A 57,142-nucleotide genomic window follows, 5' to 3' on the forward strand; every position below is an offset into this window, starting at 1 on the left:
CGGGGGGGGGGGTGGGTTTTGTGTTGTAAACACCCCCCAGCCCCCCCACACCCTCGGTGCCCGCCCTCACGCGCCCCCCGGGGGGCCTCTGGGCGGCCCCCGCCGCCCCCCGGCAAAGATTGCCGGCAAGGACGTCGTCAGGCGCAAGATCGTGCGGGTTGGCGTCATCGGCGCCGGCACCATGGGCGGCGGCATCGCCATGGCGTTCGCCAATGGCGGTTTCTCCGTCACCGTGCTGGAGGCGACGCAGGAAGGGCTGCAATGCGGGCTGGCGATGATCGACAAGAACTACGCCGTGTCGGTCAGCCGCGGCTCGCTCAGCGAAGAGGCCAAGCGTCAGCGGCTCGGCCTGTTCAAGGGCAGCACCAACTACGCCGACCTCGCCGATTGCGACTTGGTCGTCGAGGCGGTGTTCGAGGAGATGGCGGTCAAGAAGGAGGTGTTCGGCAGGCTTGACGCGGTGGCCAAGCCGGGCGCGATCCTGGCCACCAACACCTCCTATCTCGACGTCCACGAAATCGCCGCCTCGACCTCGCGCCCGCAGGATGTCGTCGGCATGCATTTCTTTTCGCCGGCCAACGTCATGAAGCTGCTGGAAATCGTGCGCGCCGAGAAGACCGCGCCCGATGTGCTGGCGACAATCGTCGAACTGGCGCGACGGATCGGCAAGGTGCCGGTCGTGGTCGGCGTCTGTCATGGCTTCGTCGGCAACCGCATGCTGGCCGCGCGGGGTTCGGAATCCGAGGCGCTGTTGCTGGAAGGTGCAACGCCACAGCAGATCGACCAGGTGTTCACCGATTTCGGCTGGCCGATGGGGCCCTTCCAGATGGGTGATCTCGCCGGCCTCGACATAGGCTGGCGCAACCGCAAGGCACGCGGCCAGACGGCAATGATCGCCGACACGCTGTGCGAACAGGGGCATTTCGGCCAAAAAACCGGCAGAGGCTTTTATCTCTACGAGAACGGCTCGCGTACGCCGGCTCCCAATCCCGAGGTCGAAGCGCTGATCCGCGACAAGGCTGCCGAGAAGGGCATCGCGCCGCGCGCGATCGGCGCTGACGAGATCATCGAGCGGACGCTCTATCCGATGATCAATGAGGGGGCGAAGATCCTCGAGGAAGGGATCGCTGCCCGCGCCTCCGATATCGATGTCGTCTGGGTAAACGGCTACGGCTTTCCGGTGGGCAAGGGCGGCCCGATGTTCTGGGCCGGCCTCGAAGGGGTCGACAAGATCATCGGACGGCTGGACCACTGGCACGAGCGGACCGGCAAGGATGTTTTTAAGCCGGCGCCGCTGCTCAGACAGATGGCTGAAACCGGCGCCTGGGAAGGCGTCGCCAGCTAAACTGAGCGAGGCCGTTTTCGAAAATCGTGGACTACCGAATCCGCGCGTCCATGATCTCGACAAAACGCGCGAAAAGACCAGCCTGCGATTTGATCTTGAGCTTGCGATAGATGTTGCGGCGGTGGACCTTTACGGTTCCCGGTACGATGCGCATCGCCCTGGCTATCGATTCCGTCGAATGCCCCTGGAGCACCAGATCGACGACATGCTTTTCGCGCGGTGTGAGCGAAAGGCTCTTCCAGATATGAGCACGTTCGAACTCGTTGACCGGCGCAATCGCCTCGTCCTGCTTGGTCTCTGCCGGTTCGTCGGCCGGAAGGGCCGGCCAGCGCAGCCTGGCGAAACCGATCACAGCCGGCGCCATGTCCCGCAGCAGCCTGGCATCGGCGGTTCCGAAGGGTCCCGACGCATGCAGTCGCATCAGCGAGACCACCAGCGCGTCCTTTCCCGGCAGCGGCACGAAGAAGCCAACCTCTTCGGCCAGCTTGGTCTGGCTATAGTAGGAGCGGTAATATTCGCTGGCATAGAAGCGGTCCGGCGCCAGCTCGCGCATGCGCCAAAAACCTTCCTTGCGCTCGACCGCCGCGTGGTGGAACGGGTCGAGCAGATAAGGCCCCTCCTGATAGAGCGCGACGAAGACGTGGCTTTCGGTTGGGGAGAACGTCTCGAACAGCAGCGGCGGGCGCGAGGCGCCGCGATAGCCGAAGATCACACAGTGATCGAAGCTGACATGCCGCCGGAGCCAGGTGACCATCGCCTTGCCGAAAAGCTCGCCGCTCGTCTCCCGTGTCGCAGCGATGAGCGCAGCGAGCTGATTGTATTCGTCGCCGCGCGATCCGCTCAATTTATACCCCTTTAAACGAGAAAATAGACCGAATATACCACCTGCGAGGTATATACTAGTCACCGTTGGCTCTGATAGCGTCGCGAAATCGCCTTCGCTGGAGACCCGCAGCTTTGACCGCAGTGCCAGATATCGAGTTTCGCGGGGTCACCAAACGCTACGGCAGCGTGACTGCGGTCAGCGGCATCAATCTTGCCATCCCGCCGTCTGCCTTTGTCGCCTTGCTCGGGCCGTCCGGCTGCGGCAAGACAACCTGCCTGCGCATGATCGGCGGCTTCGAACAGCCGAGCGAAGGCGCGGTCTTCATCCGCGGCCGCGACATGGCCGGCACGCCGCCCTACCGGCGGCCGGTCAACATGGTGTTCCAGCAATATGCGCTGTTTCCGCATCTGGATGTCGAGGACAACATCGCCTACGGGCTGCGCCAGGCAAGGCCGCGGCTGTCGTCGCGGGAGATCAGCCTGAGGGCAGGCGAGGCGCTCGCCATGGTGCGGCTTGCCGGCTACGGCCGCCGCAAGATCCACGAGCTTTCCGGCGGCCAGCAGCAGCGTGTCGCCCTGGCGCGCGCGCTGGTCAACAAACCAGCGGTGCTGCTGCTCGACGAGCCGCTGGCGGCTCGACAAGAAGCTGCGCACCGACATGCAGATAGAGTTGCAGAACCTGCAGCGCGAGATCGGCATCACCTTCGTCCTTGTCACGCACGACCAGGAAGAAGCACTGTCGATGAGCGATTTCGTCTGCGTCATGAATGGCGGGCGTATCGTCCAGCTCGGACAGCCAAGCGAAATCTATGACGAGCCCGCCGACCTGTTCGTCGCGGACTTCGTCGGCAAGACCAATCTCTTGAGCGGCAAGGTCGCCGGGCATTCGGGCAACCTCGTCGAGGTGGCGCTTGCCGACGGCACCGTCATTGCAGCGCGCAAACGGACTTCGCTGCGGCAGGACGAAGTTGTTTCGGTCAGCCTGCGTCCCGAATCTTTAAGCCTCGGCGCGCCGGGAAGCGGCCTGCTGAACGGCATTGTCCGCAACCGGATCTTTCTGGGCGCGACAGCGGAATATGCGATCGAGGTCCGCGGTATCGGAACCCTGCTCGCCAAGGCCGATCACCTGATCGGCAGTGGAAATCTCTTCAAGCCGGGTGAACCCGTCGCCATCGGCTTTACAGCCGGAACGCCGCTCGCGTTCCCGGGCCCCAAGAATAACGGGACCAACCAGAGGGAAAATAAACATGTCGAAATCATATCGTGACGGACTGCCGATAAGCCCTGAAAAATTCGTCGATCAGTTGATGCGCCTCAAGCGCGGTTCCATCGGCCGCCGCGACTTTCTAGGCCTCACCGGTCTTGGCATCGCAACGGCGGTGATGGCCCGAGAGCTCGGCATCATGCCTTCGCCGGCCTTCGCGCAGGAGGGCCTTGGCGACCGCATGTCGATCGCCACCTGGCCCAATTACCACGACCCGGCGACGTTCGAGAATTTCAAGGCCGAGACGGGCGTCGCCGCCGAGGTCAATGTGTTCGGGTCAAACGAGGAGATGCTGGCCAAGCTGCAGGCTGGCGCCTCGGGCTGGAGCCTTTTCGTGCCGACCAACTATACGATTTCCACCTACAAGAAGCTCCACATCATCGAGGCGCTCGACATGGCCAAGCTTGCCAATTTCGACGGCTCGCAACAGGACGCGCGCTTCACCGGGGAAGGCACGATCGACGGCGTTACCTACGCTGTGCCGAAGAATTGGGGCACCACCGGATTTGCCGTCAACACCAAGAAGCTGGCCAAGCCGATGACGAGCTGGAAGGAATTCTGGGACACGGCCATGGCGGAGGGTGACGGCCGGACCATGGTTCATGATTATCAGCTCACCACGATCGGCAATGCGCTGAAATATTTCGGCTTCTCGTTCAACTCGCTGAAGCAGGACGAACTCGCCAAGGCGGAAGAATTGCTGCTGAAGGTCAAGCCGCATCTGTTCGCGGTTTCCAGCGATTATCAGCCGTCGATGCGTGCTGGCGACGCCTGGATGACGATGTGCTGGACCAATGATGGGGCTCAGCTCCACCGCGACATTCCCGAGATCGCCTATGTCCTTGGCAAGGAGGGCGGTGAGATCTGGACCGACTTCTACGCCATTCCGAAAGATGCGCCCAACAAGCCCGCCGGCTATGCCCTGCTCAACTACCTGATGGACCCGAAAGTCGCGGTCAAGGAGCACCTGGCCAACGGCGCGCCTTCCACCGATGCACGGGTCGATGCGCTGCTGCCCAAGGAGGTGCTGGACAATCCGATCCTCTACCCGGCGGCGGAATTGCTGAAGCCGCTGGAATTCGGTGCGGCTGCGACGCTGGCCGATCCGGGCCGGGCCGAACTGATGGCCCGCTTCAAGTCGGCTTGAACGGGCCATAGGTCCGATGCAGGCAACTCACCCGGCGGGCAGATGTCCGCCGGCACCGGGCGGTTCTTCAATGCGCAGCAATGTCCTTCGTCATAATCTGCTGACCGCGCTGCTGCTCGGTCCGGCAACCGCGTGGCTGGTGGTGTTTCTGGTCTTGCCGTTCGTCGCGATTGCCGTTTTCAGCGTCGGCGAGCGGGCGCCGGAAGGCGGCTATCAGGCCGCTTTCACCTTTGCGCAGTATGCCAATCTTCCGGCGCGGGCGACCGCCTTCTGGAACACGATGGTGCTGGCGCCAGCAGGCGCCTTGGCCTGTCTGCTCGTCGCCTATCCGGTTGCCTATTACCTCGCCTTGCGCGCGCCGGAGCGGTGGCGGCTGATCCTGCTTGCGCTTGTCGTCATCCCGTTCTGGACCAGCCTGCTGATGCGAACCTACGCATGGATGTATGTTCTGGGCGGACGCGGCATCCCGGCATTGCTGGCCTATGTCGGGTTTGACGATGTGCGGCTGATCAACACGCCGGGCGCGGTCCTGCTCGGCATCGTCTATGGCTATCTGCCGCTGATGATCCTGCCGATCTATGTCAGCCTCGAGCGGCTCGATCGCCGGCTGCTGCAAGCCTCCGCCGATCTCGGCGCGACGCCGATCTCGACATTCCTCGGCGTGACGCTGCGGCTGTCGCTGCCTGGCGTGATGACCGGCTTCTCGCTGGTCATGATCCTGCTGCTGGGTGAATATCTGATCCCGACGCTGCTCGGCGGCGGCAAGGTCTTCTTCATAGGCAACGCGCTGGTCGATCTGTTCCTGCAATCGCGCAACTGGCCGTTCGGATCGGCAATCGCGATCACGCTGGTTCTGGTCTCGGTGGTGGTGCTCATTGCCGCCAACCGAATTTCGACCCGGCTGTCGGGCGCCCGTCGGGTGGATCTGATCTGATGCGCGCCTTCGTCATAGCGGTCTTTGCATTTCTCTATCTGCCGATCGCGCTGGTGGTGCTGTTCTCCTTCAATGCGGGCCGCCACGCCAGCGAGCTCACCGGCTTCTCGGTGCAATGGTACGGCAAGGCGCTGTCGAACCCGTTCCTGGTCGAAGCGCTGAAGAACAGCCTGTTCATCGCCACAACCAGCGCCTTGCTCGCGGCGCTGTGCGGCACGGCTGCGGCGCTTGGCCTGGCGCGTATCGGCGCGCGGACACGCGCCATCTTCGATGCGTTTCTCGGCGCTGCGATCGTCGTTCCGGGTGTCGTCATCGGCATCTCAACGCTGGTCGCCCTCGTCCAGCTATTTGGGGTCGTCAATCCGTTTCTCGCTTCGCTGTGGCCGAACGACCAGCCGCCACGCCTGGCGCTCGGCTACGGCTCGATCATCGCCGCGCACGGCCTGTTTTCCATGGCGCTGGTGGCGATGATCGTCGGCACACGCCTTGGCAGCCTCGACCGCAATCTGGTCGAGGCCTCGAGTGATCTCTACGCCACCCCGCTGACGACCTTCCGCAGCGTCGTGTTGCCGCAGATCATGCCGGCGGTGATCGCCGGCTTCCTGCTCGCCTTCACCTTCTCCTTCGACGATTTCATCGTCGCCTTCTTCGTCGCCGGAGCACAGACGACATTGCCGATCTATGTCTTTGCCTCGATCCGGCGCGGCGTGACGCCCGAAATCAATGCCATCGCGACGATCGTCCTCGTTGCCTCCGTTCTGCTTGTGGTGCTTGCCCAATGGCAATTGCGCCAACGCAAACCATCAAACTGAAAGTCGCATCATGATTCTGAAAGATCGCATCGCCGTGGTGACGGGCGCCGGGTCGGGCATCGGGCGCGCCGGTGCCATGATCATCGCCGGGGAAGGCGCGGTGGTGGTGATCGCCGACAGGGATCAGGCTGCCGGCGAAGCCACGGCTTTCGACATCCGAGCCGCCGGCGGCCGGGCCGAGGCGATCGCAACGGATGTCGGCGAGGACGCGGCGGTCGAGCAACTCATCGCTGGAACGCTGGGCAAACATGGTCGGATCGACATCCTGCACAACCACGCCGGCGTCCAGGTCGGCGGCACGCTGACCGAAGTCGGCGTCGACGGCATGGATACCTCGTGGCGGATCAATGTGCGGGCGCAGTTCCTCGCGGCCAGGCTCGTCATGCCGACGATGATCGAACAGGGCTGCGGTGTCATCCTGAACACCGCCTCGAATTCGGGTGTGTTCTACGACCGCGAGATGATCGCCTACGCAACCTCAAAGCATGCCGTGGTGGCGATGACCCGGCAGATGTCGCTCGACTATGCCCGGCACAATGTGCGCGTCAACGCGCTTTGTCCGGGGTGGGTCGACACGCCCTTCAACGAGCCGTTCATCGCCCAGATGGGCGGGCGGGACGCGATCGAACGCTACGTCCGCACCAAGATTCCCATGCAGCGCTGGGCCAGCGCCGAAGAGATAGCCGAAGCGATCCTGTTCCTCGTCTCCGACCGCTCGTCCTTCATGACCGGTCAGGCATTGGTGATCGACGGCGGCGAGAGCATCGGCTGAGGCAGCCTTCGTACCTCATACATGCTTGCGGCCGCCGTCCTCGCGGAACCAGCTGTCGGGATAGGGATACCACCAGTCCTGGATCGCTGGCTTGTGGTCGATGATGACCATCTTCGAACGGCGGAATGCATCCAGCCCCTGGCGGCCGAGTTCGCGGCCGAGGCCCGACGCCTTCCAGCCGCCGAACGGCAGCGCGTCATTGTCGATCAGCGGATTGTTGACCCAGACCATGCCGGCTTCGAGCCGCTCCGCAGCCTCATGCGCTTCGGCTAGATCGGTGGTGAACACGGAGGCGCCGAGCCCGAACGGGCTGTCATTGGCGAGCTCTATCGCCTCGTCGAAATCCTTGACCCGGCAGATCGCGGCGACCGGTCCGAAACACTCTTCGCGCACGATCGCCATGTCGGGGGTGACACCGGTCAGGATCGTCGGCTCGTAGAACCAGCCGACATTGTGCGCTGGCGGAATGCGCCCGCCGGTGACCGCCTTGGCGCCGCTGCGGATGGCATCGTCTACCAGCCGCATGACTTTCGCCCGCGCCGCCTCGCTGACCAGCGGCCCGATCTCGGTCTTGTCGAGGCCGTTGCCGATGCGCAGCGCACGTGTCTTTTCGTCAAACAGCTCGACAAAGCGGTCGTGAACGGCATCGACGACGAAAAAGCGTTCGGCCGAAGTGCAGACCTGGCCGGTGAGGTGGAACGCGGCGGTGACGCTGCCGGCCGCCGCCACCTCGAGCGGGGCGTGTTGGCTGATGATCAGCGGATCGCTGCCGCCGGCCTCGATGACGCATGGCTTCATACGCTCGGCGCAGGCGACGGCGACGGCCTTGCCGGCGGCGACCGAACCGGTGAAGGCGACCGCATGGGTGCGGTCGGAAGCGATCAAGGCTTGCGCGGTGGCTGCCCCGCCGGGCAGGCAGGAAACCAGGCCCTGCGGCAAGGATCGGAACACCATCATGTAATCCAGCGTCGACAGTGTCGTCGCTTCGGCCGGCTTGATCACACAGGCATTGCCGGCGGCAAGCGAGGCGGCGACGGTCCAGCACATCAGCAGGATGGGGAAATTGTAGGGCATGATGTGCACCGACGTGCCGTAGGGCTCGTAGCGCGCATATTGGAACGAACCGGCCTGCGTCGTGCCGGCGATCTTGCCGGCGTCGTCACGCGCCATTTCGGCGTAATAGCGGAAGATCGGTGCGCAATTGGCGATCTCGCCGATTGCTTCCGGATAGGGCTTGCCCATCTCGCGCACCATCAGCTCGGCGCAGCGCGTGAAGTCGGCCGCTTCGATGGCGTTGGCGACGGCGTGCAGATGCCTGGCGCGGCTCTTGGCGTCGAGCTTTTTCCAAGCGGCCTGCGCCTTAGTCGCCGCAGTGAGCACCGCGTCGATTTCCCCATCGCTGGCTGCGGTGATCGCGCCGACAGTCTCGAGCGTCGCCGGATTGATCACTGGTTTTGCCGCACCGGTCATCGGCCGGTAATCCGGATTGACGAAGAGGGTCGGCCGGTCAGCGGAGAATTCCATGGTCTTCCTTTCAACCCCGCTCAGCGGATCATGTAGACCTTCTTTATGGTCTCGCGGACGGTGCAGACGCCTTTCCAGTCCTGCGGAAAGAAGGCCGCAGTATCTGGTTCGATCTCGATCACCTCGCCGGATTCGTGGACATAGGTGCAGCGTCCCTCGAGGAAATGGCAGAACTCGTCGCGGGTGACATGGCAGTGCCATTTGCCTGGGGTGCAGACCCACAGCCCGCATTCGGAGCGGCCCTCCGGTCCCTTGTGCAGCAGCTTGCCGGAGGTGCGGGATTCGCCCTCGATCATGGTGGGGATGACGCCCCAGTCGACGAGATCGGTGATGGCGAGCGGCGATTTCATAATTGGCGTTGGCATGTCGTGAAGCTCCAGTGCAGCAGGCGTGAGTCAGGCCAGCATGTAAACGTTGCGGATGGTTTCGTGGACGGTGCATTCACCCGCCCAGCCGGCCGGGAACATGACAACCGTGGCGGCGGAGACTTCTATCACCTCGCCGTCATCTGATCGGTAGGTCGCGCGGCCGGCAACGAAATGGCACAATTCGTCGCGCGGAATCGCCAGCCGCCAGCGGCCGGGCGTGCAGACCCAAATGCCGGATTCCGGCTGGTTGTTCGGCCCCTTGTGGACCAGCCTGCCGGTCGAGTGCGAAGCACCTTCCAGCGCATTGGGCTGGGTGCCCCAGTCGATGAGGTCGGCGCGGGTGGAGGCTTCGTGAAGATGCGGCGCGGAGGAGGTCATGTGGGTGCTCCGTTGGTGCGAATCCTGATCTGTGCTCGCTCTACGGCGCCCCCCTCTGTCCTGCCGGACATCTCCCCCACTTGGGGGGAGATTGGCAGCGTCATTCGCCGCGCACATTCTTCAACGCTGATGATTGGCGAAAGCCGTCGCGACATCCGATCTCCCCCCAAGTGGGGGAGATGCCAAGTTTTGGCAAAGAGGGCAGGACAGAGGGGGGCGCGAAGGAACGCCATACCTGTCATCGCGCTCACAGCAGCGCCTCCAGCAGCCCCGCCGCCTTCTCCGGGCCGTTCTGCGATTGCATCTGCGCCGACGTTTTCGCCAGTTTGGCCTTGATTGCCGGATCCGTCAGACAGGTTTCGATCCTGGCGATGAGCTCGGCGTCGCTCCAGTCGTAGCGCGGCATGCCGAAGCCGTGGCCGGTCTCCTCGACCCGCGTCGCGTTGTCGTGGCCATCCCAGACATAGGGCATGATGATCGCCGGCTTGCCGAAGTAGAGACACTCGGTGAACGAGTTGTTGCCACCATGGTGGATCACCGCATCGACCTGCGGGATGACCGAGGGCTGCGGAAACCAGCTCTCGACGATGACGTTTTCGGGCACTTGCGCGTACTGGTCCTTGTAGCCGCCGACATTGACCAGCGCCCGGTAGCGCGTCTTGCCCAGCGTCGCGATGATGCGCTTCAGCAGATCGACATCGCCGGCGCCAAGGCTGCCGAAGGAGACATAGAGCAGCGGCCCGTCATTATTCTTCGCAAAAACCGGCACGGTGTAGGGCTTCTCCTGCCGCACGCAGCCTTCCAGATACTGGAATTTTGCCGGGTCGAGCGGATGGCGGCGCTTGAACTTTGCCGCCTCGGGATAGAGCAGCAAATTGAGGTAGGGCGAGGCCTCGAAGAACTGGCCGATCGGATACGGCGCCTCGTTGTTCGCATTTAGGAACGCGTTGAAGTCGTCATGGATCGGCTTGATGACCGCGTTGAAATGATCGCGGTAGCGCCGATGGCAGGCGTGGTCATTCTCGCCGCAGCCGGACAGATGCGGCGGGATATCCTCGTCCTCGATTTCGTTTTCCGAGCAGGAGATGACGCGCACCCACGGCTTGCCATACTGCTTGATCGCCGGGAACAGGATGACGTTGTCGACGCAGATAACATCCGGCTTGATCGTCGCAAGCACGCCGGGCAGGTCCTTCTCAGCCCATTTGGCGCTGTCGACGATCGCCGTCCAGCAGTCCTTCACGTAATTGTCGACCTGGTCGTAGGGCGATTTGCGGAAATTCGGGATATGGCCGTTGATGAAGTCTTCCCAGAACTTAGCCATCTGTTCCGGCGGCATCGGCTCGGACAGGTTCACCGGATGAGCCTCGAAGCCGTAGCCCTTGTAGACGTCGACGAAGCCGGGGTCTGACAGGAACACCGCTCTGTGGCCGCGCGCCTCGACCGCCTGGGCGATGCCGACTGAATTGAGCGCCGGGCCGTAGGCTGCTTCCGGAAAAAACGCGATCGTCTTCTGCGCCATGAAAGCTTCTCCTTCAATCAATCTGCGAAAATTCTGACGTCGGCGGCGTCCCAGCCGAGTTCGACCGCATCGCCTGACGAGACCGGGCGCCGGTCGGCGGCGTCGGCGGTGACGCGCACCAGGAACGGCTTTGGCGACAGAGCGGTGCGGACATGCAGCTGCAGGTCGAGCCCGTGATAGGCGAGCGCCTCGACGGTGCCGGCGATCCGGTTGGCTGTCTCTGGCGACGGGAAAAGCCGAATTCGCTCGGGCCGCACTGAAGCGACCGCCGCTGCGCCGGAAGCCAGAGGCGAGGGAACCGTTCCGACGATCCGTGTGCCGTCCGCTGCCATCACCCCGTCGACGGTGGCCTTGCCCGGCACGAAATTCATCACGCCGATGAAGTCGGCGACGAAACGGTCGGCCGGACGCTCGTAGACCGCGTGCGGCGTGTCGCATTGCAGCAGCTTGCCGTCCCTCAGCACGGCCATGCGGTCGGCCATGACAAGCGATTCCTCCTGGTCATGGGTGACGATGACAAAGGTGATGCCGACCTCGTGCTGCAGGCGCTTCAGCTCCAGCTGCATGGCGCCGCGCAATTTCTTGTCGAGCGCGCCGAGCGGCTCGTCGAGCAGAAGCAGCCGCGGCCGCTTGACCAGCGCCCGGGCAAGCGCGACGCGCTGCTTCTGCCCGCCCGACAGTTGCTCCGGCTTGCGGTCGGCGAAGGCGACGAGCTCGGTCGTCGCCAGGATGGCGTCGACGCGGGAGCGGATTTCCTTTGCCGGCAAGCGTTCCATTTCAAGGCCGTAGGAGACATTGGCCCTGACGCTCATATGCGGAAACAGCGCATAGGACTGGAACATCAGATTGACCGGCCGCTTGTTGGGCGGGGTCCTGGCGATGTCGCGGCCGTCGAGCAGGATGCGACCGTGATTAGGTGTCTCGAAGCCGGCCAGCATGCGCAGCAGCGTGGTCTTGCCGCAGCCCGAAGGTCCGAGCAGTGCGAAGAACTCGTTCTCGCGGATGTCGAGCGAGATGCCGTCAACGGCCGTCACCCGGCCGAAATTCTTCGACACCCTGTCGATCGCCAGCAGCGTGCGCGGTGCGCTCATTGGCCGATCACCCCACGGTTGAGCCGCTGCGACAGCGTCAGCGCGGTGATTGAGACCGCCATGACGATGGTCGCCAATGCATTGATCTCCGGGGTGATGCCGAAGCGGATCATCGAATAGATCTGCATCGGCAACGTGGTCGAGGCGCGGCCGGCGCCTGATGTGAAGAAGGCAATGATGAACTCGTCGACCGAAAGAGTGAAGGCGAGCAGCGCGCCGGCGACGACCGCCGGCAGGATGACCGGCAATGTCACCCGCCTGAAGGTGGTGAGCGCCGAAGCGCCGAGATCAGCTGAGGCCTCGACGATCGACCAATCGAAGCTTTTCAGCCGCGCCCGCACCACCGAGCAGACGAAGGCGAGATTGAAGACGACATGGGCGAGGATGATGGTGTGCAGGCCCAGGGTGAAATCGAGCATCGAGAAGAAGCTGAGCAGCGCGATCGCCAGCACGATGTCGGGAATGATCATCGGCGCAAAGATCAGCGCCTCGAGGCCTCTTCCATACTGCCGGCGCATTTCGATGCCGATGGCCAGCAGCGTGCCGAGCAGCGTGGCGATTGCCGTCGAGACCAGCGCCACGATCAGCGTGTTGAGGGCGGCGGAAAGGATCGCGGCGTTTCCGGCGAGCGAGGCGTACCATTTCAGCGAAAAGCCCGACCACACGGTCGGCAGCCCTCCTTGGTTGAAGGACAGCGCCACCAGCACGGCGATCGGGATGTAGAGGAAGGCGAAGACGAGGACGAGGATCGTCCGCAAGCCTAAAACTCGGGCTGGAGATGAAGTCATGGCTGACGTCCGATGGTCTGGACGTGAGCGAGCGGCGAGCGTCCTTCTCCCCGTTCACGGGGAGAAGATGCCGGCAGGCAGATGAGGGGCAGCGCCCAACATTGCCGGTGTTTGCGCCGCCCCGAATCCACCCCTTCGGGGCACCTTCTCCCCGTGAACGGGGAGAAGGGAAAAAGAGGGGAGCGCTCAGACATCGGCGCCTCCTTTCGCTTCGGCGGTACGGCCCGCGGCGCGATCCGCGGCCAGCGCCTGCGCCGTCAGCACCAGCAGCATGATGGCGATCAGCGTCATCGCCAGTGCCGCGCCGAACGGCCAGTCGTTGGCGGTCAGAAACTGGTCGTAGACAAGATTGCCGATCATCTGGAAGCGGCCACCGCCGAGCAGCGCCGGCGTGACGAAATTGCCGATCGACAGCACGAAGACGAAGACCGCCCCGGCGGCGATGCCCGGTACGGTCAACGGCAGGATGACCCGGCGGAATGTGGTCATGGCCGAAGCGCCGAGGTCGCGCGAGGCTTCAGCGAGCTCCGGATTGAGCCGCGACAGCGGCGCGTAGCAGGCGAGGATGACGAAGGGCAGGTAGTTGTAGACCAGACCGGCGATGACGGCGCCTTCGGTATAAAGCATCGACGGCGGCTCACCGGTGTAGCCGAACCAGCGCAAGAGCTGGGTGATCAGACCTTCACGGTTGAGCAGCACGATCCAGGCATAGGTGCGGATCAGGTAGTTGGACCAGAAAGGCAAAACGGCAAAGAACAGCAATACCGGCTGCAGCCGGCGCGGTGCTGCCGCGATGGCATAGGCGGCGGCATAGCCGATCACCACCGCGATCAGGGTGGCGGTGCCGGCGATGCGCGCCGAATTGAGGAAGATGCCGGCATAGAGCGGGTCGAACACCAGCCCGAAATTCTCCAGCGTGAACGTGTATTCGATGCCGCCATAGATACCGCGCCGGAAGAAGGCGAGCGCCAGCACCAGCGCGCATGGCACCACCATCAAGGCAGTGAGCCAGGCCAGCGCCGGCGCCATCAGCAAGGAGGAGCGGGAGGGGGGTGCGAAGGAACGCAAGCTTGCTTCCAGTAACCGATATGGGCGGGCAGTTACTGCGCGGCCTTGATCTCGCTGACGATCTTCGAATAGTCGCGCTGAGCGTCGCCGACATCGCGCAGCTGCTCGAACTTAACCAACTCGGCCACGGGCATGCCCATATTCGGGAACTTGGCGAGAAAATCCGCCGGCAGGCTTTCCATAGCCGGCTTGTTCGGCACCTTGTAGTCGATGTTCTGGGCCGCCCAGGCGTGGTTCTTGGCGTCCAGCATGAAGTTGATGAACTGGAAGGCAGCGTCCTTGTTGGCCGATGCCTTCATCACCACCATCGTGTCGACCCACAGGTCCGAACCTTCCTTGGGGATAACGTATTTGATCTCAGGCTTCTCGGCGATGCCGTAATTGCACCAGCCATCCCATGCCTGCACCATCAGCGCCTCGCCCGAGACCAGCTTCGAATAGAAGGTGGTGTCGTCATAGGCGAGCAAGGTCTTCTTGGCCGAGATCAGCAGGTCCTTGACCTCGGTGAGCTTGGCCGGGTCGGTCTCGTTGACCGAATAGCCCTTGGCGAGCTGACCGGCGGCAAGCAGCCAGCGGTCTGTCGCCAGCATGGTGGTCTTGCCCTTGAGCGCGTCGGATGGGGCGAGAAGATCGTTCCAGCTGGTCGGCTCGGTCTTGACCAGATCCGAGCGGTAGCAAAGGCCGGTGGTGCCCCAGGTGTAAGGCACGGAGAAATTGTTGCCGGCGTCGTGCGGCAGCTTCGCCGCCTCGGGATAAAGATTGGCGAGGTTGGGGATCTTGGCGTGGTCGATCGTCTCGATCAGGCCGAGCTTGTTCAGCACTTCGGCGAAGGGCGAGGAGACGAAGACCACGTCATAGCCCTTGCCGCCGGAGGCGACGAGCTTGCCCATGATCTCCTCGTTGGTGGCGTGGACAACGACCTCGCCGGAGACGCCGGTCGCTGCTTTGAAGGCATCCATGGCGTCCGGCGCCATGTAGCCGTCCCAGTTGGAAATGACGAGGTCGGCGGCGGCCGCCGGCGCGGATAGCGCCAGCGCGATGCCAAGCGCAATCGCGGATGTCTTTAACGAACGGTGCCGCAGGGTGGTGGCGGTCATGACAGACTCCCATTCTGGTTGATCGTCGAATTCAATCAATCGTCGGACCAGCGCTTGCGACCGTGCCGCCGCTCGATCCTGTTCCCCGGTCTTTTTGTTGCCGATTGACGTCACAGTACTATTGCAGAAAAAAGTACGTCAATCCATAATTTGGAAAATCGCCGCGAAACCCGGCCGATTGCATCCGCAAGGGCGATCGGTCAAACGCAGCGGTCAAGCCCGTTCACGAGAATCGCCATGCAAGCCGTTGCCAGACGACCACGCACCAACCATCTCGATCTCGCTCAGCGCATTCTCGACGTGGCCCGGCAACGCGGCTTCGAGGCCGGTGATCATCTCCCGGAACAGCAGATCGCATCGCTCTGCAACGTCTCGCGGACCCCAGTGCGGGCCGCTTTGCGCCTGCTCACCGAAAAAGGTGTGGTGCGCTGGGAAGCTGAATCCGGCTATCGGCTGGCCGTTGACCTCACCAACCAGGCAACCGTTGCCGCCGACCTGCCGAGCGCCGAAGAAGACGAACTCGCCGAGATGATCCTGCGCGACAGGTCGGCGCGCCGGCTGGATCAGACGGTGACCATCGGCGCGCTGATGCGGCGCTATGATGCCGACCGGAAGACGGTACTAAAAGCGTTAAAGAAACTGACAGATGAAAATCTTCTCGACCGCGCGCCGGGTCAGGCCTGGCTGTTCAGGCGGGCGCCGGACGATCCGGAGGCTCAAGGCGAGAGCTATGAGTTCCGCCTCTTGCTGGAACCCGCCGCCATTCTGGCGCCCGGCTTCCGGCTGGACGGGACGCGTGCGGCGGCCTTGCGCCAGGGCATGGAGGCGCTGCTGGCGCTGCCCGATGCCGCATTCGATATCAGAGAGTTCCAGCGGCTGGACATCGATTTTCACGGCATGATCGCCGACGGCGCCGCCAACCGCTTCGTCACCGACGCGCTATCCGACCATCTCAGGCTGCGCCGGCTGCCGGGGACCTATGCCGGCGTCAACGTCTTCCGGCTGAAGCAATCGCTGCGCGAGCACCTGACCATACTCGACCAACTGGAAAGCCGGCAGTATGAGATTGCAGCCGATCTGCTTCGCGTCCATCTGCGATTGTCCCGTAGCCAGCGACCGCAGGCGGCCAGCCGCGGGGCCCCCGCATTGTTCGGCATGATCAGCCGGCCGGACTGACGAGGACCGTAGTGACGCGCAAAGCCAGCCCGACCATCGCGCTGTTTCCCGAAGCGAGCTTTGGCGCCGCGCTCAATTGCGTCGGCATCGCGCAGGCCTTGCGTGCCCGTGGCGCCCGGCCGGTGTTCATCTGTCACGCCGGCTTTTCCGGCGTGTTCGCCGACTATGGTTTTCAGGAATACCAGTTGCCAACCGACGAGCCGCTGACCGACAGCGAACGCCAGAGCTACTGGCAGGCTTTCGTGCGCCGGCATCTGCCGCATTTCAGGCTGAGCCCGATCGACCAGCTCGAAACCTACGTCGCTCCGACCTGGGAGGCGATCGTCGATACGGCGGTCAATGCCGAGGCGCCGCTGCGCCAGTTGCTGGCCAGGCTGAAGCCGGACGCCGTGGTGCTCGACAATGTCATCATGTTTCCGGCGCTAGCCGCCGCCGGCTGCCCCTGGGTGCGCGTCGTCTCCTGCGCCGAAACCGAGCTTCCCGACGCCGATGTACCACCCTATCTGTCCGGTCTCGCCGCCGACGACCCCAGCCGCGCGGCCTTCGAGTCGCGCTACCTGGCAGCGGTTGCTCCGGCCCATGACCGGTTCAACCGGCTTCGGACCGACACCGGTCTTGCACGCTTGCAGAAGGGTCTTTTTCTGGAAGCGTCGCCCGACCTCAATCTGCTGCTGACCCCGACGATCGTGCGGCGAGAACGCGCCGAGCCGCTCGACCCGGCCCGCTTCGTCTATCTCGAAGGTTGTGTCCGTTCGGAAGGGCCGTTCGACGTACCGGTCTTTCCGCGCAATGACGGGCCGCTGGTCTATCTCAGCTTCGGCAGCCTGGGCGCCATGGATGTCGGCCTGATCGAGCGCATGCTCGCCGTGTTCGATCGGCTTCCGGCCCGCTTCATCGTCAATGCCGGCGGTCTACGCGACTCCTACCGCGCGGTTCCGGACAATGTCTATCTCGACGCCTGGTTTCCGCAGCCGTCGGTCGTCGCGAAATCCGACCTCTTTATCCATCACGGCGGCAACAACAGCTTTTGCGAAGCGCTGCGTTTCGGCGTGCCGTCGCTGATCATGCCCTATTGCTGGGACGGGCATGACAATGCGCGACGCGCCGAGGAAACCGGCGTCGGCCGCCACCTCAGCCGCGATGGCTGGAGCGACGACGAACTGGAAAATGCCATCCTTGGCCTAATGGCCGACGGCGAAATGCGCTTTCGCCTCAAGGAGAATGCGGCCACCATGGCACGGGCGCCGGGAACGGACGCCGCCGCCGAAGCCATTCTCGCCCTCGTAAGGACGTGACCTGATGCTCAACACCACGACGGATGTACCGCAAATGACCCCAATGGACGATCCGAAGGGATGGCTGGAGCAGCAGGGGATCAGGGAAGTCGAGTGCCTGGTGCCGGATGTGAATGGCGTGTTGCGCGGCAAGGCCCTGCCGACGGCCAAGTTCCTGAAGTCGCTCGAGGACCGCGCGCTCTACCTGCCGAGCAGCGCCTTCCTGGTCTGTATAGACGGCCGCTATTCCGGTTCCAACGACGAGGGCTTCGGCTATCAGGACCCCGATATGCGGATGGTGCCGGATGTCGCGACGCTCTGCCTTGCACCCGGCGCCGGAGCGGGCAAAGCTTACGTCTTCGCCGATGCGTTTCACATGGACGATCGGCCGTGGATGGCCTCGCCGCGTCATGTCTTGAGGGCCGTGCTCGATCTCTATCGCCAGCGCGGCTGGCGGGCGGTGGTGGCGCCTGAACTCGAATTCTACCTGACCGCGCCCAATCCCGATCCCGATCGGCCGCTGACAGCGCCGGTCGGACGCAATGGCCGCGCCGAAACCGTACAGCACCCCTATGACATGGCGGCGCTGGAGGAATTCGAGCCGGTGATCCGGCGCCTCTACGACTATGCTGCGGTGGCCGGACTGCCGCTCGACACGCTGATCCATGAATCGGGTACGGCGCAGCTCGAGATCAATTTCCTGCATGGCGACGCGCTGCCGCTGGCCGACAAGGTGCTGCTGTTCAAGCGGATGACTCGCCAGGCCACGCAGGAATATGGCATGCACGCGACCTTCATGGCCAAGCCGATCGCCACACAAGCCGGCAGCTCCATGCATCTCCACATGTCGGTCGTCGACGAGGCGGGGAATACGCTGTTCGCCGGGCGCGACGATGCCGACACCGAAATGTTCGGGCATTTCATCGGCGGCCTGCAGAAATACATTCCCGAGGTGATGCCGCTGTTTGCACCGAACGTGAATTCGTTCCGCCGCATCCGGCCGAACCACAGCGCACCCGCCAACATCGAGTGGTCGCACGACAATCGCTCCTGCGGCCTGCGCGTGCCGGCCGGCGGGCGGGCCGCGCGGCGAGTGGAAAACCGGCTGCCCGGCGCCGACGCCAACCCCTATCTGGCGATGGCCGGCTCGCTGCTCTGTGGCTATCTCGGCGTCGAGGAAAAGCTCTCGCGTTCGCCCGAGGCATCGGGCAACGCCTATCGCAGCAAGAGCACGCTGCCGAAAACCATGGAGGAGGCGCTCGACCGTTTCGCCGCGTGCAGTCCGGTTCGGGAGTTGCTCGGCGAGGATTTCTTCCAGACCTATCTGCGCGTCAAGAGCGTCGAGCTCGACCTGTTCCAGAGCGTCGTCACGAGCTGGGAACGCGACCATCTGCTGCTCAAGGTTTAGTGATGGCTTCAATTCTGGCGTGTTCAACTCCGGCCTCGATATCGGCAAATCCTATTATGTCGCAACGGCCAATCCGGCGCCGGATCATCCGGCGCTGCAGGGCGATATCGACGCCGATCTGGTGGTGGTCGGCGGCGGCTGTACCGGCCTGTCAGCAGCCCTTCACGCTGCCGAGCGCGGGCTGAAGGTCGTGCTCTTGGAGGGCGGCAAGATCGGCTGGGGGGCATCGGGGCGCAATGGCGGCCAGATCATCCCCGGCCTGCGCAAGGGCGCCAAGGGTCTGGTAAGGCTTTATGGGCCGGAACGGGCGCGGGCGCTTTTCGATCTCGCCTTCGAGGCGCGCAGGCTGGTGCTCGACCTGATCGAGCGTCACGCCATCGATTGCGACCTCAGGCTGACCGGCCACCTGGCCGGTGCGGTCAACGGCTCCGACCTGCGCGACCTCGAGGAAGAGGCGGAGTGCCTTGCCAGCGTAATGAATTTTCATGATGTCGAGATGCTGTCGGCCGCGCAGGCGCGTGGAATGGTGAACACGCCCTATCACGGCGCGATGTACGAAAAACTCGGCGGCCATATGCATCCGCTGAATTATACGCTTGGTTTTGCACGCGCAGCTGCAGCGGCGGGCGTCACCATCCACGAAAATTCGGTGGCGCTGCAGCTGGAGCGGGAACCTGCCATTAGGGTGGCGACGGCCAAGGGCTCGGTCCGGGCCAGGCACGTCGTGCTGGCGGGCGACGCGCTGCTCCAGGGGCTCGAGCCGCGCGTCAACAGCCGGATCATGCCGGTTGGCAACTACATCGTCGCCACCGAGCCGCTGGGCGACACGAGCGATGTCATCCCAAGCAATGTGGCCGTTTCCGACACCCGCTTCGTGGTCAACTACTACCGGCTATCGGCGGACGGCCGCCTGCTGTTCGGCGGCGGCGAGCGCTACACGCCGTCGCCGCCCGCAGACATTGCCGGCTTCGTGCGGCCGCATATGGAAAAGACCTTTCCGCAATTGCGCGGCCGCCGCATCGATCATGCATGGGGCGGGCTGGTCTCGGTGACGACATCGCGCCTGCCGGATGTCGGCCACTATGGCGAGGTCTATTTTGCGCACGGCTATTCCGGCAAGGGCGTGATCCTGTCGACGCTGTCAGGAAAGCTGCTCGCCGAGGCGATCACCGGCGATACTTCGCGGCTCGATCTGTTTTCGACGCTGAGGCCAATGCCGTTTCCCGGCGGCACGGCGCTGCGCGGTCCGCTCTATGTGCTCGGCATGCTCTGGTATGCGATGCGCGACCGCGTCAAGCGTTGAGGATCGGCAAGTGGGCCCGCACCGGGGAAACGCAAGAGAGAAAGCTGCATAGATGGCCGAGGCCTTTATCTGCGACTACATCCGCACGCCGATCGGACGCTTCGGTGGGCAGTTGGCGTCGGTCCGCGCCGACGATCTTGGCGCGATACCTCTAAGGGCGCTGGTCGAACGCAATCCCGGCATAGATTGGGCCGCGGTCGATGACGTCGTCTATGGCTGCGCCAACCAGGCCGGCGAGGACAACCGCAATGTCGCGCGCATGGCGCTACTGCTCGCCGGACTGCCGAAAGAGATTTCCGGCTCGACCGTCAATCGCCTCTGCGGTTCCGGCATGGACGCCGTGATCATCGCCGCGCGCGCCATCAAATCAGGCGAGGCGGAGCTGATGATATCAGGCGGCGTCGAATCGATGTCGCGCGCGCCGTTCGTCATGCCCAAGGCGGAGACGGCGTTTTCGCGCAATGCCGAGATCTATGACACCACCATCGGCTGGCGCTTCGTCAACCCGCTGATGAAGAAGCAGTACGGCATCGACTCGATGCCGGAGACCGGCGAGAACGTCGCCGAAGAGTTCGCCATCTCCCGCGCGGAGCAGGATGCCTTTGCCGTGCGGAGCCAGGACAAGGCGGTGGCCGCGCAGGCCAATGGCCGGCTGTCGAAGGAAATCACTCCGGTGACGATCCCGCAGCGCAAGGGCGACGCGGTCATCGTCTTGAAGGACGAGCATCCACGCGCAGGTACGACGATCGAGGCGCTGGCGAAATTGCCGACGCCTTTCCGGCAAGGCGGCACGGTCACGGCCGGCAATGCGTCGGGCGTCAACGACGGTGCAGCGGCGCTGATCGTCGCCTCGGAAGCCGCGGTGAAGAAATACGGGCTGACGCCGATCGCCCGCATTCTTGGAGGAGCGGCGGCCGGCGTGGCGCCGCGCATCATGGGCATCGGCCCGGTGCCGGCCACCAAGAAGCTGTGTGCCCGGCTCGGTCTGAAGCCGGCAGATTTCGACGTCATCGAGCTCAATGAAGCCTTCGCCTCCCAAGCCATCGCCGTGCTTCGCCAGCTTGGCATCGCCGAGGACGCGGAGCACGTCAACCCGAATGGCGGCGCCATCGCGCTCGGCCATCCGCTCGGCATGTCGGGTGCGCGCATTACCGGCACCGCGGCGCTGGAACTTCGCGAACGCGGCGGCCGCTATGCGCTCGCCACCATGTGCATCGGCGTCGGCCAGGGCATCGCGGTGGCGCTAGAGAGGCAGTAAACACGATCAAGCGCCGGCCAGCTGCAGCCCCGGCAAATTTGACCATGTGGACAAAGGTCGGACGCCGTTCCATAGTTCTCGCTGATAATTCAAAGAAACAGCCGGCTCGACACGGCGCCAATCAGAGGGGCATGCAATGGAAAATGGGAAGAGCAAAATGCAATCGAAACGCGAAGGGCTTTCGCGACGCAACGTGCTGGAACTCGGAGCGCTTGGCCTGGCGGCAGCCATGCTGCCGGGCAGTGCCTTGGCGCAGGACAAGAAGCTGAAGGTGGCGGCGATCTTCGCCACGCCGACCGAGGAGCCATGGGTCCACCAGATCCATGTCGCCCTGCAGAGGGCCGAGAAGGAACTCGGCATCGAGTACAAATGGTCGGAGAAGGTGCAGACGGCCGATTTCAGCCGTGTCATGCGCGAATACGCGCAAGGCGGCTATGAGTTGGTTCTCGGCGACGCTTTTGCGGCCGAGCGCGAATCCCGCCGCACGGCCAAGCAATTTCCGAAGGTCGCGTTCCTGTTCGGCTCCGGCGCCGGGCCGGCTGAGCCGAATTTCGCGGTCTTCGACAACTGGATCCACGAGCCGGCTTATCTCTCCGGCCTGATCGCCGGAAAGATGTCGAAATCAGGCACGATCGGCGCCGTCGCGGCGATGGGCATTCCGGAAGTGAACCGGCTGGTCAATGCCTTCTTCGCCGGCGCCCGGGAGGTCAATCCTGACATCAAGAGGAAGGTCGCTTTCATCGGCTCGTTCTTCGACCCGCCAAAGGCCAAGGAAGCGGCTATCGCCCAGATCGACGCCGGCGTCGACGTGATCTATGCCGAACGTTTCGGCGTCATCGAAGCGGCGGTCGAGAGGAAGATCCTCGCCATCTCCAACATGTCCGACCAGTCCAACCTCGGCCCCGACACGGTGATCACCGGCCCGGTCTGGGACATGTATCCGACGGTCGAGCACGCGATCAAGCTGGTCAAGGCCGGCGTCTTCACCGCGCAGGATTACGGCGATTTCTCGCGCATGGCCAAGGGCGGTTCCTTTCTGGCGCCGTATCACAAATTCGACAAGACGCTGCCCGCCGACGTCAAGGAGCTGGTCGAGAAGAAAAAGGCCGAGATCCTCGACGGCAATTTCCGCGTCAACGTCGACGAGGACACGCCGGTCTCGGATTAGAACGGCCTATCCCTCCCCCTTGAGAGGAGGGTGGCCCGAAGGGCCGGGTGGGGTCTGCTGTGACGCGCTCCATCCTTATCGGTCTAATGGTCGAGGCGGTTGAGGTGACCCCTCCCGCCTCGCTTCGCTCGGCACCCTCCACTCGAGGGGGAGGGGTATCCGCGCCATCTCTCACCGGGAGCCTCATCTTGCCTGCCCCTCTCATCGAAATGCGCGGCATCTCCAAGAGCTTCGGCGCCGTCAAGGCGAACGAAGCCGTCGATCTCAGCGTTGCGCCGGGCGAAATTCTGGGGCTGCTCGGTGAAAACGGCGCCGGCAAGACGACGCTGATGAACGTGCTGTTCGGCGCCTATGCGCCGGATGCCGGCGAGATCCTGGTCCAGGGCAGGCCAGTGACGATCAACAGTTCGGCCGATGCGCTTGCCGCAGGCATCGGCATGGTGCACCAGCATTTCCATCTCGCACCGCGGCTTTCGGTGCTGGAAAACCTGCTGATAGGTATTCCCGGAAAGACAGGCCGGATCGATCGCGCCGGCGGGCGGGCGCGGCTCAACGAGATCGGCCGCCAGCATGGGCTCACGCTTGATCCGGACCTTCCCGTCTCGGCATTGTCGATAGGCGAGCAGCAGCGGCTCGAAATCGTCAAGGCGCTGTTTCGCGGCGCAAGGCTGCTGATCCTCGACGAGCCGACGGCGGTGCTGGCGCCAACCGAGGTCGACGGGCTGTTTTCGGCGCTGCGGTCGATGGCGGCCCAGGGTCTCGGCATCATCTTCATCTCGCACAAGCTCAACGAGGTGCGCGCGCTGACCCATCGCTGCGTGGTGCTGCGGCATGGCCGCGTGACCGGGCGCGTCGATACCCCCGCAAGCACGACATCCTCGGAGATGGCGCGGCTGATGTGCGGCCACGAGATCGTTCCGCCGGCCAGGGGACCATCGACGCCGGGTGCCGCGGTCCTGACCCTCGACGGCATCTCGACGTCGCGGCATTCCGGCATGGCGCTGCGCGACGTGTCGCTCTTCGTGCGTGCCGGCGAGATCCTCGGCATTGCCGGTGTCGCAGGCAATGGCCAGCGGGCGCTTGCCGAGGTGATCTCCGGCGTTCGCGTGCCCGATGCCGGCCAGATGACGATAGCCGGCAAAATTGTCTCGCGGTTCTCGCCGCGCGAGGTGCAGGCGCTCGGTCTCGGGCGTATACCGGAAGACCGGATGACGACCGGGCTGGTCACCAATCTGCCGCTCGCAGACTCGATGGTGCTGCCGCGCATCGGCACGGATGCGTTCAGCCGCAACGGCCTGCTCAGGCCAGACGCGATCCGCGCCTTCGCCGAAGCGCAGATCAAGGCCTATGACATACGCTGCCCCGGGCCGATGACGCGAGCCGGAGCGCTGTCTGGTGGCAATCTGCAAAAGGCGCTGCTGGCGCGCGAACTCGCCTTCGACCCAAAGGTGCTGATCGTGTCGCAGCCGACGCGCGGTCTCGACATCGGTGCGGCGCGCTTTATCCACGAAAAGTTCCTCGACATGCGTGCCAGGGGCTGCGGCATCGTCGTCATCGGCGAAGATCTCGAAGAGCTGCTCATGCTCTGCGACCGCATCGCCGTGATGTATGAGGGACGCATCGTCGGCACGCTCGACAGCGCCGACGCCACCATTGCGCGGCTCGGCCTGATGATGACCGGGGCGGAGGGTCATAGTTGATGTTTCGCCTCGAAGCCCGCACCAGCACGCCAGGCTGGTTCAATCTCGCTTTGCCGCTGCTGGCGATCGGAGCAACGCTGGTGCTGTGCAGCGGCCTCATCGCGCTGGCCGGTGCCGGCGTCATCGAAGCCTATGGCGTGATGTTCTCGGCGTCGCTCGGCGACAGCTATGCGATTACGGAGACGCTGGTGCGTGCTGCTCCGATGATCTTTACCGGGCTTGCCGTGGCGGTCGCTTTCCGCGCCAAATTCTGGAATATCGGCGCCGAGGGGCAGTTGCTGGCCGGCGCGGTGGCAAGCTGCGCCGTCGGCGCCATCCCGATGCCGGGGCCGCTCGCCATGCTGCTGATGGCCTTGGCGGGTGCGGCTGCCGGTGCGGCAGTCGCCCTAGTGCCGGCGACGCTGCGCGTAGAATTTAGGGTCGACGACGTGGTCAGCTCGCTGCTGCTCAACTCGGTCATCTTCTACGCCCTAATGGCGCTGATCGAAGGCCCGTGGAAAGACAGTTTCAGCGGCTATCCGATTTCGCCGCCGATCGAAGACACGGCGAACTTCCCGGTGCTGTTCGAAGGCATGCGGCTGCATCTCGGTGTGGTGGCAGCGCTGATCGCCGCGCCGTTGATCTGGTTCCTGATCGCGCGCACCACGCTCGGCTTCAGGATCAGGGTCATCGGCGAGAATCCCGAGGCCGCGCGCTATGGCGGCATCCATGTCGAGCGGGTGCTGATCTCGACGGCGCTGCTGTCCGGCGCGCTGGCCGGGCTTGCCGGCGTCGGCGAGGTCGGCGGCGTGCATTTCCAGGTGATGAGCGACATCTCGCCGGGCTATGGCTATTCCGGCATCGTCGTCGCCATGCTGGCGAGGCTCAACCCGCTTGGTGTGGTGCCGGCGGCGCTCTTCCTCGCCGCGGTCATGACTGGCGCCGAGGCGATGTCGCGGGCCACCGGCGTTCCGGCCTTCCTCAGCGACGTCATCCAGGGAACCGCGCTGCTCGCCATGCTGGTGGCGCTGCTGTTCACCGCCTACCGCATCCGCCGCGTGGGGACAGCCAAATGAACGTAGTGCTCGAACAGATCTTCCAGGTCGGCTTCCTCGCCGCGATCATCCGCATTGCCACGCCGCTGGCTTTCGCAACGCTGGGCGAGATGTTCTCCGAGCGCGCCGGTGTGCTCAATCTCGGCATCGAAGGCATCATGCTGTTGTCGGCGATGACCGGCTTCACCGCGACCAGCCTCAGCGGCAGCCTGTGGCTCGGCGTGCTTGCGGCAGTTGTCACCGGTGCGCTGATGGGTGCTGTGCATGCGCTGTTTACGGTGGCGCTCGGCCTCAGCCAGCATGTCTGCGGCATCGGCGTGACGCTGTTCTCGTCGGGCCTCGCCTATTTCCTTTACCGGCTGATCTTCGGCCAGCAATCGGTGCCGCCCAGCATCAAGAGTTTCGAAACGCTGCCGATCCCTGTTCTCTCCGACATCCCGGTGCTCGGACCGGCGGTGTTCAACCAGTTTTCGCTGGTTTACATGGCGATGGCAGCCATCCCCCTGGCCGCCTTCGTGCTCTACCGGACGCCGTGGGGCCTGTCGGTGCGCATGGTCGGCGAAAATCCGCGCGCCGCCGATTCGGCCGGCGTCGGCGTCATCGCCACGCGGTTCCAGGCGGTGATCCTCGGCGGCGCGCTGATGGGGCTGGCCGGGGCTTTCCTGTCGATGGTGCAGTTCAACGCCTTCACCTTCGGCCTTGTCTCCGGGCGTGGCTGGGTGGCGATCGCGCTCGTCGTCTTCGGCCGTTGGGATCCCTGGCGTTCGGCGGGAGCTGCATTGCTGTTCGCCTTCGTCGATGCCTTGCAACTGCGCATGCAGGCGAGCGGGCTCGGCCACATCCCCTATGAGGCGTTCCTGATGCTGCCCTTCATCTTCACCATCGTCGCCATGGCGGTGATGTCGCGCAACGCCGTCGCTCCATCGGCGCTGCTCAAGCCGTTTCGCCGGGAAGAACGCTGACAGGCTGGGGAGGGAATTCTCAGCCGCCGCTGAGCGCCCGGATTACATTCGGCAGCGCCGGCAGCGTCAACAAAACCGTGCCGGCAAGCCAGATGGACGAGACGACGATGCTTCTGGGGCGCGCCGACCAGCGCTCATAGAGCGCGGCCGGGACGCCGGCGAGCATGATGGTCATCGTCGACAGGATCAGCGCACTTGCCATGTAAACGATCTGGGTTAAGGGAGGCGCCCAGCCCGGATACCAGACAGGATAGAACAGGAACACCATCAGCACCCACGGCGAAAAGATACCGTTGACGATGGCGACCGCCATGACCGGCACAAGAGCGTTTCTGTCCATTGCCTCAACCCCCCTGTGAAGCCATCGGCGCAATGCCAAAATTGATCAGCAAGACGAGATAGAACACGCGCAAGGCCATAAGCCAGAGCACGCTGAAGACGATCAGCACCGGCTGGGTCAGGATCGACGGCGTGATGGTCCGCACGATCCGCAGGAACGGGTCCGTGACAGTCTTGAAGAAGCGCCAGATGTAGTTGTCCCAGCTTTCGGGCACGAAGAGACCGAGCAGGAGACGCCCCATCAGCGTATACATCACCGCGGCGAGGATGAAATTCGGTATGTGGTTGCCGAAGCCCGCGATCATGCCCGCGACCGCACCAGCCGAGTTGGCCCGCTTAAAGTCGATGCGTTCCAGATCAACGGTGGGGATCGGAACCTCTCAGGCGCAGGAATATCAGCCTTATAGCCAGGACAACTGCCAGGATCAGGACGTTCGAAAACAGCCCAACCGCCGTTGGGACGATCAGGTCGCTGCGATCGTCCCCCATTGCCGCGGGGACCAGAATGGCGACAAAAATGGTCCCCAGTAGAAGCGGCAGCACAAAGCCCGTCTGGGCAGCCGTATTGAACGCGGTTATCACAAGCACCACAAGCAAACCGATCCGGAACGGGTCGGATATTTGCGACAGAAAAACTTCGGTATATTGCATCAGAAATCTCGTACGTGCGGGTTTATTGCGTTGGCAGTCCCCGTGTGTGCGGGTCAAATGCATTCCGCCGGAGATGTTGCGAACCAATCGCCGCATTAGACTAAAGTCATAGAACCAAAGCACCTCTGCCCTCGCGGAGGCATTTCTGCCATTTATTGAGGCCGAGCGTGGCGATTCAAGTGAGAACGCCATTCTCTTCAAGACTTGCTCGGCAAAGGGAGGAAATGCAATGGCTATCGCAGCAACCGCGGGCGATAAGCGACGCGGCATGTCGAGAGAGGAAAAGAAGGTCATCTTCGCTTCCTCGCTTGGCACCGTATTCGAGTGGTATGATTTCTATCTCTACGGATCGCTGGCCGCCTTCATCGGCGCGGCTTTCTTCAGCCAGTATCCGGAAGCCACCCGCAACATTTTCGCGCTGCTCGCCTTCGCCGCGGGCTTTCTGGTGCGTCCTTTCGGCGCGCTGGTGTTCGGCCGCATCGGAGATCTCGTCGGCCGCAAATATACTTTCCTAATCACCATCCTGATCATGGGCCTTTCGACGTTCTTCGTCGGCCTGCTACCCGGATCGGCGACGATCGGCATTGCCGCGCCGATCATCCTGATAGGCTTGCGCATGCTGCAGGGCCTGGCGCTCGGCGGCGAATATGGCGGTGCTGCGACCTATGTGGCCGAACACGCGCCAGATGACCGCCGCGGCTACTACACCTCGTGGATCCAGACCACGGCGACGCTCGGCCTGTTCCTGTCGCTAGTCATCATCCTCGCCGTCCAGACTTATCTCGGCAAGGAGGCCTTCGCCGCGTGGGGCTGGCGCGTGCCGTTCCTGCTGTCCTTCGTCCTCCTAGGCATATCTGTCTGGATCCGGCTTTCGCTCAATGAATCGCCGACCTTCCAGCGCATGAAGGACGAGGGCAAGGGCTCCAAGGCGCCGCTGACTGAAGCCTTCGGCCAGTGGAAGAACGCCAAGATCGCGCTGCTCGCTCTGTTCGGCCTGACCGCCGGCCAGGCCGTCGTGTGGTATTCGGGCCAGTTCTACGCGCTGTTCTTCCTGCAGAACGTGCTCAAGGTCGACGCGCAGGCCGTCAACATCATGATCGCCATCTCGCTAGCCCTCGGCACCGGCGGCTTCGTCCTGTTCGGCTGGCTGTCAGACAAAATTGGTCGCAAGCCGATCATCATGGCCGGGCTTGCGCTCGCAATCGTTACCTACTTCCCGCTGTTCAAGGCGCTGACCTGGGCGGCTAACCCTGCGCTCGCCACCGCCCAGGAAAACGTGCGTGCCACGGTCACGGCTGCGCCCGGTGACTGCCGGTTCCAGTTCAACCCCACGGGTACGGCGAAGTTCACGACCTCCTGCGATATCGCCACCGCCTTCCTGACCAAGAACTCCGTACCCTACGACGTAGTCAGCACCGCGCCGGCAGGAACGGCTGCTACGATCCAAATCGGCGAAACCAAGATCGAATCCTTCGACGCGATCGCCGCCGGCGACGAAGCCAAGGCCAAGGATGCGGCGCTTGCAAAGGCCATTAACTTGGCCTTGCAGGATGCGGGCTACCCGCTGGTCCGCGAGCCGGCGAAGGTCGTGGACTCGAAACTGGACGCCTTGGTGGCCGCCAATCCGCGCCTCAACCTTGACGCAGCGGCAATCCGTGCCGGCGACAAGGCGATGGTCCCGGTCGAACAGGCTATTAAGGACAAGCTGATCACCGCCGAGGAAGCCGCAGGCGCAACCGAAGTCGCAGTCTACAGCGTTCCCGGCGCGGGCGCGTTCAAGATGGTCGCCGATCCGGCCGCGGTTAACTGGACGGCAATCATCGCAATCCTCTTCGTCCTCGTCATATACGTGACGATGGTCTACGGGCCAATCGCGGCGATCTTGGTCGAGATGTTCCCGACCCGCATCCGCTACACCGGCATGTCACTGCCCTATCACATCGGCAATGGCTGGTTCGGCGGGCTCCTACCCGCGACGGTGTTCGCGATGAGTGCGGCGGCCGGCGATATCTACTACGGCCTCTGGTACCCGATCGCGATATCGGCCATGTCGCTGGTAATCGGAATGCTCTTTGTTAAGGACACGCTCGGCACCGATCTGCACGCCAAGCAGTAACGACCGGTCTCGACAAGAAACCCGGCTGCGGGAAACCGCGCCGGGTTTTCCACTTCTCTGCTGAGTCAGGGCTGTGTTGGGCAGCCGGGTACGAAGTCGATTTCAAGAACGAGATGCTGCAGGCCCTCGGCGATCACGTCATAGCGGCGTGGACAGATTACCTCCGCTCCCATCTGATCTCGATAAGGCGCCGAAAGCGGATGGGGTTCCATCTGCTGAACGCGGGAACAAGCAGCCGATTGCGGAGTTGAAGCGGCGGTAGAGGTTGCCGCAATGAACTCCAGTCCCGTGCTGCAGCACATTTATTGGATAATTGCTCTCGACGTTTCAGTCGTGCCTAGCGCACCCCGCTCTTACCGCGGCGTGGCCGCAAATGACGCAGCGCGATCGTAACGCCACTTCATCACCGGAAGACAAGAAGGACGGCATAGGACGAGCGCTCGGACTCGCTGACCATGGTTCTGGCACTGATGTGGAAAGCCACGACCGCAGGCAGCAAGAATCCCAAGCACACGGAAGTCTGGCTCTACCTCGATGAGAAATCGCGTCCAGCCGATGGCCCGGCGCGGCGGGTGTTCGGCACCATCCTGGGCGACGTTTATAAACTCTACGCCCAGATCGCGCTCGGCGTGGCGGTCGGGTTCTTCCTGGTATCGCTCGTGCTGATGCTGTTCGGCCTGGAAGCTTACAGGCCGCCCGCCAACTAGGCGGCCGCTCCGCCCAGTCCCTGCCCCTCCGCCCGCACGACCTGGCGTTTTGCCGTCGGGCCGATCGGCGCTCGGAAGTGCCCGCGCGAAGCAGCAAACAAACCAATTTGTCATCCGATTGGAGAAAAACATTCTATGGATCGCTGGAAAATAGCACTCGACAAAGTCTACTGATTTACTAGATTAACCGGCGAGACGGAGGTCGATATGTCCTATTTCCAGAACGCCCACACTGCCCGCAAAGGCCAAAGGCTCGGTTCTGAGCAGACTTGGCGGCCAGCCTATGCGGGCGCCTTTGCCTATCTCGTCTTTGCCCTTGCGTTCGTGTTCACCGGGGCAGTCGTTGTGGGCCTTATCCCCTGATCCTGGAGCCCGGAGTGATCGGTTCCTGACTTACAGGGATAGCGATCTGCCGTTTCGTAATATCGGAGTTGAATGAACCGAATGCCGGGTGTGCTTTTGCGCACGCCCCCCTTGACCCCAACGTGATGGAGGAGATGGCGATGCCGATCGAGTTCACGCATGTTCCCGGTAAAACTCACCCTGCCGATTCAACCCTGCCGTTTTTCTACGATTTCGCGGAAACCGCGACAAAGCTGGCGCTGATCGAGGACATCGGTTTTCAGAAGATCGTCGTCGACGATCCGGCCGGGCTGCTGACCAATATGGATATTGCCGCCCGGGCGCTGGACCGCACGTCCTCACTCGAGGTCGTTCTCACGCACTGGGCCGGTGTGATCGAGCCGACGGTGGCGGCACGGCAATTGGCGGGCCTCGACGCAAAAGGTGGCGGTCGGCTGTCGCTCAGGATGCTCAGCGAGCCGCTGAACGACGACGATGCCGAGGCACGTCCGGTCGGCCACACGCTCATCTGGCAGCGGATCGACGAATATTTGGTGCTGCTGAAGCGGTTGTGGTCGAACAACAGACCGTTCGATCATGAAGGCGCCTTCTATAGCGTCAAAGGCGGCTATGTGCCGCGCAAGGGACCCCATGGCGCCGACATGACCATCCGCATGGGCGGGCAGTCCGGAACGGCGCTCAGGGTCGCCGGGCGGCATGCCGATGTCTTCGAACTGGCGCCGGGTTCGCTCGACGAGATCCGGCAGCTGATGGAGCGGGTGCGCAGTGCCGCCGCGGAACACGGCCGGGCCGGCAAGCTGCGTTTCGCGCTTCCCGTCCGGGTCCGTCCGGCGGACAACGCTGCCTGCCAGAAGGCGGTCGAAATTGCCGGGCCGCCGGCGCAGATTGCGTTGTCATTGTTTCCTTACACGGCCTTGGGAATCGAGGAATTCATGGTCGTCGGCATCGACAGGCCGCGCGAGATCGCAACGGCGGGTTGTGAAACGATCGCGCTGATGCGCAACTCTCTGGCGCGCCGCGAGGCGGATGTCCCTCAGCCCGGGGCGTTTGCGTCTCGCCCGATCCGGGAAGCACGTGCCGGCGGAATAGCAGCGACTTGTCGGCGTTGACAGCCCCGCTGAAGTCGATTTTTCCTTCATAGCGGGTCGAAACTTCCAGCACCGAGCTCGATCTCGCGGAGGTTCTCCCGGTGAGCCCTGGGTGGCGACATCGCCGTCGACCGTCCCAAAGGCGCTTTCTACCCGTTCCCTAATGTTGATCGGATCGAGAGTGGTGGTCGCCCTCCTGCGCGACGCGTGGCCGCCAAGCAGCACCGGCAACGACATTGCCGCGATCAGCAGGTTTCGGCGCGGAATCATTTCGTCGCGAATTCTTCCGCGACCAAACCAGTCACCATCTCGGCGCGCTCCCCCTTTCGAATTTCGACGCGGATCCGGCGTCACGACATTTTGTGACTCAATCAGCCATCTTCATTGTTGACTCGTAAACTCATGTTTCATAGTCAACCGGGCGTCGGCGACGTGCTCAAAGGAATTTTCGGTGTCGAGATGGGCGTGTTTGCGCATCCCGTCACCGGGCAGCCCATCGGCTATGTGCAATGAGGCGACTGTGAGAATAAGGAAGAAGCCCTTGTCCAGACATGGTTTGTTCGCGGCGTTGCTCGCATCCGCCATCCTGTCGGCCGGCGGCGTAGCCGCCCAGGAGCATCCGGGCGTAGCCGCCCAGGAGCAACCTGGCGCAACCCCGGCAATCGAGGCGCCGGCTCCGGCGCCTGGGGCGGTTGCGCCAGATGCCGCCGTGCCCCCCGCGATGCAGCGAGGCGTGACCGCGCCCGCCGAGACCACGCCTATCGAGACTGGTCCTTCGACGGCGACGTCTCTGACCCTGCCGCGTGACCTGTCGCCATGGGGCATGTTCATGGCGGCCGACATCGTCATGAAAGCGGTGATGATCGGGCTGGCCTTTGCGTCCATCGTCACCTGGACGATATGGCTGGCCAAATCGCTGGAGATCCTTGGCGGCAAGCTGCGCGCCCGCCGCGCGGCACAAGCGATCGGTAATGCCGCGACGCTGAGCCAGGCCGGGCGCGCGCTTGGCCACGATAGCGGTCCTGGCGCGCTGCTGGTGCGGGCAGCGGAGGAAGAGACCGCGCTTTCGGCCGGCTCGCTCGACCATGTGTCCGGCGACGGGCTGAAGGAACGGGTCACTTCGCGCCTGTCGCGCATCGAGGCGGCGGCGGCGCGGCGCATGTCGCGCGGCACCGGCGTGCTGGCGACGATCGGCTCGACCGCCCCGTTTGTCGGCCTTTTCGGCACGGTCTGGGGCATCATGAACGCCTTCATCGGCATCTCGCAGGCACAGACCACCAATCTCGCTGTCGTCGCCCCAGGCATTGCGGAAGCCTTGCTGGCCACCGCGATGGGCCTTGTCGCCGCGATCCCGGCTGTGGTCATCTACAACGTCTTCGCGCGATCGATAGCCGGCTACAGGCAGATCCTCGCCGACGCGTCGGCAGGGGTCGAACGGCTGGTCAGCCGGGATCTGGATTTCCGCACGGTCGCGCCGGCAAAGCAGATGGCCGCGGAATGAACACGGAGCGACGCCATGGCGGCTAGAATTCGAGAGAACATCGACGTTGATATCGAGGAAAACCACGAGATCAACGTCACGCCGTTCATCGATGTGATCCTGGTTCTGCTGATCATCTTCATGGTTGCGGCACCGCTGGCGACGGTGGACGTCAATGTCGACCTGCCGGGCTCGACCGCGACGCCGGCTCCCCGGCCGGAGACGCCGCTGTTCCTGACGCTGAAAGACGATCTGAGCCTGGCGATCGACAACGACGCGATACCGCGCGCAGCTTTCGCCGCCGCGCTCGTCGGCAGGACAAAAGGCGACAGGCAAACGCGCATCTTCCTGCGCGCCGACAAGGCGGTCGGCTATGGCGATCTGATGGAGGTGATGAACCTTTTGCGCGGCGCCAGTTATCTGAAGATCGCGCTGGTCGGCCTCGAGACCGCGCCCGGCGATGCCGCGGCGCCGCAAGTCGGGACGGGCCAATAATGTCGCCGGCGGCCGCCCTGCCGATGGCCGATCAGCGGCGTTTCGGCGTGCGTGAGATTGCCTGGTGGGCGGGCGCGGCGGCGCTGGTTCTGGTGGCGCATGCCGCGATCGGCTATGCGATGCAGAGCTGGCGCCCGGCCGAGCCCGATGGCGGGCCGCCGCAGGCGCAGGTGATCGAGCTGTCGCCGATGGCGTTCACGCCGGCCGAGCCGGCGCCGCTGCCGGATGAGATAGCGCCCGATCAGCCGGATCCGGCCGAGGAGCCAGACGTAACCGAAACGGAGCCTCCGCCCGAACCGCACGTCGAGCGGGCAGAGCCGGTCACCGAGCCGTCGGAAGCCGCCCGGGCCGACACAGTCGAGCCCACCCCGCCAACCGTGGCGGAACGGGTCGACCAACCGCCGCTCGAGGAGGTCGTGCCTGATATTGCCGAGGCCGTCACGCCGGAAGTGGTCATTCCGCTGCCGCAGCCGAAACCGGTCGACGCACCCGTCGAGGCCAACACAAAGAAGCAGGCAAAGACTGAGGCAAAGGAGCCGGCTGAGGTCAAGACCAAGAAGCCGGTCAGAGAGGCCAGACAGCGTCCGAAAAAGGAGAAAGCCGCACCGCCGCGGACGACGGCCAGTCTCGCTGCGAAACCCGCAGCCAAGGCGGCCGCACCGAAATCGGCCAAAGCATCGGCTTCGAGATCCGGTGTGAGCTCGTCCAAGTGGAACTCGCAGTTGCATGCGTGGATCAGGCGACACACGCGTTATCCGAGAGCCGCGAAGGCCCGGCGCGAGGAAGGTAGTCCACGAGTGACCTTTACGGTCGACGGATCCGGCCGCGTTCTATCCGCCCGGCTGGCTCGTTCCTCCGGCTATCCGGACCTCGATCGCGCGGCGCTCGACGCCTTACAGGGTGCCAAAGTGCCAGCGCCGCCGCCGGAAAAAGCGGGTACATCCGTTGCGGCGCCTTTCACATTCAAGCTGGACTAGGTCGTTTGGCATAAACTGACCCGTCTTGGCCTACAGTCGGATACGAACCGTTGCAGTCCGCATCCAGCGACGATTTTCGACCATCCATCGTCATTTGTCTGTCATATGTCGGCCATATACATCCATAATTCCGGATTCTGGGATGCATGGATAAGAACACCGCCCTTCTCGCACTGGCAGCGCTTGGCCAGGACACCAGGCTCGAGGTGTTTCGCCTGCTGGTGCGGGCGGGCACAGATGGTGTTCCTGCCGGCGAGATCGCCTCGCGCCTGGGTACGGTGCAGAACACCATGTCGGCGCATCTGAAGGTTCTCGACCATGCCGGCCTGGTCCGCGCCGAGCGTGACGGCCGGACGATCCGCTACGTCGCCGACATGACCGGTTTTCGCGATCTGCTTGCCTATCTCATGGAGGATTGCTGCAACGGCGCGCCAGAACTCTGCCAGCCGGTCATCCAGGCGGTGACTTGCAAATGTTAGAGATGGGCACACCCATGGCGGCTGACCTGTCCCGTCGCATTGTCGCGGAAGCGCTCGGCACGGCGATGCTCGTCGCGACGGTCGTCGGGTCCGGCATCATGGCCGACCGGCTGACGGATGATGTGGGTCTGTCCCTGCTCGGCAATACGCTGCCGACTGGAGCGATCCTGGTGGTGCTGATCACCATACTCGGACCAATTTCCGAGGCGCACTTCAATCCGGCGGTGACGCTGGTCTTTGCCCTCAGGCGCGAAATCGATGCAACCGCAGCTTTGGCCTATGTCATCGCTCAGATTGTCGGCGGCGTCGCCGGAACGCTGCTGGCGCACGCCATGTTCGAACTGCCGATTCTACAGATCTCGCAAACCGTGCGGACCGGAAACGGACAATGGCTCGCGGAGTTGGTGGCCGCCTTCGGCCTGGTCTTCACCATTCTGGCGGGCCTTCGCTTCCGTTCTGAGTCCATCCCCTGGCTGGTCGGGCTCTACATCACCGCGGCCTATTGGTTCACGGCTTCGACCTCGTTTGCCAATCCGGCGGTCGCCATTGCGCGGGCGGTGTCAAACACGTTCGCGGGCATCCGTCCAGTTGACCTGCCAGCGTTCATCGTCGCCGAGCTGCTGGGCGCGCTGCTTGCCATGGCCTTGGCAGGGTGGCTGCTCGCTGACCCCAAAGCAATCAGACCGATGAGAGCCGCGAAATGACCATCACCATCTACCATAACCCCGACTGCGGTACCTCGCGCAACACGCTCGCCATCATCCGGCAGTCCGGCGAAGAACCTGATGTGATCGAGTATCTGAAAAATCCGCCGTCGCGCGAACGGCTGGTCGAGCTGATCACGGCGATGGGGATGACGCCGCGCGAAGTGCTGCGCGAGAAGGGTACGCCTTACGCCGAGCTCAATCTCGGCGATCCCAAATGGACCGACGACGAGATCGTCGATTTCATGCTGGCGCATCCGATCCTGATCAACCGGCCGATCGTGGTGACGCCGCTCGGCACCATGCTTGCACGGCCGTCCGAAGCGGTTCTCGATATCCTGCCCAATCCGGATATCGGGCCGTTCACCAAGGAAGACGGCGAAGTTGTCGTCGATGCATCGGCGCGGCGCGTCTGAAGGTTTAATCCAGTTCTTCGATAATCTTGGAAATAGCGCTTGACGGCACATGGCGGCGAGAACTACCTTATTCCATGAAACTCGAACAAGCAGCAAAACAGCTCGAGGCGCTCGGCAATCCGACGCGGCTCAATCTTTATCGCACGCTGGTGAGGGCAGGCGAAACCGGGCGACCGGTCGGTTACCTGCAGGAAACCTTGGGCATCGCTGCGTCGACCCTGTCGCATCATCTCCACCGGCTTATCCTGACCGGCCTGGTGACCCAGGAGCGGCAGGCAACGACGCTGATCTGCCGTGCCAATTACCCCGTCATGAACGATCTCCTCGGTTTTCTTGCCGACGAATGTTGTGCCGATGCCGCATGCGGCCCGGCTGTCGGGGAGGCGGCTGCGTAACTCTTTTTTTGACCGATATTTCTATAATCCTAGAAACATAGAAGGTGTGTCATGGTTCCCAACAGCAATCTCCCGGTTGCCATCATCGGCGGCGGACCTGTCGGCCTGGCCGCGGCCGCCCAGCTCGTCAGCCGCGGCCTTCCGGTCAAAGTTTACGAGGCCGGTTCCGCGGTCGGCTCGAACCTTCTGGATTGGGGCCATGTGCGGGTTTTCACGCCGTGGCGCTATTGTGTCGATGCGGTTGCCCGAAACCTTCTGGAGAGCCACGGCTGGCAGATGCCCGAGCCGGAGGCATTTCCTACGGCCGATGAGATCGTCGGCCAGTATCTTGCGCCGCTGGCAAAGCTCCCCGGATTGGCGCCGTCAATCGAGACCAATGCCCGCGTGGTCGCCATTTCCCTCTGGGGGGCCGACAAGGTTCTGAGCAAGGCGCGGGAGACGCTGCCGTTCATGCTTCTGGTCGAAACGGCGAAAGGCACGCGCCGGGACAGCGCCCGTGCCGTCATCGATGCGTCCGGCACCTGGCAGACGCCGAACCCGCTCGGCGCGGGCGGCATACCGGCCGAAGGCGAGAGGGAATTTGGAGACCGCATCGCCTACGGCATCCCAGATGTTCTCGGCCGCGACCGTCATCTCTATGCAGCCCGCACGACATTGGTGGTTGGCGCCGGCCATTCCGCCGCCAATGCCTTGCTGGAATTGGCGGAGCTTGCGCAAACCGAACCGGGCACTTCGGCACTATGGGTGACGCGCGGCATCGATCTTGTCCGCATCTACGGCGGCGGCGATGCCGACGCCCTGCCGGCGCGCGGCGAACTTGGTTCGGATGTTCCGGCAGCTCGCCGAGAGCGGCCGCGTGCGGCTGGTGACTGGCTTTGCCACGGTTGCCATTCGCGAGGTCGACGGCCGGCTGATTGTCGAAGGCCAGACAAAGGAGGGGCTGCGCACGCTCGGCCCCGTCGACCGGATCATCGCCGCGACCGGGCAGCGCCCCGATCTCGCCTTGGCCCGGGAGCTTCGGCTGGACCTCGATCCGGGGCTCGAAGGCGTCAAGGCGCTGGGGCCGCTCATCGATCCCAACGAGCACTCATGCGGCGATGTCCCGCCGCACGGTCACCGCGAGCTCAGCCACCCCGAGCCTGATTTCTACACGGTCGGCGTCAAAAGCTATGGCCGGGCTCCGACGTTCCTGCTGCTGACCGGCTATGAGCAGGTCCGCTCGGTCGCCGCGGCGCTCGCCGGCGACATGGTTGCCGCCGATGCCGTGCAGCTGGTGCTGCCCAAGACCGGCATCTGCACGGTGCCGCTGCCTATTTCAGGCGTCTCATCCGGAGCTTGCTGTGGCGGACCAGGGCCGGCGGCCGTCGATGCCTGCTGTGTCGACGATGCCAAGGCAAAAGCGAGCGGCAAGTCTGGATGCGGCTGCGGCAGCACGCAAGCGATCGCAGCAGTGCGCAGCGACGATCTCGAGATCGCCGCTCAATGAGCGACCGGAAGATCCCGGCTGCTGCGCTCTGGGCGTTGGGGCTGACGCAGATCATCGGCTACGGCACGCTCTATTACAGTTTTAGCATCCTGGTGCCGTCCATCGCGCTCGAGTTCGCCTGGCCGGAGCAATGGGTTTTCGGCGCCTTGTCGGCGTCGCTGCTGGCGGGTGGGCTGTTTGCCCCGACAGCAGGGCGCTGGGCCGATCGTTTCGGCGCCGGCCGGGTGATGACCTTTGGTTCGGTTGCCGCCGCGGCAGCGCTTGTCGCTTGCGCGATAGCACCCGGTCGGGCGAGCTTCGTGTTGGCTCTGATGGCGATGGAACTGGCGTCCGCCTTCGTGCTCTACAGCGCCGCTTTCATCGCGATCGTCCAGATCGGCGGCGCCAGGGCGCAACGCAGCATTACCCATCTGACGCTGATCGCCGGCTTCGCCTCCACCCTGTTCTGGCCGCTGACGGCGGCACTTCACGAATACCTGACCTGGCGCGAGGTCTATTTGGTCTTTGCCGGTATCAATGTCGCCGTCTGCCTGCCCATCCATGCCTGGCTGGCGCGGCTGTCGCGTCGGACAGGCGAAAGCGCTTCGGCGTCACCTGCGGCCATCGGGTCGGCAGGCGGTCCGGTTGCCTTCACCGCGCGCGACCGCAGCAGAGTGTTTCTGCTGATGCTTGGCGGCTTCGCCATCGAGGGTTTCGTGCTGTCGTCGATCCTCGTTCACATGGTGCCGCTGACGACGGCGCTCGGGCTTGGCTCCGCCGGGCTCGTCGTCACCACGCTTTTCGGGCCGTCCCAGGTGGCGAGCCGGTTGATCAACATGCTGTTCGGCGGCCGGCTGGCACAGACCTGGCTCGCTGTGATCGGCGCGACTTTGTTGCTGCTCGGCCTTGTCGTCCTGCTGGCGACGACACCATCGCTGCCTGGAGCCATCGCCTTCGTCATCCTGTTTGGATTGGGCTCGGGCCTCGCCAGCATCGTCGGCGGCACGCTGCCGCTGGAGCTGTTTGGGCGGGAGCGCTACGGCGCCCGGCTGGGCTGGGTGACGGCCGCACGTCAGTTTTCTTCGGCACTTGCGCCGTTTGCCCTCGCCATGGCGATGGCAGGCATGGGCGTCCAACCGTCGCTCTGGCTGACCGCTGCGGCCGGCATACTCGGCATAGTGGCCTTCTCGGCCATCATCCTGGTCAAGCGGCAGCATCTCACGCAGGATCCCGTGATGCTTACCTCGGCGAACTGACGCCGCGCGCAGCGTCGAGCTGTGCGCAACACCGAGCAGCCGGCCATGCGCGCTCGACGGGCCGCGATGCGGTTGATAAGCCCTCTCCGCAAGGAGAGTCGAGACATGACCGTTGCGATCGAGATGGGCCACACGACCGCGGGCGCCCCGGCGGCACTGGATCTTGAGGAGCTGCTGGCGACGCGCCTTTTGGTGCAGGGCAATTCGGGCTCCGGCAAATCGCATCTGCTGCGCCGGCTGCTGGAGCAGAGTGCGCCGTGGGTGCAGCAGACCATCATCGACCCCGAAGGCGACTTCGTCTCGCTGGGCGACCGTTTCGGCCACCTCGTCATCGATGCCGAGGAGCATACCGAGCGCGGCTTGCAGAGCGCCGGCGAGCGCGCGCGCATCCACCGCGTCTCCACGGTGCTCAATCTCGAGGGGCTCGACGCCGAGAACCAGATGCGGCGCGCCGCTGCCTTCCTCGGCGGGCTGTTCGAGGTCGCCCGCGACCACTGGTATCCGATGCTGGTGGTGGTGGACGAGGCGCAGCTTTTCGCGCCGGCAGTGGCGGGCGAGGTTTCGGACGAGGCGCGCAAACTCTCGCTCGGCGCCATGACCAATTTGATGTGCCGCGGCCGCAAACGCGGGCTGGCCGGGATCGTCGCCACCCAGCGGCTGGCAAAGCTCGCCAAGAACGTCGCCGCCGAGGCTTCCAATTTCCTCATGGGCCGGACTTTTCTCGATATCGACATGGCGCGCGCCGCCGACCTTTTGGGCATGGAGCGGCGGCAGGCGGAGGCTTTTCGCGACCTGGAGCGCGGGCAATTCATGGCGCTGGGCCCGGCGCTGTCGCGCCGTCCGCTCGGCTTGCGCATCGGCCCGACCGATACAAGCCCACGCAACGGCACCCCGCGGCTGATGCCGCTGCCGGAAGCAGCGCTGGCGGATGCCCGCGCGATCATCCTGGCAGCGCCGCCGCCGGAAACCGTCCGGCCGCAGCGCCGGTCGTCGCCGGACCTGCTCGATCAGCTGATGGCGGCGAAATCGGCGGCCCTGGAAATCCGCCCCGAAGCGGTGGCGCCGCCAATCAGCGCCGAGGATCTGGCGGAGCGGCGTGAGCGGGTGGATCGTGTCCTGCGCGCCGTGCTGGCGCAGCCCGATGCGGGGTTCCGTGTCATCGGTGTGCTCTATCAGGAATTCGTGGTCCGCTGCCGTATAGAGGGCCTGGCGTCAGTCGTGCCGGATTTGCCCGCCTTCCGTCGCATGCTGACGCGCGCCCGCGCCGGCCTCGGCTCCGACATGGCCGGGGATGTTGCGTGGCAGGAGGTCTCGGTGCGCGCCTCGCTTCTGCCCGAGGATATGCAGGGTGTGTTCATGATGATCGCCCGCGCGGCGAAGGAGGGCTGGCCCTGCCCGAGCGACGCGGCGATCGCCCGCGCCTATGGCTCACATTCGCTGCGCCGCGCCCGGCGCCTGCTGACCTATATCGAGGAGCAGGGCGTCATCGTCTGCCAGCTTGACGGTCTCGGCCGGCGGGTCGTGACGCTCGTCGAATTGGCCTGGGCAACGGCACCGGGCGACCCCAACGCCGAGGAGGCGGAGCAGGGCAGTTTGGCTGTGTGAGGCGGCGGCCGAGCGAGCAAGGGGGATGCCACGCATCAAGGCGAGGTATGGCCAAGCGGCAGGTACAGCGGCGAGTCTTTTAGAGATCAGCCCCGATCAACTGACGAAGGACAAGAAATACGGCAGGACTGTAGCGCAAATAGCCGCCGAAACTACGCCACCGCCGCCGATTACCCCTTCGATTCTTTCTGTTGACATCTCCTGCTTCTGGAGAGATGGTTAGATACTACGCGGCGGCCCTTTTTCCGAAGATTTTATTCTGCAGCTTTATCAAAGGAGTTGGCAATGCGTTTGTGTCGATCGCGCCGACTTATGGCCATCGCTTTGACGGCAATCGCAGCCATTCCCTCTTATGGACATGCCGAGGACAAGCTGCTGACGGAAGCGGTGCAGTTCAACGGTACGATCCTGTATCTCTCCACCGAGGTGCCTGGCCTGATCTTCGGCGCCGTGCGCAACGGCGAGACGGCCTTGGGCGGTTTCGGCAAGATTGCCGACGGGAGCGAGAAAGTGCCCGACGGCGACACAATGTTCCGTATCGCGTCCGTGAGCAAAGTGTTCTGCGGCAGTGTGCTTTCCTCGCTGACGATCGACGGTAAGGTACAGCTTACCGACCGGCTGCAGGATCGCCTTGGCTGGGACGTCACGCTCCCGGAGAAAGATGGCCGCGCCCTCCGCCTGATCGATCTCGTCGCGCAAGCTTCCGGCCTTCCGCGGGAGGTGCCAGTGGCCGAGGCGCCCCCCTCCGACCCCTTCTCTACGAACACCAAAGAGGCGCAGATTGCCGCCCTCAAGGACAATCCGCTGCTGTTCGCGCCGGGCACCGCCGTTCTCTATTCGAACTTCGGATACGACCTCCTTGGAGCGGCGCTCGCGAATGTCTCGGGAAAGCCTTATGCCGAGGCCCTGCGGGAGCGTGTCCTCAATCCGCTCGGCATGAAAGACACGGTTTTCAACCCAAGACCGGAGGACGAGCCGCGCCTGATGCAGGGCCATAACTTCGACGGCAGCGCCATGCCAATCGTGCCGACGAGCACAGCCATGGAGTGCGCCGGTGGATTGTACTCGACCGCGAACGACCTGCTGCGCTGGATGAACTGGCATGTCGACAACAAGCCTTCCGCGGCCGACGCCGAGTTGCGGCTTTTGAACCACGCGGCTTTTTTGTACCGGGACGGGCTCGCGTCGGTGGTGGGGCTGGATGACGGCGGCCCGATGGACGCCATGGGTCTCGGATGGGTCATCATGCTCCCCAACGAGCATCGCCCGCTCATCCTCCAGAAGAGCGGCGGACTGCAAGGGATGTTTCTCTATGTTGCGATTGCACCGACACGCGGCGTCGGCGCTTTCTTCGTCATGAACGAATTCAATGCCGCCGGCTTCATGGCTGGGGTCAAGACCACGAACGATCTCGTCGCAGAGATCGCTCCACGCTGATCTTCGCGCTGATCGGGGTACGTGCGCGATGATCAATGCTGTGGAGGGGCCTGACGGGCGGCGTGTTTCGCGGCAAGGCAAGCGCGTCATCGGCGATTTCCGGCCGACCGCTTAGCCTCCTGAAGACGACCTTTGCCGGCGCGCTTCACCGTTGCTAACGGCCGGCTCAAGCGGCGGCCAAGCTGACGTCACTCGACATCAGCAAACCGTCAAGAGCGGTCATCGCCGAACCATTGCTCAGACGTCGCGTTTTGGCCATGTGCTACCAGTCCGGTTCTGGGTGACAATGCGGAAAATTAGCCCTTTGTGCATCATAGAACCATGATGCTCACCCTGGAGCAGATGCGACTATTCTGCTCCTTCGGCTTTATACCGGCTGTATGGAAGTCGAACGACTGGCATTGCACACATCGTATTGTGTGCTATGACACATCAAACAGTGTGTTGAGATGAAACGGTGCGGTGCCTTACGCTGACTTCCTTGCCGAACTTGAGCGCGCGGGCCTCAGTGTGCGCAGCTTTGCCGATTTGATTGGCATGAACCCCAATTCGATCACGAACTATGCAACACGGGGAGAACTGCCGCAGCACATCGCGCTTGTTGCAGTGCTCGTCGCTGAAATGGCGGCGTGCGGGGTCGACTATCGCACCGCGATTGCCAAGGTTGCACCGACTAAGAAGCCGCGTGGCGCCACCCGTCGCGGCCATTTCGGCGGCGATCGGCAGGCAAGCCTGGATTTGCGGTCGTGAGCGCACCGCTGACAGACGGCCATGACTGACTGGCTGGCCCGGCTCGAACCCTTCGGCGCCGACCGGCAGGCGCTGCACTCGCTCGATGCCGACGGCCCCGAGCTTCTTCCCTATGCCACACTGACCAGCGCGAGACGCGACAGCAATTCGATCCTGGGCGTCGTCGGCGCCGTCTATGAATGGCAGGATGCGCCGCTCGTTTTCCTGGTCGATGCCGACCAGATCGACGGCAACGAACAAATCCACCGACTGCGGCGCTTGTTAGCGATGCGAGGGGATGCGCCATATCTCGGCATCGTCGCTCCCGGTCGACTCGACGTCTACGCCATTGCGCTCGATCGCAAGACGCCTGCCCAAGCGCGCATCGCGATCGACGTGACAGCCGAAGGGATCAAGGATCTGTTGCCGCATCTGGCCAATCGTCGGCCCCGGGCCGTGCGAACGAAGCAGAGCTGGATTTCCAACGTCGTCCTCAACTTGCTGACCGAGGCGATCGATCGCCTGATCGGTCTTGAGCTTGAACACGGCGACGCGATCTCGCTGGTGGGCCGTGCCCTTTTCGCCCGCTTCCTAGGGGATCGTGATCTCCTGCCGGTAGATCTGGCCGCGCCGGACGTTGCGGCGGCAATGTTCGACAATGCCGACAATGCGCGTGCAACTTGCACCTGGCTAGACGAGACGTTTAACGGCGATCCTCTACCCTTGTCAGGTGACATATTCGATCACCTGCCACCCGAAGCCTATCACGTTCTTGGCAACGTCATGATGCGCGCGCCGGACGGCCAACTCTTTCTGGGATGGGCAGAGCGCTGGGATCGGCTCGATTTCGCCCACATTCCCGTCGGCGTGCTCAGCCAGGCCTATGAACTCTATCTGCGCAGTCACGCGCCGGCGAAGCAGCGACAGGAAGGCGGATACTATACCCCCCGGCCCATCGCCGACTTGCTCGTGCGCGCGTCATTTCGCGCGCTGGAGCGTGATAGCGCGACCGCCGGCGCGCGGATTCTCGATCCAGCGGCCGGCGCGGGCGTGTTCCTCCTTACTGCATTCAGGGAACTGGTTGCCGCCCGCTGGCGCGCTGACGGCAAGCGGCCCGACACGCAGCGTCTGCGCGAAATCCTGTACGATCAGATCACTGGCTTCGACATCAACGAAGCAGCACTGCGCTTCGCCGCCCTGGCGCTTTATCTGATCTCGATCGAACTCGATCCAGAGCCCCAGCCCGTCGACAAGCTCCGCTTTGACGATCTGCGTGGCAAGGTGCTCCATCGGGTCGGGGCGGATACGGACGCGCCCGGTGCGGCGCTGGGAAGCCTCGGGCCCTTGGTCGGCGAGGAACATCGCGGCCGCTATGACATGATCGTCGGCAACCCACCGTGGTCGACGGGGACGAAGTTGCCGGACTGGTCATTGGTGCTGGCTACAGTCGCGCGCATCGCCAGTGAACGGACCGGAGCCATGATCGCGCCACCACTTCCCAACGAGGGACTCGATCTCCCGTTCGTCTGGCGCGCTATGGAGTGGGCGAAGCCCGGCGGCCAGATTGCCTTCGCACTCCATGCCCGTCTGCTCTTCCAACAGGGAGACGGCATGGTCGGCGCGCGCCGAATGCTCTTTCAGACGCTCGACGTGACGTCAGTTATCAACGGTGTCGAGCTGCGACAGACCAAAGTCTGGCCGGAAATCTCGGCGCCCTTCTGTCTGCTGATCGCGACCAACCGCATGCCGGAAACCGGCACGGGTTTCCGCTTGATCAGCCCGAGGGTGGAAACCGCGCTCAATGCCTCGGGGGCCATGCGCATCGATGCGCATTCGGCCGAGGTCATCGCGACGCAACAGATGGTCGAGACGCCCGACATACTCAAGATCCTGTTCCGGGGAACGAAGGCGGACCTCGGCCTTGTCGAGCGGATCAGAACGAAGGGGTTTCCCACCCTCGAGAAGTTCTGGCGGGATGCGGTTGGCATTTCCGACCGGGGCCGCATGGCGGGTGCCGGGCGCGGCTATCAAACCCTCAAGCCAAGTAGCCGGACCAGGAAGAAGGGCGATGGCCAACCGGGCGCCCCAGCGCAGTATCTGCACGGACTGCCCGATGTCACGATCGAATGCCTGGATGATCTCCTGATCTATAGCGATCAGCTCGTACCGTTGCAGCACGACCGGGTTCACGATCCTCGCGATCCCCGCTTGTTCGAGGCACCGATCACGATCGTGCACAAGTCGCCACCGGCGGAGCGGGGCCGGATCCGCGTCGCGGTTTCCAACAATCCCGTCGCGTACAATGAAAATTCTACGGATACAGTCCGCGTGAGTTCGAGCGTGCCGATGTCCTAGTGCGCTATCTCGCCCTCGTGTTCGGCAGCAAGTTCGCCTTGTGGCTCGCACTCATCACGAGTGGCGAGTTCGGGTTCGAGCGCGACGTTATCGAGAAGGCCGCGCTCGACCGCATTCCCTTGCCCGACTTCCGCAAGCTGGCGCCCGGCACGTTAGACGAGATCACTCAGCTCTTCGATGGGCTGCACTTGTCCAAGAAGAGCTGGGAGGATGTCGATCGCTGGGTCGCGGATTTGTACGGGCTGGGGCCGACCGATCTGCAGATTATTTCTGACACGCTCGCCTTCAACCTGCCCTTCGCCGAGACGAAGATCGCAGCGGAGGCCCGGCCCGACCCGAAGACCACGGCCGACTTCTGCGCGCTGCTCCAAGGTGAACTTGAGCCTTGGGCGAAACGCTTCAACACGCCGGTCAGCGTGCGCATGGCGATTGATCGTCCTACGTCCCCCTGGCTGGGACTTCTGTTGCATACGGGGACTAAGCCGCCCCACGCCGGCATCGAACAGGATTGGGAAGGGCTGCTCGCTATCGCCGATGCCACGGCCGCGACGGAGATGATGGTGGAGGATCGCAGCGGCGCGCTACTCATCGGTCGTCTGGCCCAGAACCGCTACTGGAGCGACACACAGGCGCATCTGCTGGCCCAGCACATCATCTGGTCGCGCCTCGATTTCTTAAGAGGGCTCAACCGCAGATGAGTTCGCCTGTGCTTGTGCCCCGTCCAGACCAGATCGCGGAATTGACCCGGGGTGTCGATCTGCCGTTGGCGGCGATCCACGACGTCCACCTGCACGTCATCGCTGATGGCGTGGCCCAGGCGTTCAAGGACCTCCGCCTGAGCGCCATAGGGACGGTCGCGACGGGCGACGAAGCCGAGGTGACCGCGCTGCTGGAAGCCCGCCTCAACCGGATGATCGAGGAGGACCAGGTCTGGCGACAGCTCGTGGCGTCCGTCGTGCGCGGCAAGGAGAGCTTAAGCTTTGACGGCTCGCATCTGGAAAAGCGCCCCGACCTTTCCATTCATCTCACTGCTCGAACGCGCCGATTCCCGCTAATCGCGGAAGCCAAGATTATCGACGCCACGAGGGGCGAACACCTCTACTGTAGCCAAGGCCTGCAGCGCTTCCTCAATGGGGAGTATGGCTGGGGTGGCCGTGAGGCGTTAATGATCGCTTATGTGCGCGACGGGACAACCATCGCGACCCGCCTCGAGCCCTATCTTGCGCTTTCGGCACAAGCGACCAACTATGCGGTCGAAAATGCTCCGACGTCCCTCGAATTGGGGACATGCGACGCCGCACGATCCGGGCACGGCCGGTCCTTCCTCTATGGCCACACGACACCGCCAGCGAACGACCCAGGCGCCATTGCTCTCTGGCACCTTTGGGTTGACGCATCCGCCGTCGCAACGGCCTAATCTCAGACGGATAAGGGACTGCGACCATCCCACACACTATAGCCGACGTCCGCTTTTGGGTGGCGCAGGATAATACTCTACGGCAGACATGAGGCGCAAAGCTGTCATGCACGACTCCGTTTGTGAGAGTCTGCTTCGGGTCACAAGCAGCCACTCGCGTCAGCCTCTCCTACCGATCCTCAATAACCCGCAAATACGCCGCCGTCACAAACAGCTCGATCAACCCAAACAGAATCCGCCGAGCACCCTCCGGCATCTACAGGATCGTCAGCAGCGTCGTCAGCACGGTGAGGGCGCCGATGATGGTGCCGCCGCGGCCGCCACAGCCGCCGAAGATCGAGGTGCCGCCGATCACGGCGGCGGCCACCGAAGGCAGCACCAGCGGCTCTTTGAGTTAGTTCCCGAAGCGCCGACAGACGCTTCGGGGTTGACGTAGCTTCATTCACTTGCTTGTCGCAGCCTGCTCGATGAGTGCAGCGACAGCCTCGGGCTTTGATACATAGACGGCATGGCTGCCGGCGGTTTCCGTGATGGTTGATCCGGCCCGCCCGGCCATCATGCGCTGCGCCGCCGGCGGGATCATTCGGTCTTCAGACGCAACCAGGTAGTAGCTCGGCTTGGACTTCCATGCCGGATCGGTGACTGCGCCGGTCAGCGCTTCGACGCCCCACGGAACCTGCGAATCGGCCATGAACGATGCCACATCGGCGTCTACATCTGCGGCGAACGAGGCAGCGAACTTGTCCTTGTCGAGGAAGAGGAAACCATTCACGGGCGGCAGGATGGGAGGCACAGGCGCGCCAGCAGGCGGATTGGCGATCAGCGAGGAAACGGACTCACCCTTGTCCGGTGCGAACGCGGCAATGTAGACGACAGCCTTCACCTTCTCGTCCGTTCCGGCTTCGCTGACAACGACGCCACCATAAGAATGGCCGACGAGAACGACAGGACCGTCCTGTTCGGCAATCGCGCGCCTGGTCATGGCTACATCGTCAGCCAACGAGGTCGTCGGATTCTGAACGATGGTGACGTTGTAACCGTCCTTCTTCAGGATGTTGTAGACGCCTTGCCAGCCCGAACCATCGACGAAGCCGCCGTGGACGAGAACGACGTTCTTAACGCCTGCTGGCTGTGCGGCGGCGGGCGTGGTTGCCGCCAGTGCGAGTGTCGTAGCGGCGGCGACGAGGGTCTTGATCATATCGGCATCTCCTTGTTTGTCACGATAATCATTATCGCGATAACCAACGTGTACAGATGCGCATTCGCCTTGTAAAGCGATTTCTTTATCGCGATATCATTTTTTGTGGTAATGGACGTCCGCGCCACGAAATGGAGACTACAATGGCCAACGACCCCGTGCTACCGCTTGATGGCCAGCTTTGCTTCTCAATCTATTCCGCCTCGATCGCCATTCAGCGTGTCTACAAGCCGATGCTGGATGAGCTTGGCGTTACCTATACCCAGTACCTGGTACTGAGCGCCCTTTGGGAGCGCGACGGGCTAACGATCGGCGCTATCGCGGACAGGCTGGCGCTGGAGCCAAGCACGATCACGCCGGCCGTAAAGCGCCTCGAAGCTGCGGGCTTTGTTGCTCGCCAGCGCAGCACAACGGATGAGCGGCAGGTGCAGGTCCATTTAAGTGAAAAGGGCGCTAACCTTCACGCCAAGACAGGCTGCCTGACGGCCGCCCTACTGCTCCATTCGGGCTTCACGGTGCCCGAAATGATCGAGCTAAACCGTAAAGTGCAGTTGCTGCGCGACGGTATGAGAGACGCTGCCGCCCCAACTCCCGTCGCGTAGTCCTTCGCTACTGCGTGCGGTAGCGGTCCTACTGGCGGGGATGCCGACTGTCCGCTTCGGATCAGCAGCTCGCGTCACCGCCTACCTATCCTCGATAATCCGCAAATACGCCGCCGTCACAAACAGCACGATCAGACCGAACAGAATCCGCCGCGCCCCTTCTGGCATCTGCAGGATGGTCAGCAGCGTCGTCAGCACGGTGAGGGTCAGCGCGCCGATGATCGTGCCGGTGTAGCCGCCGCGGCCGCCGAAGATCGAGGTGCCGCCGATCACGGCGGCTGCCACCGAAGGCAGCACCAGCGGCTCGGCCAGCGACAGCGACGGCGCCTTGATCAGGCCGATATAGAGCAGGCCGGCGAGCACGCTGAGATGACGTAAAGCAGGCGGTCAAAGCCGGTGCGGTTCAAGGTGAAGACGCGTTTTGGTCGAGAACTGACCGGCTGCATTTGGGATGCTGTGTCGAGAAGCTGCCATTCCGCCGCCGCCTCAGGCGACCAGAACAGCAACGACCGCACCCGCATGGATAGGTCGCGCGTGCAAGGTCAGGCCCAAGCGGCGCTTTTGATCTCAAATTTGGAGCTCTCTGGCTCGACTGTTCTGAGCTTGAAAGGGTCGATTGACCAAGCTCAGATTGAGCCGTAGCTTCAGATAAGCGTGCGGCCTCGTTGTTTCAGCAGAGGCTCGCCTTGAGGGTACCGATGGCTGGCAGTGACGATGCGCGTCTGCCCAAGCAGGTAGGGGAGCCGGCGGCGCGTCATTCTGCGCCGGCAACAGTGCGGCGACGCGAGCTTCTCATTGCCGTCTCGACACTCGCCGCATTCTTCGGATTGCCCGCCGCGGCCCGTAGCCAAGTCGCCTTGAGCAGCGCGATCGACCCCGGCGCGTTTCGCGAATTGACAGGCATACTGACGGGCATGTCGCCGAGCGACGCCACGCTGCCGGAATTGTTCCTGCAGGCATTCTCCGCTGACGCCGCCGATCTCGGAAAACTGCATGCGATCGTGACGGAACAGCCCGAGACAGAATGGGACAGCGCGATAGCGTCGGCGGGGCTGAAACCGCTGTCGGAAACGCTCATCCAAGCCTGGTATACGGGTAGCATCATGCACGGCTCGGAAGAACGCGTTCTTACCTATCTCGATGCATTCGTCTGGCATGCCTGCGGTTACACCAAGCCGCCGACGCGATGCGACACGAATTTTGGCGCGTGGGCGAACGCACCGCCGCCAGGACGGTTTTCCGAATGACCGCGCCGGCGTCCGCCGATGTCGTGTTTGTCGGTTCAGGCGTAGCCGCGGCGCTTGCCGGCGCGGCTATCGCGAAAGCAGGCTTCAGCGTGCTGTTCCTCGAGGCGGGACCGCGCGTCGATCGCGGCACCGCTGTGACACGATTCCAGTACTCGTCCGCGAAGGGCCAGAACTCGCCTTACCCCGACCAGCCCTATGCGCCGCAGCCGGAAGAATCCGACTTCTCCGCCTACTATGTCGAGGCTGGGCCGGACACCTTTAGGGGACAGCAGGCGAGGATCGTCGGCGGCACCACGTGGCACTGGGGCGGGCTCGCCGCGCGGTTCCGGCCAAACGATTTCAAGATGCACTCGAAGTTCGGCGTCGGCGTCGATTGGCCAATCGCCTATGGCGATATGGAGCCGTGGTACCAGGCCGCCGAGGAAGAGATCGGCGTCGCGGGCGACGACACCGCCGATTTCGGCGCGCCGCGCTCAAAGTCGTTTCCGATGCCACCGATCCCCATGACCTATGCCGACAAGCAGGTCGGCATCGCTGCCAAGGCGCTCGGCTACTCGGTGTTGCCATTTGCACAGGCGCGCAATTCGGTGTGGCGCGATGGCCGCCCGCAATGCTGCGGCAATGCGAGCTGCGTGCCGATCTGCCCCATCCAGGCGAAGTACGACGCGACGCATCATCTCGCCATCGCGGAGCGCGCCAGCGCGCATGTCGAGCCGCAGGCCGTGGTGCACGAGCTAGTCGTCGGTCCGGACAAACGCATTGCCGAAGTGCGTTACCGTCGCCCGGATCGCAGCGAGGGCAGCGCGATCGGAAAAATTGTGGTCATCGCGGCGCATACCATTGAGACGCCAAAGCTGCTACTGCTTTCGACGGGAGACAATGCGCCGACGGGCGTGGCGAACAGTTCCGACCAGGTCGGCCGCAATCTGCTGTCGCAGATCGATGTCGGCATTCAGGGACTGACCAGGGATCCCGTGTTCACCTATCGCGGACCGGTCTCGACCGGCGGCATTGCCGAGCTTCGGGACGGCGATTTCCGCAACGAGCGTGCGGCCATCGGCATCTCGCCTTCCAATGAGGGCTGGGCGCGGGCGGTCGGTCCGTTCCAGGCTGCGACGACCTTCATCAAACAGGGCCTGCGCGGCGATGCGCTGAAGGCGGCAGTCCGTTCGCACGTCGCGCGGGAGCTGATCATTGGCAGCTCTGCCGAAATGCTTCCCAATCCGGACAATCGCGTGACGCTGAGCGATCAGATGGACGGGATCGGCATTCCGCGGCCGAACATCGCCTTCAAGTCTGACGACTACACGGCGCGCGGGCTGGCGGTCGCGCGCGATGTGCAGAACAAGCTCATGGCTGCACTCGGCGCCACGCAGATCAAGCAGCTCGGCCCGATCGCCGACAGCGCGATCATGGGGGGCACGACACGTATGGGAGATGACCCGCTCACCTCGGTCGTCGACAGGGACCTGAAGAGCCACGACCATCCAAACCTCTACATCGTCGGCTCGTCCGTCTTCCCGTCCATCACGGCGAATGCGCCCACGCTCACCATTGCGGCGCTCAGTGCGCGCCTCGGCGCGCATCTCATCTCCGTGCTGAGGGCGTAAATGTCATGCGCGGGCGGGGCACTGTTTTCCTCGGTTTTGTCTCCGCAATGATGCTCGACGCACGGCACGGCTTGGCGCAGGCGCCGGCGAACTGGCAGACAAGTTTCGGCGTCTCGGCCTCGGAGACGAAGGAGCGGATCGTTGCGCTGCACGACCACATATTGCTGATCGGCGTCTGCATCGTCGCGCTCGTCGCCATGCTGATGGGTTTCGCGCTCTTGCGCTTCCGGGCGAGCCGGCACCCCACGGCGTCAAAAGTCACGCGCATGCCGTGGCTGGAATTCGGCTGGACGATCGCGCCGGTGCTGGTGCTGGGCGCGATCGCCGCGCCGTCGCTCCAGCTGCTCGCCTATGAGAGCGATATTCCCGACGCAGAGTTGACGATAAAGGCCAGCGGCCATCAGTGGTTCTGGCGTTATTCCTATCCCGACAATGGCGGCTTCGCATACGATTCCATCATGTTGCCGCCGGCCTCCGTTCCGGCCGGTGAACCGCGTCTGCTAGCGGTCGACAATCGCATGGTTGTCCCGGTCGGCGCTGTCGTTCGCATACAGGTGACATCGTCGGACGTCGTGCACTCCTTCTTCATGCCGGCACTGGGCCTACAGATTTACGCCATGCCCGGGCGCCTCAACGAAACCTGGACACGCGTCGAGAAGCCGGGCGTCTATTACGGGCAGTGCAACCAGATCTGCGGTCTGAACCACTCCTTCATGCCGATCGCGATCGAGGCCATGGCGCAGCCTGATTTCGACGCCTGGGTGCGGGACGCTGCAACGCGATATCCGGTCGTCAGTGCCGCGACCATATCAGCGCAGGTGGCGAAATGAGCGCCACCGAACATAGGCGCGAGTGCCGGTCGATTGCGGCCTGGGTGTTCACCACCGACCATAAGGCGATCGGCACGCTTTATCTCGGATTCGCGATCATGGCGGGGACGCTGGGTGGCGCGATCTCGGGCTACATGCGGCTCGAACTGGCGCAGCCGGGCATGGACTATGTCGTCAACGGCCAGTCCTGGAACGCGCTGATCACCGCGCATGGCCTAATCATGATCTTCTACATGGTGATGCCGGCGTTGATCGGCGGCTTCGGCAACTGGTTCGTCCCGCTGATGATTGGTGCGCGCGACATGGCCTTTCCGGGACTGAACAGTCTCGGCTTCTGGTTGCTGCCGCTGTCCTTGATCATGCTGATCGGGTCGCTGCTGGTCGGCGACGGAACGGGTACCGGCTGGAGCCTCTATCCGCCGCTGTCGGGCATAGACGGCCAGCCCGGACCGTCGGTCGACATGACGATCCTCGCGCTGCACTTGGCCGGCATTTCTTCCGTGATCAGCGCGATCAATTTCGTCACTACCATCCTCAACATGCGCGAGGATCGCTTGCCGCTGTTCGGCATGCCGCTGTTCGTGTGGTCGATCCTGATTTCGTCGCTCATGCTGCTTCTCGCCATGCCGGTGCTGGCGGCCGCGCTGGCGATGCTGCTTGCCGACCGCAATTTCGGCGGCGCCTTTTTCGATCCAGCCGGCGGCGGAGACCCGATGCTGTTCATGAACCTCTTCTGGTTCTTCGGCCATCCGGAGGTCTACATCATGATCCTGCCGGCCTTCGGCATCATCAGCCAGATCGTCTCGCGGTTCTCAGGTCGCCCGATTTTCGGTTATCCCGGCATGGTGCTGGCGATGGCATCAATTGCGGCGCTGGGTTTCATCGTCTGGGCGCACCATATGTTCACCGTCGGTGTCGGCTTCGCGCCGCGTGCCTTCTTCACGCTGGCCTCGATGGTGATCGCGGTGCCGACCGGCATCAAGGTGTTCGCCTGGATTGCCACTATGTGGGGCGGGTCGATCCGCCTCACCGTCCCGATGCTGTGGGCGCTGGGCTTCATCATCATGTTCACGGTCGGCGGCACGACGGGGATCGTGCTTGCCAATGCCGGCGCGGATCAAGTGCTGCACAACACCTACTACGTCGTCGCGCATTTCCACTATGTGCTGAGCCTCGGCGCGACCTATGCGATCTTCGCCGGCTACTATTACTGGTTCCCGCGCATGACCGGACGCATGTTCCCGGAGTGGGTTGGACGGTTGCATTTCTGGTGCTTCTTCATCGGCACCAACGTTCTGTTTTTCCCGATGCATTTTCTCGGACTGGCAGGAATGCCCCGGCGCATCGCGGATTATCCAGACGGTTTCTTGGGCTGGAATATGATTGCGTCGCTCGGCGCTGTGCTCGCGCTCGCCTCCACGCTGCTGTTCCTGGTGATGCTTGCGGTCTCGCTGCGCCGTGGCGCGCCGGCCCCGCGCGATGTGTGGGGTCCGGCTTTCACGCATGAATGGGATGACGATCCCGAGATGGCGCGTCCGCGTGGCACGGTGGGCGCGGAGGCAGGCGCGTGAGCAAGACTGGCACCGAGGTCGGCGGCACGGATGGCCGATGGCCTGTCGCGATTGCTGTCTCGCTGTTCCTGCTGGCGTGCGCCGGTCTCGCGCTCTTCCATCCGTCGCTGTTCGGCACGCTGGCCGGCAGCATCGCGGTACTCGGTCCGCTCGTGATCGCGGTGGGGCTTCTGCCATTGTTCATCGCTCTGACAGCGTGGTCGCGGGCGACGAGTGGTGAGCGTGCGAATGGTCCGCAAAACACCTTTGGCCCGAGGATCGCGATCATCGCCTTAATCGCGTCCGAGATAGCGTTCTTCGCCGCCTTGTTCGCCGTCTACCTACGATACGCGATCTATCCGGAGATCGCGGGGTTCAGCTCATGGCCACCTACGCCGATGCGCCCCGACGACCCTTGGGGCGGCCCGCTTCTCAATACAGTGATCCTCGTCGCGTCGGGGGTCTGCGTCGCAGCGGCGCATGACTGGCTTCTGAAAGAGCGATGGCAGCTTTCGGCTATTGGGCTTACCGTGGCGATCGCGCTCGGCGGCGTGTTCGTCGGCCTTCAGCTTCGGGAATTCAGCCTCGCCTCGGTGGGATTCCGCGACGGTGTCTATCCCTCGATCTTCTTCCTTACGACTGGCTTCCACGGCCTGCACGTCGTTATCGGCATCTTGTTGCTGTCGATCGCCGCATATCGGGTGATCCGCGCGCGCTCAGCCGGCGGCGCCGGCTTCATAACGACGGCGGCATCCTGGTACTGGCATTTTGTCGATGCGGTGTGGCTTCTGCTGTTCGCCGTCTTCTACGCCTGGGCCAGCTAGGAGCGTACCGACGCGACGTCGACTAGCATCGGCATTGCTGAAACATATCTGGGAGCCAGCTGAGGGCGGCCTTCGCGGCTCAAAGTAGCATAGAAGCAAACTCAAAAGCACCCAGAAGAGCTGCCTCTGGCGGAAGTGACCTTTACTCCATGGTCGATCAGTTTCCTGCAGGATCAAGTAGTGTAGTGGCTCCCGTCCTCGATCCATGCCGCCGTCGCGTGTGAGACTCTGCTTCGGGTCACAAGCAGAACAGCAGCCCCTATGGCTCGTCCCTCACATCGCGCAAATTAGACACAACGCGGCGGTTCTGCGACCTGCAGGCGGTGTCGGGGCAGTCGCGGACGAGCCTGTCCTTGCCGTAGCCCTTGGCCCACATGCGGTTGCGGTCTATGCCGCCGGCGGCGATGTAGTCCATCACCGCATCGGCGCGCTGCTGCGACAGCGCCGTTTCACTTGCGCCGGGATCGTCGGCGAAGCCCTGCAGCTTGAGCAGCCAGCGCGGATGCTTTGCCAACCAGGCGATCTGGGTGTCGAGGGTGGCCTTGGCGACAGAATCGAGCGCGGCCGAACCTTGCGTGAAATAGGTGCGGCGGCCGACATTGAGGATAAAATCCTCCTCGCTGCCCGGCTGCACGTTCTGGAAGCCGGCAACCTCGGTGTTGGTGATGTCGGGCGTGGAAGGGGCCAGCGTGTTGCTGGTCGAGCAGGATGCGGCCAGCAGCAGCAGGCCGGCGGCGAGCAGCCGGCGCGTGTTTTCAATCATGCGGTTCATGTGGCGCCAATCATTCGACAGTGGTGGAAGCGGGCGCCTGGTCGGCGATGTGCGGCAGGACCTGCACCGCGGTGCCGATCGGGCAGCGCTGGTAGAGGTCGATGATGTCTTCCGGGAACATGCGGATGCAGCCGCTGGAAGCGTCGGTGCCGATGCTCCATGGCTCCAGCGTGCCATGCAGGCGGTAACCGGTGTCGGCGCCGTTGCGGTGCAGATAAAGCGCGCGCGGCCCAAGCGGATTGTTGGACGCGCCGCCTGCGACCATGTGCGGTAGGTCCGGCCTGCGCTTACGCATTTCGGGGGGCGGGACCCACTGCGGCCACAGCGCGCGGCGGTCGATCGTTGCGCGGCCGTACCATTTGAAGCCGTCCTTGCCGACACCGACGCCGTAGCGGATGGCGGTCTTGTTTTCCATGATGACGTAGAGGAAGTGGTGGCGGGTATCGACCACGACGGTGCCGACCGGCTCGCTGCTGAAATACTTGACGATCTGGCGATGCCATCTCTTGTGGATCTTGGCGAAGTTGGTCTTGCGATAGACAAAATTGTTGTCGCTGGCGGTACCGGCGAAAAAGGATTTTGCCGCCGCGGCTTGAGCAATATTGCTGGTTGCACCCACCGCGACCAGCGCCAGGCCGCCGAGCACGACACCCCTGCGTGATAAAACCATCGGCAATATTCCCCCTCATGCCAAAAGCCTGGCGGACCATAATTGAGAATTACTTCGCCTCAAAGTGGAAAATGCTGCGTTGCTTCAGTCCGCCGTGCCCGGACAGTCGGCAATTTGCCGGCCAGTGACCGAATTGTGACAATCTTGCCGAGGACGAACGTCTAACCTAAACCATTCCAGGACATTAACCAAATTGGCGCGACTGTTTGGGACCGGGCGTGGTTGCGACATTGCCCTATCCGGACGTGTGAGCAATCTCGTGGGCGAACCGTGATGCATGCTTTTTTTCGTTCGGTTGCTGCGATGATCGTGATATCCGGCGTGGCAGGTTGCACCAGCATTTCTTACTACGCACAATCCTTGAAGGGTCACGTGGAGATCATGGCGGCGCGCCAGGATGTCGGAGAGCTGATCGACGATCCTTCGACCCCTGGGACATTGCGCGCTCGAATGGCATCGGCGAGCGCCATCCGACAGTTTGCGATAGATGAACTAGCGCTGCCGGACAACAATAGCTACCGCAGCTATGTTGACGTTGGTCGGGACGCGGTGACATGGGCCATCTTCGCCGCGCCGGAATTCTCGCTGACGCCACGAACATGGTGCTTTCCAGTGTTCGGATGCGTTCCGTACCGAGGGTACTTCTCCAAAAGGTCTGCGATTGAAACCGCCGTCGAACTTCAGAGACAGGGCCTGGACGTCTATGTGACGGGCATCACTGCATATTCCACGCTCGGCTGGTCAAGTGACCCGCTGCTAAGCACCATGCTCAGCCAAGATGAAGCGGGTCTTGCAGCGCTGGTGTTCCATGAGCTGGCCCACCAGCGCATCTACGTACAGGACGATTCCGCGTTCAACGAAGCGTTCGCTGCCGCTGTCGAAACAACCGGTGTAAGAAAATGGCTGCGCGCGAATGGGGATACTGCCGGTTTGCGCCGTTACGAAGCCGACCGGAGGCGCAGAGCTCAATTTCTTGCGCTGGTGTCGCAGACCCGAGACGAGCTACGGCACGTCTATGATAACAGCGCTACCTCTGAGCAGAAGCGGGCCGCAAAGGTAGCCGCGATCGAACGGCTGCGGATGCGCTACCGAGAGATGCGCGACAGTCGCTGGCGTGGATACCGAGGATACGATGTCTGGTTCGATT

The 57,142-nt window shown here is 63.5% G+C and carries 53 protein-coding genes and 5 pseudogenes (1 of these 58 cut by a window edge); 41 read left to right on the top strand and 17 right to left on the bottom strand.

Going from position 1 to position 57,142, the window contains the following annotated elements; genetic code table 11:
- Positions 1-103: 103 nt before the first annotated feature.
- Positions 104-1,345: pseudogene (locus NKH12_RS14280) on the top strand (3-hydroxyacyl-CoA dehydrogenase); the annotation flags it as partial.
- A 31-nt stretch (positions 1,346-1,376) separates the two neighbouring features.
- Here the strand turns inward: NKH12_RS14280 and NKH12_RS14285 are convergent.
- Positions 1,377-2,189: a response regulator transcription factor gene (locus NKH12_RS14285; protein ID WP_127315223.1), complete on the bottom strand. Its 813-nt coding sequence runs from the start codon at positions 2,187-2,189 to the stop codon at positions 1,377-1,379.
- A gap of 113 nt (positions 2,190-2,302) precedes the next feature.
- Between NKH12_RS14285 and NKH12_RS14290 the strand changes: the two are divergent.
- The 5 genes and pseudogenes from NKH12_RS14290 to NKH12_RS14310 all read left to right on the top strand — a co-directional run bounded on the left by NKH12_RS14290 (position 2,303) and on the right by NKH12_RS14310 (position 7,099).
- A pseudogene (locus NKH12_RS14290) lies at positions 2,303-3,437 on the top strand (ABC transporter ATP-binding protein).
- Positions 3,418-4,581 (top strand): ABC transporter substrate-binding protein, encoded by a 1,164-nt coding sequence (locus NKH12_RS14295; protein ID WP_352953705.1) that lies wholly within the window; start codon positions 3,418-3,420, stop codon positions 4,579-4,581. Before NKH12_RS14290 ends, NKH12_RS14295 begins: the two are co-directional and overlap by 20 nt.
- A gap of 70 nt (positions 4,582-4,651) precedes the next feature.
- Positions 4,652-5,515, top strand: a complete 864-nt coding sequence (locus tag NKH12_RS14300) for an ABC transporter permease (RefSeq protein WP_352953706.1) — start codon at positions 4,652-4,654, stop codon at positions 5,513-5,515.
- Positions 5,515-6,327: an ABC transporter permease gene (locus NKH12_RS14305; protein WP_352953707.1), complete on the top strand. Its 813-nt coding sequence runs from the start codon at positions 5,515-5,517 to the stop codon at positions 6,325-6,327. Before NKH12_RS14300 ends, NKH12_RS14305 begins: the two co-directional genes overlap by 1 nt.
- A 10-nt stretch (positions 6,328-6,337) precedes the next feature.
- Positions 6,338-7,099 (top strand): SDR family NAD(P)-dependent oxidoreductase, encoded by a 762-nt coding sequence (locus NKH12_RS14310; protein ID WP_352953708.1) that lies wholly within the window; start codon positions 6,338-6,340, stop codon positions 7,097-7,099.
- A gap of 15 nt (positions 7,100-7,114) precedes the next feature.
- On the opposite strand, the gene NKH12_RS14315 is transcribed toward NKH12_RS14310, so the two are convergent.
- The 8 genes from NKH12_RS14315 to NKH12_RS14350 all read right to left on the bottom strand — a co-directional run bounded on the left by NKH12_RS14315 (position 7,115) and on the right by NKH12_RS14350 (position 14,935).
- Positions 7,115-8,623 carry an aldehyde dehydrogenase family protein gene (locus tag NKH12_RS14315; RefSeq protein ID WP_352953709.1) on the bottom strand — a complete coding sequence of 503 codons (1,509 nt, stop codon included), beginning with the start codon at positions 8,621-8,623 and terminating at the stop codon, positions 7,115-7,117.
- A gap of 20 nt (positions 8,624-8,643) precedes the next feature.
- Positions 8,644-8,988, bottom strand: coding sequence for a cupin domain-containing protein (locus NKH12_RS14320; protein ID WP_352953710.1), 345 nt, complete (start codon positions 8,986-8,988; stop codon positions 8,644-8,646).
- Positions 8,989-9,018: 30 nt separating this feature from the next.
- Positions 9,019-9,369, bottom strand: coding sequence for a cupin domain-containing protein (locus NKH12_RS14325; RefSeq protein ID WP_352953711.1), 351 nt, complete (start codon positions 9,367-9,369; stop codon positions 9,019-9,021).
- Between the two features lie 247 nt (positions 9,370-9,616).
- Positions 9,617-10,891, bottom strand: coding sequence for a glycosyltransferase (locus NKH12_RS14330; RefSeq protein WP_352953712.1), 1,275 nt, complete (start codon positions 10,889-10,891; stop codon positions 9,617-9,619).
- A gap of 17 nt (positions 10,892-10,908) precedes the next feature.
- Complete coding sequence (locus tag NKH12_RS14335; RefSeq protein ID WP_352953713.1) at positions 10,909-11,982, bottom strand: ABC transporter ATP-binding protein; 1,074 nt, start codon at positions 11,980-11,982, stop codon at positions 10,909-10,911.
- Positions 11,979-12,770, bottom strand: a complete 792-nt coding sequence (locus NKH12_RS14340) for an ABC transporter permease (protein ID WP_352953714.1) — start codon at positions 12,768-12,770, stop codon at positions 11,979-11,981. Before NKH12_RS14340 ends, NKH12_RS14335 begins: the two co-directional genes overlap by 4 nt.
- A 186-nt stretch (positions 12,771-12,956) precedes the next feature.
- Positions 12,957-13,799 (bottom strand): ABC transporter permease, encoded by an 843-nt coding sequence (locus tag NKH12_RS14345; RefSeq protein ID WP_352953755.1) that lies wholly within the window; start codon positions 13,797-13,799, stop codon positions 12,957-12,959.
- Between the two features lie 71 nt (positions 13,800-13,870).
- Positions 13,871-14,935: a polyamine ABC transporter substrate-binding protein gene (locus NKH12_RS14350; protein WP_352953715.1), complete on the bottom strand. Its 1,065-nt coding sequence runs from the start codon at positions 14,933-14,935 to the stop codon at positions 13,871-13,873.
- A gap of 237 nt (positions 14,936-15,172) precedes the next feature.
- On the opposite strand from NKH12_RS14350, the gene NKH12_RS14355 reads away from it, so the two are divergent.
- The 9 genes from NKH12_RS14355 to NKH12_RS14395 all read left to right on the top strand — a co-directional run bounded on the left by NKH12_RS14355 (position 15,173) and on the right by NKH12_RS14395 (position 26,218).
- Positions 15,173-16,111, top strand: coding sequence for a GntR family transcriptional regulator (locus NKH12_RS14355; protein WP_352953716.1), 939 nt, complete (start codon positions 15,173-15,175; stop codon positions 16,109-16,111).
- Positions 16,112-16,122: 11 nt separating this feature from the next.
- Positions 16,123-17,406, top strand: coding sequence for a glycosyltransferase (locus NKH12_RS14360; RefSeq protein ID WP_352953717.1), 1,284 nt, complete (start codon positions 16,123-16,125; stop codon positions 17,404-17,406).
- Positions 17,407-17,410: 4 nt separating this feature from the next.
- The gene (locus NKH12_RS14365) at positions 17,411-18,793 is read left to right on the top strand and encodes a glutamine synthetase family protein (protein WP_352953718.1); all 1,383 of its coding nucleotides are present in this window, start codon (positions 17,411-17,413) and stop codon (positions 18,791-18,793) included.
- Positions 18,794-18,812: 19 nt separating this feature from the next.
- A complete protein-coding gene (locus tag NKH12_RS14370) occupies positions 18,813-20,096 on the top strand; it encodes an NAD(P)/FAD-dependent oxidoreductase (RefSeq protein WP_352953719.1) in 1,284 nt (427 codons plus the stop codon).
- 52 nt (positions 20,097-20,148) lie between these two features.
- Positions 20,149-21,354: a 3-oxoadipyl-CoA thiolase gene (gene pcaF, locus NKH12_RS14375; protein ID WP_352953720.1), complete on the top strand. Its 1,206-nt coding sequence runs from the start codon at positions 20,149-20,151 to the stop codon at positions 21,352-21,354.
- Between the two features lie 136 nt (positions 21,355-21,490).
- Entirely contained in the window at positions 21,491-22,522 is a 1,032-nt protein-coding gene (locus NKH12_RS14380; RefSeq protein WP_352953721.1) for a BMP family protein, read from the top strand.
- A 188-nt stretch (positions 22,523-22,710) separates the two neighbouring features.
- Positions 22,711-24,222 carry an ABC transporter ATP-binding protein gene (locus tag NKH12_RS14385; protein WP_352953722.1) on the top strand — a complete coding sequence of 504 codons (1,512 nt, stop codon included), beginning with the start codon at positions 22,711-22,713 and terminating at the stop codon, positions 24,220-24,222.
- On the top strand, positions 24,222-25,277 hold the full coding sequence (locus tag NKH12_RS14390; RefSeq protein WP_352953723.1) for an ABC transporter permease: 1,056 nt from the start codon (positions 24,222-24,224) through the stop codon (positions 25,275-25,277). Before NKH12_RS14385 ends, NKH12_RS14390 begins: the two co-directional genes overlap by 1 nt.
- Positions 25,274-26,218, top strand: a complete 945-nt coding sequence (locus NKH12_RS14395) for an ABC transporter permease (RefSeq protein ID WP_352953724.1) — start codon at positions 25,274-25,276, stop codon at positions 26,216-26,218. Before NKH12_RS14390 ends, NKH12_RS14395 begins: the two co-directional genes overlap by 4 nt.
- A gap of 19 nt (positions 26,219-26,237) precedes the next feature.
- Here the strand turns inward: NKH12_RS14395 and NKH12_RS14400 are convergent, their stop codons facing one another.
- Genes NKH12_RS14400 through NKH12_RS14410 form a run of 3 tightly spaced genes read right to left on the bottom strand, consistent with a single transcriptional unit; the run spans position 26,238 to position 27,208 of the window.
- Positions 26,238-26,558: a hypothetical protein gene (locus NKH12_RS14400; RefSeq protein ID WP_352953725.1), complete on the bottom strand. Its 321-nt coding sequence runs from the start codon at positions 26,556-26,558 to the stop codon at positions 26,238-26,240.
- A 4-nt stretch (positions 26,559-26,562) separates the two neighbouring features.
- Positions 26,563-26,862 carry a hypothetical protein gene (locus tag NKH12_RS14405; RefSeq protein ID WP_352953726.1) on the bottom strand — a complete coding sequence of 100 codons (300 nt, stop codon included), beginning with the start codon at positions 26,860-26,862 and terminating at the stop codon, positions 26,563-26,565.
- A gap of 52 nt (positions 26,863-26,914) precedes the next feature.
- The gene (locus tag NKH12_RS14410; RefSeq protein WP_352953727.1) at positions 26,915-27,208 is read right to left on the bottom strand and encodes a hypothetical protein; all 294 of its coding nucleotides are present in this window, start codon (positions 27,206-27,208) and stop codon (positions 26,915-26,917) included.
- A gap of 229 nt (positions 27,209-27,437) precedes the next feature.
- On the opposite strand from NKH12_RS14410, the gene NKH12_RS14415 reads away from it, so the two are divergent.
- The 19 genes and pseudogenes from NKH12_RS14415 (at position 27,438) to NKH12_RS14505 (ending at position 46,692) form a co-directional block, all read left to right on the top strand.
- Positions 27,438-29,324 carry an MFS transporter gene (locus tag NKH12_RS14415; protein WP_352953728.1) on the top strand — a complete coding sequence of 629 codons (1,887 nt, stop codon included), beginning with the start codon at positions 27,438-27,440 and terminating at the stop codon, positions 29,322-29,324.
- Between the two features lie 455 nt (positions 29,325-29,779).
- The gene (locus NKH12_RS14420) at positions 29,780-30,031 is read left to right on the top strand and encodes a hypothetical protein (protein WP_352953729.1); all 252 of its coding nucleotides are present in this window, start codon (positions 29,780-29,782) and stop codon (positions 30,029-30,031) included.
- Positions 30,032-30,238: 207 nt separating this feature from the next.
- The gene (locus tag NKH12_RS14425; protein ID WP_352953730.1) at positions 30,239-30,394 is read left to right on the top strand and encodes a hypothetical protein; all 156 of its coding nucleotides are present in this window, start codon (positions 30,239-30,241) and stop codon (positions 30,392-30,394) included.
- A 140-nt stretch (positions 30,395-30,534) separates the two neighbouring features.
- Positions 30,535-31,503: an LLM class flavin-dependent oxidoreductase gene (locus NKH12_RS14430; protein ID WP_352953731.1), complete on the top strand. Its 969-nt coding sequence runs from the start codon at positions 30,535-30,537 to the stop codon at positions 31,501-31,503.
- Between the two features lie 520 nt (positions 31,504-32,023).
- Positions 32,024-32,983 carry a tonB-system energizer ExbB gene (exbB, locus tag NKH12_RS14435; protein ID WP_352953732.1) on the top strand — a complete coding sequence of 320 codons (960 nt, stop codon included), beginning with the start codon at positions 32,024-32,026 and terminating at the stop codon, positions 32,981-32,983.
- A 15-nt stretch (positions 32,984-32,998) separates the two neighbouring features.
- Positions 32,999-33,457, top strand: a complete 459-nt coding sequence (gene exbD / locus NKH12_RS14440) for a TonB system transport protein ExbD (protein ID WP_352953733.1) — start codon at positions 32,999-33,001, stop codon at positions 33,455-33,457.
- Positions 33,457-34,434: an energy transducer TonB family protein gene (locus tag NKH12_RS14445; protein WP_352953734.1), complete on the top strand. Its 978-nt coding sequence runs from the start codon at positions 33,457-33,459 to the stop codon at positions 34,432-34,434. Before exbD ends, NKH12_RS14445 begins: the two co-directional genes overlap by 1 nt.
- 146 nt (positions 34,435-34,580) lie before the next feature.
- A complete protein-coding gene (locus NKH12_RS14450; protein ID WP_352953735.1) occupies positions 34,581-34,913 on the top strand; it encodes an ArsR/SmtB family transcription factor in 333 nt (110 codons plus the stop codon).
- Between the two features lie 14 nt (positions 34,914-34,927).
- Positions 34,928-35,617, top strand: coding sequence for an aquaporin (locus NKH12_RS14455; protein ID WP_352953756.1), 690 nt, complete (start codon positions 34,928-34,930; stop codon positions 35,615-35,617).
- Entirely contained in the window at positions 35,614-36,033 is a 420-nt protein-coding gene (gene arsC, locus NKH12_RS14460) for an arsenate reductase (glutaredoxin) (protein ID WP_352953736.1), read from the top strand. Before NKH12_RS14455 ends, arsC begins: the two co-directional genes overlap by 4 nt.
- A gap of 74 nt (positions 36,034-36,107) precedes the next feature.
- Positions 36,108-36,428, top strand: a complete 321-nt coding sequence (locus NKH12_RS14465) for an ArsR/SmtB family transcription factor (RefSeq protein WP_095485005.1) — start codon at positions 36,108-36,110, stop codon at positions 36,426-36,428.
- 51 nt (positions 36,429-36,479) lie between these two features.
- A pseudogene (locus NKH12_RS14470) lies at positions 36,480-37,914 on the top strand (NAD(P)-binding domain-containing protein).
- Positions 37,911-39,149: an arsenite efflux MFS transporter ArsK gene (arsK, locus tag NKH12_RS14475; protein ID WP_352953737.1), complete on the top strand. Its 1,239-nt coding sequence runs from the start codon at positions 37,911-37,913 to the stop codon at positions 39,147-39,149. The pseudogene NKH12_RS14470 and the gene arsK overlap by 4 nt, the downstream one beginning before the upstream one ends.
- A gap of 105 nt (positions 39,150-39,254) precedes the next feature.
- The gene (locus NKH12_RS14480) at positions 39,255-40,754 is read left to right on the top strand and encodes a helicase HerA domain-containing protein (RefSeq protein ID WP_352953738.1); all 1,500 of its coding nucleotides are present in this window, start codon (positions 39,255-39,257) and stop codon (positions 40,752-40,754) included.
- A 285-nt stretch (positions 40,755-41,039) separates the two neighbouring features.
- Positions 41,040-42,191, top strand: a complete 1,152-nt coding sequence (ampH, locus tag NKH12_RS14485; protein ID WP_352953757.1) for a D-alanyl-D-alanine-carboxypeptidase/endopeptidase AmpH — start codon at positions 41,040-41,042, stop codon at positions 42,189-42,191.
- Between the two features lie 462 nt (positions 42,192-42,653).
- Positions 42,654-42,941: an XRE family transcriptional regulator gene (locus tag NKH12_RS14490; protein WP_352953739.1), complete on the top strand. Its 288-nt coding sequence runs from the start codon at positions 42,654-42,656 to the stop codon at positions 42,939-42,941.
- Between the two features lie 21 nt (positions 42,942-42,962).
- Complete coding sequence (locus NKH12_RS14495) at positions 42,963-45,275, top strand: HsdM family class I SAM-dependent methyltransferase (RefSeq protein WP_352953740.1); 2,313 nt, start codon at positions 42,963-42,965, stop codon at positions 45,273-45,275.
- Positions 45,275-45,973, top strand: a complete 699-nt coding sequence (locus tag NKH12_RS14500) for a hypothetical protein (protein WP_352953741.1) — start codon at positions 45,275-45,277, stop codon at positions 45,971-45,973. The genes NKH12_RS14495 and NKH12_RS14500 overlap by 1 nt, the downstream gene beginning before the upstream one ends.
- 41 nt (positions 45,974-46,014) lie before the next feature.
- Positions 46,015-46,692: a hypothetical protein gene (locus NKH12_RS14505; protein WP_352953742.1), complete on the top strand. Its 678-nt coding sequence runs from the start codon at positions 46,015-46,017 to the stop codon at positions 46,690-46,692.
- A gap of 169 nt (positions 46,693-46,861) precedes the next feature.
- On the opposite strand, the pseudogene NKH12_RS14510 reads toward NKH12_RS14505, so the two are convergent.
- Positions 46,862-47,086 (bottom strand): annotated as a pseudogene (locus NKH12_RS14510) (ABC transporter permease); the annotation flags it as partial.
- 48 nt (positions 47,087-47,134) lie between these two features.
- Positions 47,135-47,890 (bottom strand): alpha/beta hydrolase, encoded by a 756-nt coding sequence (locus NKH12_RS14515; protein ID WP_352953743.1) that lies wholly within the window; start codon positions 47,888-47,890, stop codon positions 47,135-47,137.
- Between the two features lie 143 nt (positions 47,891-48,033).
- On the opposite strand from NKH12_RS14515, the gene NKH12_RS14520 reads away from it, so the two are divergent.
- A complete protein-coding gene (locus NKH12_RS14520; protein ID WP_352953744.1) occupies positions 48,034-48,492 on the top strand; it encodes a MarR family winged helix-turn-helix transcriptional regulator in 459 nt (152 codons plus the stop codon).
- Positions 48,493-48,573: 81 nt separating this feature from the next.
- Here NKH12_RS14520 and NKH12_RS14525 read toward each other — a convergent pair.
- Positions 48,574-48,908: pseudogene (locus NKH12_RS14525) on the bottom strand (ABC transporter permease); the annotation flags it as partial.
- A 282-nt stretch (positions 48,909-49,190) separates the two neighbouring features.
- Between NKH12_RS14525 and NKH12_RS14530 the strand changes: the two are divergent.
- The 5 genes from NKH12_RS14530 to NKH12_RS14550 are packed head-to-tail and all read left to right on the top strand — an operon-like array spanning position 49,191 to position 54,553.
- A complete protein-coding gene (locus NKH12_RS14530; RefSeq protein WP_352953745.1) occupies positions 49,191-49,739 on the top strand; it encodes a sugar dehydrogenase complex small subunit in 549 nt (182 codons plus the stop codon).
- Complete coding sequence (locus NKH12_RS14535; protein ID WP_352953746.1) at positions 49,736-51,349, top strand: GMC family oxidoreductase; 1,614 nt, start codon at positions 49,736-49,738, stop codon at positions 51,347-51,349. Before NKH12_RS14530 ends, NKH12_RS14535 begins: the two co-directional genes overlap by 4 nt.
- A gap of 5 nt (positions 51,350-51,354) precedes the next feature.
- Positions 51,355-52,179 (top strand): cytochrome c oxidase subunit II, encoded by an 825-nt coding sequence (gene coxB / locus NKH12_RS14540; protein WP_352953747.1) that lies wholly within the window; start codon positions 51,355-51,357, stop codon positions 52,177-52,179.
- Positions 52,176-53,750, top strand: coding sequence for a cytochrome c oxidase subunit I (locus NKH12_RS14545; protein WP_352953748.1), 1,575 nt, complete (start codon positions 52,176-52,178; stop codon positions 53,748-53,750). Before coxB ends, NKH12_RS14545 begins: the two co-directional genes overlap by 4 nt.
- Entirely contained in the window at positions 53,747-54,553 is an 807-nt protein-coding gene (locus NKH12_RS14550) for a cytochrome c oxidase subunit 3 (RefSeq protein ID WP_352953749.1), read from the top strand. Before NKH12_RS14545 ends, NKH12_RS14550 begins: the two co-directional genes overlap by 4 nt.
- A gap of 259 nt (positions 54,554-54,812) precedes the next feature.
- Here NKH12_RS14550 and NKH12_RS14555 read toward each other — a convergent pair whose 3' ends face one another.
- Complete coding sequence (locus NKH12_RS14555) at positions 54,813-55,325, bottom strand: OmpA family protein (RefSeq protein WP_352953750.1); 513 nt, start codon at positions 55,323-55,325, stop codon at positions 54,813-54,815.
- Positions 55,326-55,335: 10 nt separating this feature from the next.
- A complete protein-coding gene (locus NKH12_RS14560) occupies positions 55,336-55,995 on the bottom strand; it encodes a L,D-transpeptidase (RefSeq protein WP_352953751.1) in 660 nt (219 codons plus the stop codon).
- A gap of 273 nt (positions 55,996-56,268) precedes the next feature.
- Here NKH12_RS14560 and NKH12_RS14565 point away from each other — a divergent pair, with 273 nt between their 5' ends.
- Positions 56,269-57,142: the 5' portion of an aminopeptidase gene (locus tag NKH12_RS14565; protein ID WP_352953752.1), read on the top strand. Its footprint extends 185 nt past the window's final position; only the first 874 of its 1,059 coding nucleotides appear in the window; its start codon is at positions 56,269-56,271; its stop codon lies beyond the right edge, outside the window.

This window comes from Mesorhizobium sp. M1322 (assembly GCF_040318085.1).
Classification (GTDB): domain Bacteria; phylum Pseudomonadota; class Alphaproteobacteria; order Rhizobiales; family Rhizobiaceae; genus Mesorhizobium.

Coding starts and splice junctions, on each gene's coding strand:
- NKH12_RS14295 (WP_352953705.1), top strand. CDS start 3,418: ATGTCGAAATCATATCGTGACGGACTGCCGATAAGCCCTGAAAAATTC.
- NKH12_RS14300 (WP_352953706.1), top strand. CDS start 4,652: ATGCGCAGCAATGTCCTTCGTCATAATCTGCTGACCGCGCTGCTGCTC.
- NKH12_RS14305 (WP_352953707.1), top strand. CDS start 5,515: ATGCGCGCCTTCGTCATAGCGGTCTTTGCATTTCTCTATCTGCCGATC.
- NKH12_RS14310 (WP_352953708.1), top strand. CDS start 6,338: ATGATTCTGAAAGATCGCATCGCCGTGGTGACGGGCGCCGGGTCGGGC.
- NKH12_RS14315 (WP_352953709.1), bottom strand. CDS start 8,623: ATGGAATTCTCCGCTGACCGGCCGACCCTCTTCGTCAATCCGGATTAC.
- NKH12_RS14320 (WP_352953710.1), bottom strand. CDS start 8,988: ATGCCAACGCCAATTATGAAATCGCCGCTCGCCATCACCGATCTCGTC.
- NKH12_RS14325 (WP_352953711.1), bottom strand. CDS start 9,369: ATGACCTCCTCCGCGCCGCATCTTCACGAAGCCTCCACCCGCGCCGAC.
- NKH12_RS14330 (WP_352953712.1), bottom strand. CDS start 10,891: ATGGCGCAGAAGACGATCGCGTTTTTTCCGGAAGCAGCCTACGGCCCG.
- NKH12_RS14335 (WP_352953713.1), bottom strand. CDS start 11,982: ATGAGCGCACCGCGCACGCTGCTGGCGATCGACAGGGTGTCGAAGAAT.
- NKH12_RS14340 (WP_352953714.1), bottom strand. CDS start 12,770: ATGACTTCATCTCCAGCCCGAGTTTTAGGCTTGCGGACGATCCTCGTC.
- NKH12_RS14345 (WP_352953755.1), bottom strand. CDS start 13,799: ATGGCGCCGGCGCTGGCCTGGCTCACTGCCTTGATGGTGGTGCCATGC.
- NKH12_RS14350 (WP_352953715.1), bottom strand. CDS start 14,935: ATGACCGCCACCACCCTGCGGCACCGTTCGTTAAAGACATCCGCGATT.
- NKH12_RS14355 (WP_352953716.1), top strand. CDS start 15,173: ATGCAAGCCGTTGCCAGACGACCACGCACCAACCATCTCGATCTCGCT.
- NKH12_RS14365 (WP_352953718.1), top strand. CDS start 17,411: ATGCTCAACACCACGACGGATGTACCGCAAATGACCCCAATGGACGAT.
- pcaF (WP_352953720.1), top strand. CDS start 20,149: ATGGCCGAGGCCTTTATCTGCGACTACATCCGCACGCCGATCGGACGC.
- NKH12_RS14380 (WP_352953721.1), top strand. CDS start 21,491: ATGGAAAATGGGAAGAGCAAAATGCAATCGAAACGCGAAGGGCTTTCG.
- NKH12_RS14390 (WP_352953723.1), top strand. CDS start 24,222: ATGTTTCGCCTCGAAGCCCGCACCAGCACGCCAGGCTGGTTCAATCTC.
- NKH12_RS14395 (WP_352953724.1), top strand. CDS start 25,274: ATGAACGTAGTGCTCGAACAGATCTTCCAGGTCGGCTTCCTCGCCGCG.
- NKH12_RS14400 (WP_352953725.1), bottom strand. CDS start 26,558: ATGGACAGAAACGCTCTTGTGCCGGTCATGGCGGTCGCCATCGTCAAC.
- NKH12_RS14405 (WP_352953726.1), bottom strand. CDS start 26,862: ATGATCGCGGGCTTCGGCAACCACATACCGAATTTCATCCTCGCCGCG.
- NKH12_RS14410 (WP_352953727.1), bottom strand. CDS start 27,208: ATGCAATATACCGAAGTTTTTCTGTCGCAAATATCCGACCCGTTCCGG.
- NKH12_RS14415 (WP_352953728.1), top strand. CDS start 27,438: ATGGCTATCGCAGCAACCGCGGGCGATAAGCGACGCGGCATGTCGAGA.
- NKH12_RS14420 (WP_352953729.1), top strand. CDS start 29,780: ATGGTTCTGGCACTGATGTGGAAAGCCACGACCGCAGGCAGCAAGAAT.
- NKH12_RS14425 (WP_352953730.1), top strand. CDS start 30,239: ATGTCCTATTTCCAGAACGCCCACACTGCCCGCAAAGGCCAAAGGCTC.
- NKH12_RS14430 (WP_352953731.1), top strand. CDS start 30,535: ATGCCGATCGAGTTCACGCATGTTCCCGGTAAAACTCACCCTGCCGAT.
- exbD (WP_352953733.1), top strand. CDS start 32,999: ATGGCGGCTAGAATTCGAGAGAACATCGACGTTGATATCGAGGAAAAC.
- NKH12_RS14445 (WP_352953734.1), top strand. CDS start 33,457: ATGTCGCCGGCGGCCGCCCTGCCGATGGCCGATCAGCGGCGTTTCGGC.
- NKH12_RS14450 (WP_352953735.1), top strand. CDS start 34,581: ATGGATAAGAACACCGCCCTTCTCGCACTGGCAGCGCTTGGCCAGGAC.
- NKH12_RS14455 (WP_352953756.1), top strand. CDS start 34,928: ATGGCGGCTGACCTGTCCCGTCGCATTGTCGCGGAAGCGCTCGGCACG.
- arsC (WP_352953736.1), top strand. CDS start 35,614: ATGACCATCACCATCTACCATAACCCCGACTGCGGTACCTCGCGCAAC.
- NKH12_RS14465 (WP_095485005.1), top strand. CDS start 36,108: ATGAAACTCGAACAAGCAGCAAAACAGCTCGAGGCGCTCGGCAATCCG.
- arsK (WP_352953737.1), top strand. CDS start 37,911: ATGAGCGACCGGAAGATCCCGGCTGCTGCGCTCTGGGCGTTGGGGCTG.
- NKH12_RS14480 (WP_352953738.1), top strand. CDS start 39,255: ATGACCGTTGCGATCGAGATGGGCCACACGACCGCGGGCGCCCCGGCG.
- ampH (WP_352953757.1), top strand. CDS start 41,040: ATGCGTTTGTGTCGATCGCGCCGACTTATGGCCATCGCTTTGACGGCA.
- NKH12_RS14495 (WP_352953740.1), top strand. CDS start 42,963: ATGACTGACTGGCTGGCCCGGCTCGAACCCTTCGGCGCCGACCGGCAG.
- NKH12_RS14515 (WP_352953743.1), bottom strand. CDS start 47,890: ATGATCAAGACCCTCGTCGCCGCCGCTACGACACTCGCACTGGCGGCA.
- NKH12_RS14520 (WP_352953744.1), top strand. CDS start 48,034: ATGGCCAACGACCCCGTGCTACCGCTTGATGGCCAGCTTTGCTTCTCA.
- NKH12_RS14530 (WP_352953745.1), top strand. CDS start 49,191: ATGGCTGGCAGTGACGATGCGCGTCTGCCCAAGCAGGTAGGGGAGCCG.
- NKH12_RS14535 (WP_352953746.1), top strand. CDS start 49,736: ATGACCGCGCCGGCGTCCGCCGATGTCGTGTTTGTCGGTTCAGGCGTA.
- coxB (WP_352953747.1), top strand. CDS start 51,355: ATGCGCGGGCGGGGCACTGTTTTCCTCGGTTTTGTCTCCGCAATGATG.
- NKH12_RS14545 (WP_352953748.1), top strand. CDS start 52,176: ATGAGCGCCACCGAACATAGGCGCGAGTGCCGGTCGATTGCGGCCTGG.
- NKH12_RS14555 (WP_352953750.1), bottom strand. CDS start 55,325: ATGAACCGCATGATTGAAAACACGCGCCGGCTGCTCGCCGCCGGCCTG.
- NKH12_RS14560 (WP_352953751.1), bottom strand. CDS start 55,995: ATGGTTTTATCACGCAGGGGTGTCGTGCTCGGCGGCCTGGCGCTGGTC.